Origin of the sequence: Cupriavidus sp. UGS-1 (genome assembly GCF_021213615.1) — a bacterium.
Lineage (GTDB): Bacteria > Pseudomonadota > Gammaproteobacteria > Burkholderiales > Burkholderiaceae > Cupriavidus.
On sequence record NZ_JAJQJF010000007.1, the window covers coordinates 1 to 57,465 of the forward strand.

47 protein-coding genes (1 of these 47 only partly in view) are annotated in these 57,465 nt (G+C 68.5%); 26 read left to right on the forward strand and 21 right to left on the reverse strand.

Annotated features, from left to right (window positions below):
* The 10 genes from LRR16_RS11320 to LRR16_RS11365 all read left to right on the forward strand — a co-directional run.
* The coding region (locus LRR16_RS11320) for a hypothetical protein (RefSeq protein ID WP_232205895.1) at window positions 1-243 on the forward strand (243 nt) is incomplete at its 5' end.
* A gap of 123 nt (window positions 244-366) precedes the next feature.
* Window positions 367-1,971, forward strand: a complete 1,605-nt coding sequence (locus LRR16_RS11325) for a 3'-5' exonuclease family protein (RefSeq protein ID WP_232205896.1) — start codon at window positions 367-369, stop codon at window positions 1,969-1,971.
* Between the two features lie 255 nt (window positions 1,972-2,226).
* A complete protein-coding gene (locus LRR16_RS11330; protein ID WP_232205897.1) occupies window positions 2,227-2,556 on the forward strand; it encodes a hypothetical protein in 330 nt (109 codons plus the stop codon).
* Window positions 2,557-2,975: 419 nt separating this feature from the next.
* Complete coding sequence (locus LRR16_RS11335) at window positions 2,976-4,019, forward strand: ABC transporter substrate-binding protein (RefSeq protein WP_370646792.1); 1,044 nt, start codon at window positions 2,976-2,978, stop codon at window positions 4,017-4,019.
* Window positions 4,020-4,095: 76 nt separating this feature from the next.
* Window positions 4,096-5,133 (forward strand): aromatic ring-hydroxylating dioxygenase subunit alpha, encoded by a 1,038-nt coding sequence (locus tag LRR16_RS11340; protein WP_006578838.1) that lies wholly within the window; start codon window positions 4,096-4,098, stop codon window positions 5,131-5,133.
* A gap of 3 nt (window positions 5,134-5,136) precedes the next feature.
* Window positions 5,137-5,976 carry an ABC transporter ATP-binding protein gene (locus LRR16_RS11345; protein ID WP_023263987.1) on the forward strand — a complete coding sequence of 280 codons (840 nt, stop codon included), beginning with the start codon at window positions 5,137-5,139 and terminating at the stop codon, window positions 5,974-5,976.
* Between the two features lie 31 nt (window positions 5,977-6,007).
* Complete coding sequence (locus tag LRR16_RS11350) at window positions 6,008-6,802, forward strand: ABC transporter permease (protein ID WP_232205899.1); 795 nt, start codon at window positions 6,008-6,010, stop codon at window positions 6,800-6,802.
* 105 nt (window positions 6,803-6,907) lie between these two features.
* Window positions 6,908-7,474: a sigma-70 family RNA polymerase sigma factor gene (locus tag LRR16_RS11355; protein WP_232205900.1), complete on the forward strand. Its 567-nt coding sequence runs from the start codon at window positions 6,908-6,910 to the stop codon at window positions 7,472-7,474.
* On the forward strand, window positions 7,471-8,541 hold the full coding sequence (locus LRR16_RS11360; RefSeq protein WP_232205901.1) for a FecR domain-containing protein: 1,071 nt from the start codon (window positions 7,471-7,473) through the stop codon (window positions 8,539-8,541). The genes LRR16_RS11355 and LRR16_RS11360 overlap by 4 nt, the downstream gene beginning before the upstream one ends.
* Before the next feature lie 249 nt (window positions 8,542-8,790).
* Window positions 8,791-11,289, forward strand: coding sequence for a TonB-dependent siderophore receptor (locus LRR16_RS11365; RefSeq protein WP_232205902.1), 2,499 nt, complete (start codon window positions 8,791-8,793; stop codon window positions 11,287-11,289).
* Here LRR16_RS11365 and LRR16_RS11370 read toward each other — a convergent pair.
* Both LRR16_RS11370 and LRR16_RS11375 read right to left on the reverse strand, forming a co-directional pair.
* A complete protein-coding gene (locus LRR16_RS11370) occupies window positions 11,280-12,278 on the reverse strand; it encodes a pyridoxamine 5'-phosphate oxidase family protein (RefSeq protein WP_232205903.1) in 999 nt (332 codons plus the stop codon). The genes LRR16_RS11365 and LRR16_RS11370 overlap by 10 nt on opposite strands.
* 52 nt (window positions 12,279-12,330) lie before the next feature.
* The gene (locus tag LRR16_RS11375) at window positions 12,331-12,972 is read right to left on the reverse strand and encodes a glutathione S-transferase family protein (protein ID WP_006577381.1); all 642 of its coding nucleotides are present in this window, start codon (window positions 12,970-12,972) and stop codon (window positions 12,331-12,333) included.
* Between the two features lie 131 nt (window positions 12,973-13,103).
* Between LRR16_RS11375 and LRR16_RS11380 the strand changes: the two genes are divergently transcribed.
* On the forward strand, window positions 13,104-13,994 hold the full coding sequence (locus LRR16_RS11380) for a LysR family transcriptional regulator (RefSeq protein WP_064576823.1): 891 nt from the start codon (window positions 13,104-13,106) through the stop codon (window positions 13,992-13,994).
* Between the two features lie 36 nt (window positions 13,995-14,030).
* Here the strand turns inward: LRR16_RS11380 and LRR16_RS11385 are convergent, their stop codons facing one another.
* From LRR16_RS11385 to LRR16_RS11400, 4 genes are all read right to left on the reverse strand, one after another.
* Window positions 14,031-15,032: a tripartite tricarboxylate transporter substrate binding protein gene (locus tag LRR16_RS11385; protein ID WP_232205904.1), complete on the reverse strand. Its 1,002-nt coding sequence runs from the start codon at window positions 15,030-15,032 to the stop codon at window positions 14,031-14,033.
* An 11-nt stretch (window positions 15,033-15,043) separates the two neighbouring features.
* A complete protein-coding gene (locus tag LRR16_RS11390; protein WP_232205905.1) occupies window positions 15,044-16,357 on the reverse strand; it encodes a DUF1254 domain-containing protein in 1,314 nt (437 codons plus the stop codon).
* A 20-nt stretch (window positions 16,358-16,377) separates the two neighbouring features.
* Window positions 16,378-18,552: an acetate--CoA ligase family protein gene (locus LRR16_RS11395; protein WP_232205906.1), complete on the reverse strand. Its 2,175-nt coding sequence runs from the start codon at window positions 18,550-18,552 to the stop codon at window positions 16,378-16,380.
* Between the two features lie 138 nt (window positions 18,553-18,690).
* The gene (locus LRR16_RS11400) at window positions 18,691-19,497 is read right to left on the reverse strand and encodes an IclR family transcriptional regulator (RefSeq protein WP_006579422.1); all 807 of its coding nucleotides are present in this window, start codon (window positions 19,495-19,497) and stop codon (window positions 18,691-18,693) included.
* Between the two features lie 211 nt (window positions 19,498-19,708).
* Here LRR16_RS11400 and LRR16_RS11405 point away from each other — a divergent pair, with 211 nt between their 5' ends.
* Both LRR16_RS11405 and LRR16_RS11410 read left to right on the forward strand, forming a co-directional pair.
* Window positions 19,709-20,392: a TetR/AcrR family transcriptional regulator gene (locus LRR16_RS11405; protein ID WP_232205907.1), complete on the forward strand. Its 684-nt coding sequence runs from the start codon at window positions 19,709-19,711 to the stop codon at window positions 20,390-20,392.
* Between the two features lie 78 nt (window positions 20,393-20,470).
* Complete coding sequence (locus tag LRR16_RS11410) at window positions 20,471-21,490, forward strand: tripartite tricarboxylate transporter substrate binding protein (protein WP_006579389.1); 1,020 nt, start codon at window positions 20,471-20,473, stop codon at window positions 21,488-21,490.
* Here LRR16_RS11410 and LRR16_RS11415 read toward each other — a convergent pair.
* Entirely contained in the window at window positions 21,436-23,184 is a 1,749-nt protein-coding gene (locus LRR16_RS11415; protein ID WP_232205908.1) for a pentapeptide repeat-containing protein, read from the reverse strand. The two genes, LRR16_RS11410 and LRR16_RS11415, sit on opposite strands and share 55 nt — an antisense overlap.
* A gap of 35 nt (window positions 23,185-23,219) precedes the next feature.
* Between LRR16_RS11415 and LRR16_RS11420 the strand changes: the two genes are divergently transcribed.
* Entirely contained in the window at window positions 23,220-23,900 is a 681-nt protein-coding gene (locus LRR16_RS11420) for a histidine phosphatase family protein (RefSeq protein WP_006579386.1), read from the forward strand.
* Between the two features lie 69 nt (window positions 23,901-23,969).
* On the forward strand, window positions 23,970-24,839 hold the full coding sequence (locus tag LRR16_RS11425; RefSeq protein WP_006579385.1) for a crotonase/enoyl-CoA hydratase family protein: 870 nt from the start codon (window positions 23,970-23,972) through the stop codon (window positions 24,837-24,839).
* A 20-nt stretch (window positions 24,840-24,859) separates the two neighbouring features.
* On the opposite strand, the gene fusA is transcribed toward LRR16_RS11425, so the two are convergent.
* Window positions 24,860-26,965: an elongation factor G gene (gene fusA / locus LRR16_RS11430; protein ID WP_023264071.1), complete on the reverse strand. Its 2,106-nt coding sequence runs from the start codon at window positions 26,963-26,965 to the stop codon at window positions 24,860-24,862.
* A gap of 226 nt (window positions 26,966-27,191) precedes the next feature.
* On the opposite strand from fusA, the gene LRR16_RS11435 reads away from it, so the two are divergent.
* Window positions 27,192-29,453, forward strand: coding sequence for a mechanosensitive ion channel family protein (locus LRR16_RS11435; RefSeq protein WP_232205909.1), 2,262 nt, complete (start codon window positions 27,192-27,194; stop codon window positions 29,451-29,453).
* Between the two features lie 149 nt (window positions 29,454-29,602).
* Here the strand turns inward: LRR16_RS11435 and LRR16_RS11440 are convergent, their stop codons facing one another.
* The 4 genes from LRR16_RS11440 to LRR16_RS11455 form a co-directional block, all read right to left on the reverse strand.
* A complete protein-coding gene (locus LRR16_RS11440) occupies window positions 29,603-31,135 on the reverse strand; it encodes a SpoVR family protein (protein ID WP_023265246.1) in 1,533 nt (510 codons plus the stop codon).
* Between the two features lie 137 nt (window positions 31,136-31,272).
* Window positions 31,273-32,535 carry a YeaH/YhbH family protein gene (locus LRR16_RS11445; protein ID WP_232205910.1) on the reverse strand — a complete coding sequence of 421 codons (1,263 nt, stop codon included), beginning with the start codon at window positions 32,533-32,535 and terminating at the stop codon, window positions 31,273-31,275.
* Window positions 32,536-32,573: 38 nt separating this feature from the next.
* On the reverse strand, window positions 32,574-34,496 hold the full coding sequence (locus LRR16_RS11450; protein WP_006576790.1) for a PrkA family serine protein kinase: 1,923 nt from the start codon (window positions 34,494-34,496) through the stop codon (window positions 32,574-32,576).
* A gap of 1,121 nt (window positions 34,497-35,617) precedes the next feature.
* Complete coding sequence (locus tag LRR16_RS11455; RefSeq protein WP_064576849.1) at window positions 35,618-36,568, reverse strand: SDR family NAD(P)-dependent oxidoreductase; 951 nt, start codon at window positions 36,566-36,568, stop codon at window positions 35,618-35,620.
* Window positions 36,569-36,716: 148 nt separating this feature from the next.
* Between LRR16_RS11455 and LRR16_RS11460 the strand changes: the two genes are divergently transcribed.
* The 4 genes from LRR16_RS11460 (at window position 36,717) to LRR16_RS11475 (ending at window position 41,400) form a co-directional block, all read left to right on the forward strand.
* Window positions 36,717-37,619 (forward strand): LysR family transcriptional regulator, encoded by a 903-nt coding sequence (locus tag LRR16_RS11460; protein ID WP_006576792.1) that lies wholly within the window; start codon window positions 36,717-36,719, stop codon window positions 37,617-37,619.
* Between the two features lie 141 nt (window positions 37,620-37,760).
* On the forward strand, window positions 37,761-38,930 hold the full coding sequence (locus LRR16_RS11465; RefSeq protein WP_064576818.1) for an acyl-CoA dehydrogenase family protein: 1,170 nt from the start codon (window positions 37,761-37,763) through the stop codon (window positions 38,928-38,930).
* A gap of 74 nt (window positions 38,931-39,004) precedes the next feature.
* Window positions 39,005-40,384 carry an MmgE/PrpD family protein gene (locus LRR16_RS11470; RefSeq protein ID WP_232205911.1) on the forward strand — a complete coding sequence of 460 codons (1,380 nt, stop codon included), beginning with the start codon at window positions 39,005-39,007 and terminating at the stop codon, window positions 40,382-40,384.
* A 179-nt stretch (window positions 40,385-40,563) separates the two neighbouring features.
* Window positions 40,564-41,400, forward strand: coding sequence for a MaoC family dehydratase N-terminal domain-containing protein (locus LRR16_RS11475; protein WP_232206055.1), 837 nt, complete (start codon window positions 40,564-40,566; stop codon window positions 41,398-41,400).
* Between the two features lie 138 nt (window positions 41,401-41,538).
* On the opposite strand, the gene LRR16_RS11480 is transcribed toward LRR16_RS11475, so the two are convergent.
* The 6 genes from LRR16_RS11480 to LRR16_RS11505 all read right to left on the reverse strand — a co-directional run bounded on the left by LRR16_RS11480 (window position 41,539) and on the right by LRR16_RS11505 (window position 48,552).
* Window positions 41,539-42,564 carry a tripartite tricarboxylate transporter substrate binding protein gene (locus LRR16_RS11480; protein ID WP_006576795.1) on the reverse strand — a complete coding sequence of 342 codons (1,026 nt, stop codon included), beginning with the start codon at window positions 42,562-42,564 and terminating at the stop codon, window positions 41,539-41,541.
* A gap of 255 nt (window positions 42,565-42,819) precedes the next feature.
* Complete coding sequence (locus LRR16_RS11485; RefSeq protein ID WP_232205912.1) at window positions 42,820-43,932, reverse strand: hypothetical protein; 1,113 nt, start codon at window positions 43,930-43,932, stop codon at window positions 42,820-42,822.
* 264 nt (window positions 43,933-44,196) lie between these two features.
* Window positions 44,197-45,369 carry a thiolase gene (locus LRR16_RS11490; protein WP_232205913.1) on the reverse strand — a complete coding sequence of 391 codons (1,173 nt, stop codon included), beginning with the start codon at window positions 45,367-45,369 and terminating at the stop codon, window positions 44,197-44,199.
* A gap of 4 nt (window positions 45,370-45,373) precedes the next feature.
* On the reverse strand, window positions 45,374-45,781 hold the full coding sequence (locus LRR16_RS11495) for a Zn-ribbon domain-containing OB-fold protein (RefSeq protein WP_232205914.1): 408 nt from the start codon (window positions 45,779-45,781) through the stop codon (window positions 45,374-45,376).
* A 333-nt stretch (window positions 45,782-46,114) separates the two neighbouring features.
* On the reverse strand, window positions 46,115-47,665 hold the full coding sequence (locus LRR16_RS11500) for an acetolactate synthase large subunit (protein WP_232206057.1): 1,551 nt from the start codon (window positions 47,663-47,665) through the stop codon (window positions 46,115-46,117).
* Window positions 47,666-47,784: 119 nt separating this feature from the next.
* Window positions 47,785-48,552 carry a GntR family transcriptional regulator gene (locus LRR16_RS11505; RefSeq protein ID WP_006579724.1) on the reverse strand — a complete coding sequence of 256 codons (768 nt, stop codon included), beginning with the start codon at window positions 48,550-48,552 and terminating at the stop codon, window positions 47,785-47,787.
* A gap of 374 nt (window positions 48,553-48,926) precedes the next feature.
* Here LRR16_RS11505 and LRR16_RS11510 point away from each other — a divergent pair, with 374 nt between their 5' ends.
* Window positions 48,927-49,424: a thioesterase family protein gene (locus LRR16_RS11510; protein WP_006579723.1), complete on the forward strand. Its 498-nt coding sequence runs from the start codon at window positions 48,927-48,929 to the stop codon at window positions 49,422-49,424.
* Between the two features lie 50 nt (window positions 49,425-49,474).
* Here LRR16_RS11510 and LRR16_RS11515 read toward each other — a convergent pair whose 3' ends face one another.
* Window positions 49,475-50,992 (reverse strand): sensor histidine kinase, encoded by a 1,518-nt coding sequence (locus tag LRR16_RS11515; protein ID WP_006579722.1) that lies wholly within the window; start codon window positions 50,990-50,992, stop codon window positions 49,475-49,477.
* A 279-nt stretch (window positions 50,993-51,271) separates the two neighbouring features.
* Here LRR16_RS11515 and LRR16_RS11520 point away from each other — a divergent pair, with 279 nt between their 5' ends.
* The 3 genes from LRR16_RS11520 to LRR16_RS11530 all read left to right on the forward strand — a co-directional run bounded on the left by LRR16_RS11520 (window position 51,272) and on the right by LRR16_RS11530 (window position 54,365).
* Complete coding sequence (locus LRR16_RS11520; protein WP_023263969.1) at window positions 51,272-52,180, forward strand: DMT family transporter; 909 nt, start codon at window positions 51,272-51,274, stop codon at window positions 52,178-52,180.
* Between the two features lie 217 nt (window positions 52,181-52,397).
* Window positions 52,398-52,841 (forward strand): HU family DNA-binding protein, encoded by a 444-nt coding sequence (locus tag LRR16_RS11525; RefSeq protein ID WP_006579425.1) that lies wholly within the window; start codon window positions 52,398-52,400, stop codon window positions 52,839-52,841.
* A gap of 315 nt (window positions 52,842-53,156) precedes the next feature.
* A complete protein-coding gene (locus LRR16_RS11530; RefSeq protein WP_232205915.1) occupies window positions 53,157-54,365 on the forward strand; it encodes an MFS transporter in 1,209 nt (402 codons plus the stop codon).
* On the opposite strand, the gene LRR16_RS11535 is transcribed toward LRR16_RS11530, so the two are convergent.
* Both LRR16_RS11535 and LRR16_RS11540 read right to left on the reverse strand, forming a co-directional pair.
* Entirely contained in the window at window positions 54,362-54,673 is a 312-nt protein-coding gene (locus LRR16_RS11535) for a hypothetical protein (protein ID WP_082928631.1), read from the reverse strand. The genes LRR16_RS11530 and LRR16_RS11535 overlap by 4 nt on opposite strands.
* Before the next feature lie 269 nt (window positions 54,674-54,942).
* Window positions 54,943-55,755 (reverse strand): GntR family transcriptional regulator, encoded by an 813-nt coding sequence (locus tag LRR16_RS11540; protein ID WP_232205916.1) that lies wholly within the window; start codon window positions 55,753-55,755, stop codon window positions 54,943-54,945.
* 125 nt (window positions 55,756-55,880) lie between these two features.
* Here LRR16_RS11540 and LRR16_RS11545 point away from each other — a divergent pair, with 125 nt between their 5' ends.
* Window positions 55,881-56,723: an enoyl-CoA hydratase/isomerase family protein gene (locus tag LRR16_RS11545; RefSeq protein ID WP_232205917.1), complete on the forward strand. Its 843-nt coding sequence runs from the start codon at window positions 55,881-55,883 to the stop codon at window positions 56,721-56,723.
* A gap of 38 nt (window positions 56,724-56,761) precedes the next feature.
* Window positions 56,762-57,465 carry the 5' portion of a CaiB/BaiF CoA-transferase family protein gene (locus LRR16_RS11550; RefSeq protein ID WP_232205918.1) on the forward strand. 529 nt of this gene lie beyond the right edge of the window, so 704 of the gene's 1,233 nt are visible here — the first part of the coding sequence; it begins with the start codon at window positions 56,762-56,764; its stop codon lies off the right edge, out of view.

Sequence of the window (57,465 nt, forward strand, 5' to 3'; positions counted from 1 at the left end):
TCCGCTGTGACTGCCGCTATCGAGCGCCCACACTTATCGGTTGTTCGTTTGTTAAAGAACTCACGCGCCGGCTTTGCCGTTCGCGTCGCTGCGTTGTCAGCAGCAGAGAAACGAGATTATGCAGAACATTTCGCTTCTCGTCAACAGGTTGTCAGCACTTTTTTGCTGCCGCTCCAGCACCGCAGCGCCTTCGCCTTCCCCGCCAACCTCGCCGCCGTTCGGCTGCGAGGGGGCGAATATTAAGGGAGCGTGACAGCCAATGCAAGCGCTTTTTTGCGGTCCCAGCGAACGGCGTCATGGCGGCCCATCGATCACTTACTTACGTCTATCAGGCTGCGCCGACTCCGCGGCGCTTAGAATCGCTGGATGCCCGACCTGCCCCACCATCACGACCAGCCTACTTATCTAGCGGAGCGCCTGCCGCCAGAAGCGCCGCGCCGGCTCGACGCCGCCACCCTGGCGACCGCACTGGCCCGACCTATCGTCTTCGTCGATCTGGAGACCACCGGCACCGACGCGCAGCGCGACCGCATTACCGAAATCGGCGTGGTCGAAGTCGGTCCGGACGGCGTGACGGAGTGGGACACGCTGCTGGACCCCGGCTGCGCGATCCCGCCGTTCATCCAGCGCATGACCGGCATCACCGAGGAGATGGTGCGGGGGCAGCCGACCTTCGAGGCATTGGCCGAAGCCCTGGCCGAGCGGCTGCACGGCAAGCTGTTCGTTGCCCACAACGCCCGCTTCGACTACGGCTTCCTGAAGCAATCGTTCACCCGTGCCGGTATTACGTTCCGCGCCGACGTGCTCTGTACCGTCCGGTTGTCGCGCGCGCTGTTTCCCTCGGTGGAGCGCCACGGCCTCGACGCGCTGATCGCGCGCTTCGGCCTGCAGCCGAAGGGCCGGCACCGCGCACTCGCCGACGCCGAACTGCTGTGGCAGTTCTGGCAGCAGGTGCACGGGCTCTATTCGGTGGAACTGGTCGAGTCGGCGATCGCCTCGCTGGTCAAGCGCGCCAGCCTGCCGGCCGGTCTGGAAGAGACCGCGCTCGACGACGTCCCGCAGACGCCCGGCGTCTATCTGTTTCACGGCGACAACGACACCCCGCTGTACGTCGGCAAGAGCGTCAACCTGCGTCAACGGATCGGCGCGCATTTCTCCGGCGACTATCGCTACGGCAAGGACCTGCGGCTGTCGCGCGCCGTGCGGCGGGTCGAGTGGCGCGAGACCGGCGGGGAGATCGGCGCGCTGCTGCAGGAGGCACTGCTGGTCAAGCAACTGGAGCCGGTGCACAACACGCTGTTGCGGCGCAAGGGGCCGCTCTTCGCGTGGGAACTGCCGGACGGACTGATGGCGCCGCGCCTGCGTTCGGACCGCGATACCGATTTCAGCCGCCATCGCGGCCTGTTCGCCGTCAGCGCGAGCCGCGCAGGCGCGCATGCCCGCCTGCGCGAGCTCGCCGAGCAGCATGGGCTTTGCCTGGCCACGCTGACGCTGGAGCCGCGGAGTCGAATGGGGACGCCGTGTTTTGCGCGCCAGCTCCATCGATGCGCCGGCGCCTGCGTCGGCGCGGAGCCGCTGCGCGGCCATCGGGAGCGGCTGGCCGACGCGCTGCGCCCGCTGGCGATCTCGCCGTGGCCATTCGCCGGCCCGATCGCCTGGCGCGAGCAGGACCACGCGCGCGCCCAATGGCACGTGATCGACAACTGGTGCTACCTGGGCTCCGTGGCCTCGCCGCAGGACGCCGGGACGCTGCTGGGCGAGCCGGCCCGCTTCGATCTGGACAGCTATCAGATCCTGGCGCCGCATCGGGAGCGGCTGCTTGCCGAGGCCATCGTGTTGCCTCGTCCTTCCAGCTTCGAGCTGCGTCCGTGCGAGCCGCTCATCATCGCGCGGCGAGAGAGCGCCATCGGCCAGGCACGGCCCAGGCGCGTGCCCGCCGCGCAGACGCCGCTGCCGCTGTTCGAGTTCTAAACGGCTGGCCGCTGCCACGCACCGGCAGCGAGAGTCTGTACGCCAGCACACACGCCCGCCTTGGCAATGCGCGCCCGCTCGCATAGCCTGCCTCGTAACGGAACCTCCGCAGCGGGAGCCGCCATGCCTTCGATTCGCACATCGTCCCCAGGCCGCACAGCGGCCTCGCCCTGGCGGTGGCACCTCGCCAAGGGCGCCGCCATCGCCATTGGCGCCGCGTCGCTGTTCGGCTGCGCCAGTCCGCGGACCGGCGCGATGCAAGCAATTACCGACTCGTGGCGCGGGGCGCCAATCGATCGGGCCAGGACGCAATGGGGCCCGCCGGCTTCCGCGCAGAACCTCGCCGATGGCACCGCCTATGTCTGGATCGATGAATTCCCGCGCGCGCACGCGCCCGGCAGCGGACCGCGCGAGGCCCGCGCACCGACCGATCCCGTGCCCGCCACCGTGGGCCGCTGCCAGCGCCGGCTGATTGCGGGCGCCGACGGCATCGTCCGCGGCGGCGACTGGAGCGGCGACAGCTGCTGCCTGACCACCGCCTTCGGCCGCTGCGCCGCGCTGCTGAACCGCAAACCCGGAGCTTGAGCCGCACCGGATCGCATCACGCTGCACCAAAGCCGCGATCCGATTCCACGCCAGCGCCCATCGCTGGCGCATCGGGACCGATCTATGCCACCTCGCCGTCCAATGCCGCGTGGCATGCCTCTTGCGATATTGCCGATCGAGTAGAAGCGGTTAGCGCCAACGCATCCCCAACGCATCGCCATCGCAGGCCGATGCCCCGGCGCGGGACATTGCTCTCACGACCTACCGGTCGTCACCGGCAGCGCCATGCGCGCGCCGCGTGTTGAACCCGGCCGCCACGGCCGCGAACGAGAGAGAGCGCACACGATGTCCCGTCCCTGCCATGCCTTCCCGTCCCATCGTCTCGTTGTGCCGCGCCCGCCGTAGACGCCGGCACTCGCCCCGCTGTCTCCCTCCCCCTCGACGACACCACAGACCCCATGAATACGTCGCACCTCGCCCCCTCGCCTGCGGCCGGAACCGCATCGGCCATCGTCGCGCGTCGCCCGCGCGGCAGCCTTCTGACCCGGACCGTGGCCGCCGCCGTCCTGGCCATCTCACCGCTTGCCACCTTCGCCGCCGACAAGGTGACCTTCCTGACCTCCTGGTACGCGCAGGCCGAGCACGGCGGCTTCTACCAGGCCGTGGCCGAGGGCATCTACAAGAAACACGGCCTCGACGTGACCATCCGCATGGGCGGGCCGCAGGTCAACGGCATGCAGATCCTGAGCAGCGGCCAGGCGGACTTTCTGATGGGCTACGACCTGCAGGTGCTCAAGAGCATCGAGCAGGGCGTGCCGGTGACGACGGTCGGCACCTCGTTCCAGAGCGATCTGCAAGGGATGATGACGCACGACGACGTCAATGGGCTGGCCGATCTGAAGACCCGGACCGTGCTGGTCTCCACCTCCGGGCGCACCACGTGGTGGCCGTGGCTGAAGGCGAAGTACCAGCTCGACGAGGCGCAATCGCGCGTCTACACCTTCAACCTGCAGCCCTTCTTCGCCGACCGCAATACCGCGCAGCAGGCCTACGCGTCGTCGGAGGTGTTCGCCGCGCAGAAGGCCGGCGTCAAGACCCGCTTCTTCCTGTTCGCCAACGATGGCTACCCGCCCTATGGCACCACCATCGTCACCATGCAGAAAACCGTCAAGGAAAAGCCCGATCTCGTCGCGCGCTTCGTCCGGGCATCGATGGAAGGCTGGAAAAGCTATCTGGCCAATCCGGCCGCGGCCAATGCGCTGATCAAGCGGGACAACCCCAACATGAAGGACGACCAGCTAGCCTGGGCCCTGGCCAGGCTCAAGGAGTTCCGGCTCGTCGACGGTGGCGACGCGGCGCGCCAGGGCATCGGCGTGATGACGGATGCGCGCTGGCAGAAGACGCGCGACTTCATGGTCGGCGCGGGACTGCTGAAGGCCGACACCGACTGGAAGCGCGCCTACACCACGCAGTTCGTCAAGGACCTGAAGGTCATGCCCTGACCGGGGCATGACGGCCATCCCCGATTGAAACCCGACGCCATCCGCGCCTTCCCATTGCTTCCCGAGGATTGAAATCATGCTGGTCACCCGACAACCCGTGCTGCGCCGCTTCTGGTACGCGCTGATGCCGGTCTCGATGCTCGACGATGGTCCCAAGCCCTTCACGCTGCTCGGCGAAGACCTGGTGCTGTGGAAACGCTCCGACGGCTCGCTGGCCGCGCTGCGCGACCGCTGCTGCCACCGCACCGCCAGGCTGTCCAAGGGCTGGGTCAACGAACGCGGCGACATCGTCTGCGGCTACCACGGCTGGGAGTACGACTGCTCCGGCGCCTGCGTGCGAATTCCGCAGGCGCCCGACAACCGGGTCCCCGCCGGTGCCCGCGTGCCGGCCTATCGAGCCGAAGAGAAATATGGCTATGTCTGGGTCGCGCTGGACGATCCGCTGCAGCCGATTCCCGATTTCCCCGAGGAAGGCGACCCCGCCTATCGCCGCATCCTGCAGTACTACGAGCGCTGGAACACCAGTCCGCTGCGCGTGATGGAGAACGCCTTCGACAACTCGCACTTCAGCTTCGTCCACCGCGCCAACTTCGGCATCGCCGACCAGCCCAAACCCGAGAAATACGAGCTGACGCAGCGCGAGTGGGGCTTCGAGGCCGAGACGCTGGTGCCGATCCGCAATATCGAGGCGGGCCATCGCGTGACGGGCACCACCGAGCCCATCACCCACCGGCATATGTTCAACCGCTGGGACATGCCCTTCACGCGCCGCTTCGGCTGCATCTATCCGGCCAGCGGGCGCCATCACATCATCTACAACTGCGCCACGCCGATCGACGACGGCACGGTAATGCTGTCGCAATGGCTGTATCGCAACGACCGCGAGGAAGACTGCTCGACCGAGGAGCTGATCGCCTGGGACGCGCCGATCGTGGCCGAGGATCGCGAGATTCTGGAGGCGACCGACTACGACGCCTGCATCGATACGCGCCGCCGCGTCGAATTCCATATGGAATCGGACAAGCCGGGCCTGCTGATGCGCCGGATGCTGCTGGAGTTGCTGGAGCGGCACGGCGAGAAGGAAGTGTTCCGCGTCCCCGTCGTCGGTGCCTGAGCCATGTCCGCCGTCCCCCGCGATACCGGTGCCCTGGACGCGCCGATCCTGTTCGCCAACCAGGTCGAGAAGACCTATCCCAACGGCACCGTGGCGCTCGAACGGGTCAAGCTATCGATCCGGCCGGGCGAGTTCGTGTCGCTGCTCGGTCCATCCGGCTGCGGCAAGAGCACGCTGCTGAAGCTGTTCGCCGGGCTCGAGGCGCCGTCGGCCGGCCATCTGCGCTGGTGGGGCGAAGGCACGCTGCCGGGCGCGAGGCCCGTCGGCGGCAACGGCGCGCGCCGCGCGCTGGCGATGGTGTTCCAGGAGGCGACGCTGATGCCGTGGGCCAAGGTCGCCGACAACGTCCGGCTGCCGCTCGATCTGGCGCGCATGCCGCGGGAGCAGGCCGACGAACGCGCACGGCGCGCGCTGGCGCTGGTCGGACTCGCGCAATTCGGCCAGGTGTACCCGCGCGAGTTGTCGGGCGGCATGCAGATGCGCGTATCGATCGCGCGGGCGCTGGCGACCGAGCCCGATCTGCTGCTGATGGACGAGCCGTTCGGCGCGCTCGACGAATTCACCCGCAACCGGCTCGATGCCGATCTGCGCGCGCTGTGGGCCGAGCGCGGGCTGACCGTGGTGTTCGTCACGCACAGCATCTACGAGGCGGTCTATCTGTCGAGCCGCGTCGTCGTGATGGCGGCGCGGCCGGGCCGCGTGATCGCCGACGTGGCGATCGACGGTCCCGCGCAACGCGACGAGGCCTACCGCGTCAGCCCTGGATTCATGCAGCACTGCGCGCGGCTGTCGGCGCTGCTGGCGCAGGCCAATACCGGCGTCGCCCCGGCCGATTCCGCCTAGCCACCGCGACGCGCCACCAAGGAGTCCAATCATGGCATCGCCCCTGCTGTCCCGTCCCGCCGTGCAACGCATCGCCGCGCCGCTCGCCGTCGGCGCACTGACGCTGCTGGCCTGGCAGGCCGTCTGCATCTGGCTCGACGTGCCGCCCTATCTGGTGCCCGCGCCATCGGCGATCGCGCGCACGCTGGTCGACGACTGGACCCTGCTGTCCGGCTCGCTATGGGTGACGCTGCGCATCACGATGCTGGCGTTCGCGCTGGCCGTCATCCTCGGCACCGCGGCCGCCTTCGTGTTCGTGCAGAGCCGGCTGATCGAGGCGAGCCTGTTTCCCTATGCGATCCTGCTGCAGGTGACCCCCGTCGTCGCGATCGCGCCGCTGATCATCATCTGGGTCAAGGAGCCGACGCTGGCGCTGGTGATCTGCGCCACCATGGTCGCGATCTTCCCGATCATCTCGAACACCGTGCTGGGCCTGCGCAGCGTCAATCCCGGCCTGCTGAACCTGTTCCGCATCAACCGGGCCACGCGCTGGGATACCTTGCGGCGGCTACGGATACCCAGCGCGCTGCCGTATTTCTTCGGCGGCCTGCGGATTTCCTGCGGCCTGGCGTTGATCGGCGCGGTAGTGGCCGAGTTCGTCGCCGGCACCGGCGGCACGGGTGCGGGGCTCGCCTATCAGATCCTGCAGGCCGGCTTCGCGCTCAATATCCCGCGGCTGTTCGCCGCGCTGGTGCTGATCACGGTCACCGGCGTGCTGCTGTTCGGCGCGATGGCAATGCTGTCGCGGCTAGCACTGTCGCATTGGCATGAAAGCGAGCTGGCGTGATGCCGGACCTGCCGGTTGCCAAACCCCACCCACGCCCATAAAATGCGAATCGTTCTCATTTCCTAGCCCTCCCCGGACCTGGCCCACGCCATGGCCGGAGCTCCCATGTCCGCCGCCGAGTCCCTGCCGTCGCCGCCGATCGATGTCCTGTACAGCGACCATCATTCGTGGCTGTTCGGCTGGTTGCGCAAGAAGCTGTCCTGTCCGCACGACGCGGCCGACGTGGCGCACGACACCTTCGTGCGGATCCTGGCCTCGCGCGATGCGCTGGCCGGCGTGCGCGAGCCGCGCGCGTACCTGACCACCACGGCGAAGCGCCTGATCATCGATCGCGCGCGGCGGAACAAGCTCGAGCAGGCCTATCTGGCGGAGCTGGAGCAGGCGGCGGCCTCGCTGGACGGTTTTCCGTCGCCGGAGCAGACCGTCGCCGCGCTGCAGGCGCTGGCGCAGATCAGCGCGGCGCTCGACGGCCTCCCGCGCAAGCCGCGCGAGGCCTTCCTGATGCACTACCTGGAGGGGCAGACGCACGCCAGCATCGCCGCGCATCTGGGCGTGTCGACGCGGATGATTCACAAGTATCTGGTGCAGGCGCTGGCGCATTGCGCCCTGTCGGATGACGGCGACGAGGACGCACGCAACACCAGTGCCGCCGCGGCATCGCACGCCGGATGAGCGCGCGCCTCGACGGCGGCGATCCGGTCGCGCAGGCAGCGGACTGGATTGCCAGGCTGACCGCCGACGATCCCGACGAGCGCGCCACCGCGCAGATCGAATTCGCGCGCTGGAAAGCCGCCGATCCTCGGCACGCTCGCGCGGCCGCCCGCGTCGAATCGCTGCTTCATCGGCTCGAAGGCCTGCGTCAACACGCCGGCGGCGATGCCGGCCCGGCGCGAGCGGCATTGCGCGCCGCCTTCGAGAATGAACGACATGGCGAACGACATGACGGCCCGCATGAGGGCGTACGCCATGGCAAGCCCTCGCGCCGACGCCGCACCGCACGCCATCTCGGCACGCTGGCCGCCGCGCTGGTGACGACCGCCGTCATCGCACTGTCGCTGCACGCCTGGCCGCCGGCCTACCTGCTGGCCGATCTGCGTACCGGCACCGGCCAATGGCAGACCCACACGCTGCCCGACGGCAGCCGCCTGACGCTGAACAGCGGCAGCGCGGTGGACCTGCGCTATGACCAGGGACGCCGCCTGATCGAGCTGATCCGCGGCGAAGTGCTGATCGATGTCGCGCGCGATCCGGCGCGGCCTTTCGTGGTCCGCACCGCGCAGGCCGACATCGAGGCGCTCGGTACGCGCTTCAGCGTCGACCGCGACGATCAGCGGACCGTGCTGACGATGCTGGAATCCAGGGTGCGCGCCCGCGCCACCGGCGCGCGCAGCGAGCCGCGCCAGGCGGTGGTGTCGGCCGGCGAACGCGTCGCCGTGACGGCGGCGGGCCTCGGGCCGATCGAACGCGTCGATGCGGACAGCATCGAGCAGGCCTGGCAACGCCACCAGCTGATCGCGCGCGGCCAGCCGCTGGCCGAGCTGCTGGACGCGCTGAACCGGCATCGCCCCGGCTGGATCCGCTACGACCGCAAGCAGATCGCCGACGTGCGCGTGTTCGCGGTGCTGCCGCTCGACGACACCGAGCAGGCGTTGCAGTTGCTGGCCAATGCGCTGCCCGCGGTGCGGGTGCGGCAGTTGACGCCGTATCTGGTGTGGGTGGACGCGCCGGCTGGCGACTAGGCCGGGCCGTACCCATGGTGTTCTCCCTCGCCCCCTGCAAAGGGGGCGAGGGTTGGGGAGAGGGGGTGATGTCCGGCCGCGACGGCAGGGCAAACGGCGTTGCCCTCTCCCCCGCCCCTCTCCCCCGCCCCCTCTCCCGCCAGCGGGAGAGGAGAGAAAACCGTGGCGCGACCCTTCCCCCTTCGGTTCCGGCTCCGCTCCCTCATCCGTCAAACACAACAGCAACAAAAGCACGGAAACCGCGAAATCATGAGCCATACCCATTCCGGGCCCGCGCGGCCTCGCTTGAATTCTCGCGCGCTGGCCGTTCGGCTGACGATGCCGCTGGCCGTCGGCGCCGCGCTGGCGGCCGCGATGACGCTGCCCGCCCGGGCCCACGCGCAGACGCAGGCGCAAGCCCAAACCCAAACGCAATCGCAATCGCAATCGCGAGCGCAAACCCAGTACGCCATCCCCGCCGGTCCGCTGGCCGAGGCGCTGACGCGCTACGCCCAGCAGGCCGGTGTCGCGATCACCGTCGACGCCGACAAGCTGCGCGGCCTGCGCACGCAGGGCCTGCACGGCCGCTATGGCGTCGACGAGGGCTTCGCCGTGCTGCTGCGCGGCAGCGGCTACGCGATCGGCAGGACCCCGGCTGGCTATCTGCTGGTGCCGGCCGCCACGCCGGCGCCGCAGGCCGCGGCTGCGCCGGCCGATGCCGCGGTGCTGCCCGCGGTGACGGTCACCGGCACCCAGGAAACCGCGTTGAGCCCCGGCATCGGCTTCGTCGCGAAGCGCAGCGCCGGCGCGACCAAGACCGACACGCCGCTCGCCGAGACGCCGCAGTCGATCTCGGTGGTCACGCGCCAGCAGCTGGACGACCAGAAGCCGCGCAGCGTGTCCGAGGCGCTGAACTACACGCCCGGGGCCTTCACCGCGCTGGTCGGCGCGACCAATCGCTACGACTATGTCGCGCTGCGCGGCTTCATCGACAGCAGCGTCGACAATTCGCTGCTGGACGGCCTGAAGGTGCTGGGCGATCCGGGCAGCTACAGCTCGATGCAGATCGACCCGTATTTCCTGGAGCGGATCGACGTGATTCGCGGCCCCGCCTCGGTGCTGTACGGGCGCGCCTCGCCCGGCGGCGTGGTCGCACTGACCAGCAAGCGGCCGCAATTCGAGCGCGCCGGCGAAGCCCAGGTCACCGTGGGCAACCGCAACCGCTACGAGGCCGGGTTCGACCTCACCGGCCCGCTCGACGACAATGGCGTCGCCGCCTACCGGATCACCGCGATCGGCCGCTCGATGGATACGCAGTTCCGCCATGTCGAGGAAGAGCGTTTCGCCATCGCGCCGTCGCTGCTGCTGAACATCAGCCCGGACACGCGTCTTCTGCTGCAGGCCTATCTGCAGCGCGACCCGCATGGCGGCTATCACGGCGCGATTCCGGCGAACGCCACCATCACCGCCGCGCACAACGGCCGCCGCATCCTGCGCAGCTTCTTCGACGGCGAGCCCGGCCACAACGAATTCACGCGCACGCAGCGCATGGTCGGCTACCAGCTCGAACATGCGTTCAACGACCGCTGGCAGTTCCGGCAGAACTTCCGCTATCTGTCGTCCGACGTCACGCTGCAGCAGGTCTATGGCTATGGCTGGGCCGGCCCAAACACGCTGACGCGCTATTACTCGGGCGCCAACGAGAGCCTGGACGCGTTTATCGTCGACAACCAGCTGCAAGGGCAATTCGATACCGGTCCGCTGAAGCACACGCTGCTGTTCGGCGTCGACTACCAGCACCGCCATGTCGACGGCTGGTGGGAATCGGGCGCTGCCGCGCCGATCGACGCCTTCGATCCGGTCTACGGCAATGCAGGCCTGTCCGGCCTGTTCCGCGCCAATATCGACCGCAAGCTCGAGCAGACCGGCCTTTATCTGCAGGACCAGATCGCCTGGGACCGCTGGCGCCTGGTACTCGGCGGCCGCCAGGACATGGCCAGGGTATCGAACCTCGGCTTCGGCGCCGCCTCGCGCTCGGAGTGGGACGGCTCGAAGTTCACCAAGCGCGCGGGCCTGGTCTATCTGTTCGACAATGGCATCGCGCCGTATGCCGGCTATAGCGAGGGTTTCAATCCGAGCGGCAGCACCGCCCGCGACGGCAGCCTGCTGCCGCCGACCGAGAGCCGGCAGTTCGAGATCGGCGTCCGCTACCAGCCGCCGCGCAGCAGCACGCTGCTGTCGGCCTCGCTGTACGACCTGACGCAGGACAAGGTCGCGGCGCGCGTGCTGTCGACCCCGTACTACCAGCCGGCCGGCAAGGTGCGCTCGCGCGGGCTCGAACTGGAGGCACGCTCGCGCGTGACCGACAAGCTGTCGGTGCTGGCCAGCTACACCTACACGCACATGCGCTACGTCGAGTCGCCCGAAGGCGTCGTCGGCAACACGCCGTACCAGGCGCCGCAGCATATGGCCTCGATGTGGGCCGACTACCTGGTGTTCCCCGGTTTCACCGTCGGCGCCGGCGTTCGCTATGTCGGCACCAGCTGGGCCGACAACGAGAACTCGCTGAAGGTGCCGTCCACCACGCTGGTCGACCTGATGATGCGGCTGGACCTGAGCCGCGTCAGCCCGTCGCTGAAGGGCGCCGGCCTGCGGATCGCCGCCACCAATCTGTTCGACAAGACCTATGTGTCCTCGTGCGCCGGGCTGCTGAACTGCTACTACGGCGAGGCGCGCAACGTGATGGCGACGCTTACCTATCAGTGGTGATCGGCGGCGGAGGCGGGCCACTCGCCCGTCTCGGCCAGCACCGGCGACACGCTGACGAGCCTGGCGCGCAGCGGCAGCACGCCGGGGCGCCGGATCGCCTGCTCCACCCGCATCCGCACCAGCCGCTCGGCGCCAGCGTAGGCCTCGACTTCGGGACCATCCCAGACGATCTCCGCGCGCACCGCCACATGCAGCAGCATGCCGTCCTCCCAATCGACAAAAAGCAGCCCTGCGCGCGGATTGGCGACCAGGTTGCCGATCGTGTTGAAGTAGGCGTTGCCGTTGAAGTCCGGCATCACCAGCGTGCCGTCGCCGTCTACGCGCACGAAGCCTGGCTTGCCGCCGCGATGCGAGACATCGGCGCCGCCGCTGTGCGGCGCGTCCGGATCGCTGTGATGGGTGGCGATGAACAGCGTGTCGGCGCGCCGCACCAGGTCGATCGCGTCGCCATCGAGCCGGTCCAGCACCTGTGGCGCGGGCAGACCCGCGTCCGCTTCGACCGATGACGATCCGGCTGGCTGCAGTTCGCGCTGCTGGATATAGCGCGGGCAATTGCCGAAGCTCTGCCGCACCTCCAGCGTGAAGCCACCGGCATCGCGCTGCGCCACCACGCCATTGAGCCGGTTGCGGCGGCGCGTCGGCAGTTCGATGCCGAGCAGGCCAAGGTCGGCGCCGTCGCGCAGCGCGCTGTCCAGCGGATCGCCGGGCAACGGCAGCGCATCGACGCGCAGCGCGAACGGATCGGGCGCATAGGCGAATCCCGGCGCGCCGACCAGCATCGTCGCCCAGACGCCGCCATCGTCCGTGCGTGCGCCGGCCAGCAGAAAGGGCAGCTGCGCGAAGAACAGCCGATGCTGCTCGGGCATTTCACCGCGTACGATGCGGCGGCCCACCACCTCCATCTTCTCGCGCTTGCCGACGCGCTCTTGCGCCAGCCGTTCGCCACGATGGAAAGGCGATTCGTCGTGAGGCCAGGTCGGCAGTTCCATGAACGTGCTCCGGGACGTGAGATGGGACGATGCGATGAGACGGTCGATCGAGTCAGGCCGCGGCCTTGGCGACCGGCATCGGCACGAAGCGCGGCAGCGCTTCGACGCGCGCCAGCCAGGCGCGGATCGCCGGATACGGGGCCAGACTGATGCCGCCCTCTTCGGCCCGGGCGATATAGGCATAGGCGGCGACATCCGCCAGCGTGGCATCCGGGCCCACCAGGAATGCCGATGCGGCCAGCAGCGGTTCCATCGCCGTGAACAGCCGCTCGGCCTGCCGGCGGGCATCGTCCACGGGCACATCCATGCCGAACACGCCGGCGAGCCGCGCACGGGCCGGGCCGAAGGCGATTTCCCCGGCGGCGACCGAAAGCCAGCGCTGCACCGCGGCGGCCTTGACCGGATCGCGCGGCAGCCACCGGCCTTCCTCGTCGTAACGCAGCGCCAGATACACCAGGATCGCGTTGGAGTCGGCGATCACGGTGCCGTTGTCGTCGAGCACCGGAATCTGTCCGAACGGGTTCAGGCGCAGGAACGGCTCGCGCTTGTGCTCGCCGCCGCGGACGTTGACCAGCTCGCAGCGGTAGGGCAGATCGAGCAGCGACAGCAACAGCTCGACACGGTGGCAATGGCCCGACATCGGCACGTGATACAGCACCAGCGGGGCGGCGGGACGGGAAGATGCAGCGGACATGGTGGGCTCCGTTTTCTTGCAGTGTGTTTGCACAAGGGATTTCGAATGCCCGCATTGTGGTCGGCCGCCGGCCTGCAATAAAGCGTGCCAAACGTATTTGACTACTCCAATAAATGGAGTAATGTCGCGCCATGGACAAACTTCGCGCGATGCAGACTTTCGTTCGGATCGTCGACAAGGGCAGCCTGACCGCGGCCGCGACGTCGCTCGGCACCTCGCTGCCGGCGGTGGTGCGCACGCTGGCCGCGCTCGAGGCCCATCTGCAGGTCCGCTTGCTGAACCGCACCACGCGCCGGCTGGCGTTGACCGAAGATGGCCGCAGCTACCTGGACAGCTGCCGGCGCATCCTGGCCACCATCGACGAGGTCGAGGCCGGCCTGACCACGCGCCAGGTCGAACTCGCCGGCCACCTGACGGTGACCGCGCCGATGCTGTTCGGCCAGATGTATGTGGCGCCCGCGGTCACGCGCTTCGTGCAGCGCTACCCCGCGGTGCATTGCTCGCTGAACTTTGCCGATCGCGTGGTCGACCTGCTCGAAGAGGGCGTCGATGTCGGCGTGCGGATCGGCCCCTTGCGCGATTCGACGCTGATCGCGCAGCCGGTCGGCCGGATCCGCCGCGTGGTGGTCGCCACGCCGGCCTTCCTGCGCAAGCACGGCGTGCCGCGCCATCCCGAAGACCTGGCGCGCGAGCCATGCCTGCGCTTCAGCAACGGCAACCCGCACTGGTGGACCTTCCAGGACGACGGCCGCGTGTTCCAGGTGCCGGTCACCGGCAATCTGGAGTTCAACCAGACCGCGCCCGCGGTCGCGGCCTGCGCCGCCGGTGCCGGTTTCGGCCACTTCCTGTCCTATCAGGTCGCGCCGCTGGTCGCCGAGAAGAAGCTGCGCATCGTGCTGGAGGACTACGAGCTGGCGCCATGGCCGCTGTCGGTGCTCTATCCGCATGCACGGATGCTGCCGGCGCGCACCCGGGCGCTGATCGACTGGCTCAAGGCCGATCTGGCGCCGCGCTTTCCGTAGGCGCGGCGCCCGGCCGTAGCGACTGGGACGGGTCCGTTATTCCAGCACCAGGCCGGTCTTGCGGATCAGCTCGCTCCATTTGCGCACCTCGCCGTCGATGAACTGGCCGAAGGCGGCGCTGGAAATCGGCTCCGGCTGCAGGCCAAGTCCGTGCAGCTTCGCGCGAATGGCCGGATCGGCAAACACCGCGCTGGCATCGCGATTGAGCTGGCGCACGATCGCGTCGGGCGTACCGGCCGGCGCCACCAGCCCGAACCAGCCGTAGCCGACCACGCCGGCATGGCCCTGCTCGGCGAAGGTCGGCGCGTCCGGATACACCGGGCTGCGCTGTTCCGACGCGACCGCCAGCACCCGCAGCTTGCCGGCCTTGATAAAGGGCAGCGCGGAGGTGATCGCGGTGATCGTCGCATCGACACGCCCCGCCAGCAGTTCGGTATAGGCGGTGGCATCGCCCTTGTAATGCACGGTCAACGCCTTGAAGCCCGCCTGCCCGGCAAACAGCTCACCGGTCAGATGCGGCCCCGAGCCGATGCCGGGCGACGCGAACGTGATGCCGTCCTTCTTCTCGCGCGCCAGCTTGACGAAGTCCGCCAGCGTGCGGGCGGGCGAGGCCGCGTTGACGATCAGGAAGACCGGCCCGACCACGCGCGGGCCGACCGGCTTGAAGTCCCTGGCGATGTCGTAGCGCTGCTTCAGCCCGGCCGCGGTATTGATTGCGAACGGCGCGGCGGCCCACAGCAGCGTGTAGCCGTCCGGCGCGGCATGCGCGACCAGTTCGTTGGCGACGCGGGTGCCGGCGCCCGGCCGGTTCTCGACGACGAACTGCTGCCCGTACTTGTGGCTCAGCGCGTCGGCCAGCACGCGGGCAGAGGTGTCGTTGGACCCGCCGGCGCCATAGGGCGAGATCAGCTTGACCGGGCGCGAAGGGTAGTTGTCGGCGTGGGCCAACGAGCCGAGCGCGAGGCCGACGGCAAGCAGTACGCAGGCCAGCAAGTCCCTGACAATCCGGCTGCCACGACAGAAGTGGGTACGCATCATGGCGGGCCTCCTCAGCCGATCCGCCGTACCGGCGGAATGACGTACTTGCCGGCGATAAAGGCCGGGCTCGGATGATAGAGGCGCAGGATCAGATAGAACGGTCCCGCCGGCGCCGGCAGCCAGTTGTCGATCGACGCGGGGCGCGCATGCGAGATGACGATCGCGAGGCTGCCGTCCGCTTCGTGGCGCAGGCCCGGCGTGCGATCGCCGATCGCATAGCGGCCGATCGCATTGGCGGTGAAGAAGCGGTCCTCGCCGTACAGCGACACCGACCAGAACGCCTGCGCCGGCGGCAGATGGCCCGCGGGGAAGCGCAGCTCGTAGCTGCCGGCGCCATCAAGCGGCTGTCCGTCGGCATCGAAATCCGCCATCGCGTAGACCGCCTCGTCGGCGCGCAACGCGCCCAGTCCCTTCATCGCGGTGGTCGCACGCATCAGCCAATCGTCGCCATAGACGCCCAGCTTCAGGCTGTAGCCCCAGCTCTTGCGCGCCTGGCTGCGCGTATGCGCCTCGATCAGTGCCATGCCCTGCCGATAGGCGCTGACCAGCCCGGCTTGCACCGCCGGCCGCAGCGCGGCGATCTCGACCTCGTCCTCGAGCCGGATGCCCAGGCGCCGCAGCAGCGTCAGCACGCCGCGCTCCTCCGGCGCCGGCGGAAACTCCCGCAGCGCCTGGAACAGGTTGTGGAAGAAGTCGAGCGCGGCGTCGCCGGACTCGCGCCACAGCCGCACGCATTGCGGCTGCCGCCCGATCGCCGGCGCATCGAGCCGGAAACCCTGCTCGAACGCATGCGCCGCCGGCAGGTCGTGCTCGCCCTGTACCAGCACGCGGCCGATCAGCCAGACCAGCGAGGTGGGACAGGACACCGCGTGTCCACCGTCCGCCTGCTGGCCGGCGCCGACCAGCTGCACCGCGGCGCCTTCGGCCGGTACATTGCGCGGCCCGAGATTCTCGAAATTGTTGGTATGCGCGTCGAGCAGTTCGACCACGTAGTAGCGGTCCGGATCGCGGAGCGGCGGCACGTGCAGCGTGGCCGGACCGTCGGTCAGGTCGACCCAGCCGCAGAAGTACAGCAGGTCGTTGGCCGGCGTGACGATGTCGCGGTCCTCGTGCGTCCATTGGCGCGTGCTGGCCGACAGCACGTTGACCGGCGCGCGGCCGTAGCCGGTGGCGGCCTCGACCGAGGTCTGCACGCGGCAGGTGCGCAGCGTTTCGATCAGCGGGTAGCCGTAGATCACCAGCGGCAGCGCCGCGGCGGCGGTCAGCGCCTGCTGGGGATTGTCGTAGACGGGAGCCGAGAAGACGGGACTGGCGGGATGGTTCATGTCGGGTGCTCGCTTGGGTTTCAGGCCGCGTCGTGCCGCAGCGTGATGACGGCGTCGGCCGCGACCGGGCCGTCGGCGGTGACGATGAAGGGATTGATCTCGAGCGTGTCGAGCCGCGGTCCGATCGCGGCGGCGGCCCGCGACACGCGCACCAGCACCTCGGCGACCCGTTCCAGCGGCACCGCCGGATTGCCGCGATGGCCGGCGAACAGCGCCTCGGCGCGGCTTGCGCGCAGCATCGCCAGCGCGCGCGGCATCGACAGCGGCGCCAGGCCGAATGCCATCTGCCGGAACACCTCGACCGCGGTGCCGCCGATGCCGGCCAGCGCGACCAGGCCGAATACCGGATCGCGCCGCACGCCTACCATCAGTTCGCCCCAGCCGCGCAGCATGCGCGCCACCACCACGCCATCGAAGGGCACCGGCGCGCCGCCCGACTGCTGCGCATGGCGGCGGGCCGCGTCCCGCACGCGCGCAAAGGCGGCGCGCACCGCGGCGGCATCGTGCAGGTTCAACGCCACGCCGCCGACGTCGCTCTTGTGCAGGATCTCGCGCGAGCACAGCTTGACCGCGACCGGATAGCCGAGCCGTTCGGCGATCCGTACCGCCTCGTCGGCGTCGCGCGCGAGGCCGTGCGGGGCCACCGGCACGCCGGCTTCGGCCAGCAGTTGCATCGCTTCATGCTCGGACAGCGCGCCGGCGTCCACGGCGATGCGGGGCAACTGCGGCAATGGCGGCCAGGACTCGGCCGCCGGCTCGCCGCCCATGTCGGTCGGCTGCGCCGCCGCGCGCGCCAGCGCGGCAACCGCTTCGATCGCATGCGCCGGCTCGCGGAACACCAGGCACCCGTGCTGCTCCAGCCAGGCGCGGCGATCGTCGGCGACCAGCCCGCACAGCAGCAGCGGTGCGCTGCCGTTCGATTCGTGCAGCGCGGCGACGGTGCGCTGCAGCTCGGGCCACAGCGCCGGCGCATTGGCGCCGGCGGCGAGGAAGGCCACCACGCTGCCGTATTCCCCGCATTCGGCGACGTCGCGCAGCGCGTCCAGCAGCACGCGCGGCTGGGCCACGATCTGGCCGGTGACGTCGATCGGATTGGCGGTGCTGGCGAACGGGATCGCGGTGCGCAGCGCCTGGGCCGGGGCGGCCGGCATCGGCGGCATCGGCAAACCCAGTTGCTCGGCGCGATCGGCCATCATGATGCCGACGCCGCCGGACACGGTGACGATCGCCACCGGCGCCACCGCATCGGCCGCCAGGCCGCTGGCGCTATGCCAGCGCGACGGACGGCGGCCGCGCGACAGCACATAGCCGAGCCGGAAGAACGCCTCCAGCGACTCGGCGCGATGGACGCCGTATTCGTCGAATACCGCCTGGTACACCGCATCCTCGCCCGCGAGGCTCGCGGTATGCGATTGCGCCGAACGCGCGCCGGCCTCGGTGACGCCGACCTTGGCGACGACCACCGGCTTGCCCGCGGCCCGCGCGGCGGCCAGCGCGCGGCGCAGCCGCTCGCCATCGCGGCAGCCCTCCATGTACGTCAGGATCACGCGCGTATCGTCGTCGTGCGCAAGCCATTCGATCACGTCGGCGACCTGCAGCCCGGCCTCGTTGCCGGTGGTCACCCAATGGCTCAGCCCGAGGCCGGCCTCGCGGGCCAGCGCAAAGGCATAGGCGCCGAAGGCCCCGCTCTGGCTGACCAGTCCCACATCGCCCAGCGGCGGCAGCCCGCTCAATGGAATCGGCGAGAACGTGGCGAACATGCGCTCGCGCAGATTCATCGCGCCGAGGCAATTGGGCCCCAGCAGCGTGATGCCGTGATGCCGTGCCTGCTCGGCCAGCGCCTGCTGCATGCGGGTGCCCGCTTCGCCGACCTCGGCGAAGCCCGACGTGAAGAACACCGCGGCGCGCGTGCCATTGGCGGCCAGCTGCGCCATCACGTCGGCGCTCGCCATTGCCGGCACCGCGACGATCGCAAGATCGACCGCTTCGCCGAGCGCGCCGAGCGAGGGCGTGGCGGGCAGGCCCTGGATCTCGGCCGAGGCGGTATTGACCGGATGCACGCGGCCGCCGTAACCGAGCTCGCGCAGCAGCCGGATCGGCATGCCGCCGACCTTCTCCGGCTGGGACGAGGCGCCGATCACGGCGATCGAGCGTGGCCGCAGCAAGGCGGACAGGTCAGGGGTCGGGTCTGGCATCGGTGTCTCCGTTGTCTTCGTTGTCGTCGTCGTTGTCGCCGTTGGCGCCGTGAGGGCGGCAACGTGGTGTCTCGTTGTCCCGGTGCCCAGGCCGTGCAGGCGTGGGCGCAGGAGCGGCGGCGCAGCGAATGTCGTGCGCTATCGCCCCACACCCGCCGCCTGCTCGATGCTGCGGACCATCTCGGCCAGCATCGGCGCCACGCGCTTTTCCAGCATGCCGCGGCGCAGCTTGGTGCCGGCGATCGCGCAGTTGAACAGCAGCGGTCGGTTCAGATAGACGATGCGCGAGTAGATGCCGACGCCATGCACGCCGATGCCCGCCTCGCCCTCATTGATCGCGTAACCGCGTTTGGGGTAGTGGGCGACGTTGTGGCAGATGCGGTCGTAGTTGGCGGCGTATTCGTCGGGACGCTCGCGCTGCGCGATCTCCATCAGCCTCTGGAATTCGGCCTTCGACAGCGTGCACAGGAACGCACGGCCCATGCCGGTGTTCAGCACCGACCGCACCGCGCCGACGCCCGGCCGCGCCGGCGTGCCCTCGTTGTGGGTGCAGGTGAGCAGATAGGTCACGTCGAGCCGATGCGCCACGCCCATCGACACCGCGCCGTCGATGCGGTCGGCCAGCGCCTGCATCAGCGGCCGCGCGGTATGCCGCATCGGCAGGCCGGTCAGGTAGGGATAGCCCAGCGCGAGCACCTGCGCGCTGACGAAGTACTTGTCGAGCTTCGGGTCCCAGTCGAGATAGCCGAGCTCGTACAGCGTCTTGCAGATGCGCGACACCGTGGCGCGCGGCAGCTGCAGCCGGCGCGACAGTTCGCCATTGCCCATCGGCTGCGGCTCGTCGATGAAGCAGCGCAGCAAGGCAAAGCCCTTGGCGAGCAGTCCGCCGAACGACGGGTCGTCGCGGCGGCGCTCGGCGATGAATTGTTCGACCGGCGTGTTCATGTTGTCTCCTGAAATCCAGTGTGGGTGGCCACGGCGATGACCGTCAAATGATGGAACGAATTTCCAGATATTGGAAATAGCGGCCCCTTCGTTGACGCTGCCCGCCTGTGCCCCTAACGTGGCCGGACGCTGGATCGGATGGACGATGCCGTGCATCGGCGACGCCGTTCCGATCCCGCAATTCGTTCCGTCGCCGCCTCCGGAAGCCGTCATGACCCCTGCCTCTCCCTTCCCGCTGCCGGGCACCGCGCGCAGCGCCTTCCCCGCGCTCGACACCCGTTCGCTGCTGCATGCGCCGAAGCGCCAGCGCGCCCGCGATACCGAGCAGGCGTTGCTGGCCGCGGGCCGCACGCTGCTGGCCACGCGCGACTTCGAATCGATTTCGGTGGCGCAGATCGTCGCGGCCTGCGAGCTGTCGGTCGGCGCCTTCTATGGGCGTTTCCGCGACAAGGCGGCCTTTTTCGAAGCGCTGCAGGCGGCCGCGGTACGCGACGCGCAGCAAGCCATCGAGCGGCATCTGGCGCTGCCCCGGTGCGCCGCGCTGCCGACCGCGGCGCTGATCGACAAGGCGATGCGCCTGCTGGTGCGCGGCTGCCGCGCCCAGCGCGGGTTGCTGCGCGCGGCGCTGCAGCAGGCCGGCGCCCGGCCGCAGGCCTGGCAGCCGCATCGCGCCTGTGCGGCCGCCTTCGCGGACCGGATGGTGGCGCTGCTGATGCCGCGGCTCGATGACGGCGCGCGCGCCGAGGCGAAGGTGCGCTTCGCCATGCAGGCCGCGTTCGGCATGCTGGTCGATGCGTTGTTGCACGACCCGCTGCCGTTGCGGCTGGACGACGACGAACTGCCCGTGCAGATGGCGCGGCTCATTGGCGGCTATCTGGCGCCAAGGTGCGATTGAATCGGCGCGATGGAATGCGGCAGCGCGCCGCCGAGCCGATCGCGGGAACCACACGAACATGACCACGAGGAGACCAGCATGAACCCACGCAGCAAGGCGTCCACCGGCAAGGCGGGCCAACGCAGGACCGCGATGCGCGCCGCCGCCCTGGCAATGCTGTCGCTGGCCGCCTTGCCGCTGCATGCGCAGCAACCCTACCCCAGCAAGCCGATCCGCATCGTCGTGCCCTATCCGGCCGGCGGCTCGACCGACACGCTGGCCCGCACGCTGGGCGACACGCTGAGCCAGCGGCTGGGCCAACCGGTCGTGGTCGAGAACAAGGGCGGCGCGGGCGGCATCATCGGCACCGACCATGTCGCCAAGTCCGCGCCCGACGGCTACACGCTGCTGATGACGGTGCCCGGCCCGATCACGGCCAATCTGGCGCTGTACAAGAAGCTGCCCTACGATCCGCGCACCGATCTGCAGCCGGTCTCCGATATCGCCACGATGCGTACCGTGCTGGTGGTCAACAGCACGCTGCCGGTCAAGAGCGTCGACGAGTTGTTCGCCTACGCGAAGGCGCATCCCGGCGCCCTGCGGATGGGCTCGTGGGGACCGGGCACGCAGCCGCATACGATCCAGTCGTATCTGGCCAAGACCAAGGGGCTCGATATCCTGCACGTGCCCTACCGCGGTGAAGGGCCGATGGTGTCGGACCTGCTGGCGGGGCAGGTCAATATGACGATCGGCTCGGTGACCGCGCTGAAGCAGCATATCGCCACCGGCAAGCTGCGGGCGCTGGCGGTGATCGGCACGCGGCGGGCCGTCGGCCTGCCCGATGTGCCGACGTTCGCCGAGGCGGGTTATCGCGATGCCGCCTACGAGATCGTCGGGCCGACCACGCTGCTGGCCCCGGCGAAGACGCCGCCGGCCATCGTCGAGCGGCTTGGGCGCGAGGTCAGCGCGCTGGTCCGCAGCGGCCCGGTGGCACGCCGGATCGACGAGATGGGCGCCGAGCCGGTCGGCAATCTGCCGGCCGAGGCGAGCAGCGCCTATCGGGCCTATCTGCCGGTGGTACTGAAGCTGACCGCCGATACCGGCGTCACACTCGATTGATCGGGGACGACCTTGATGGGGGACGACCGCAGCTCCAGCGTCAACTCCCATGGCAGTTCGCCAAACTTGGCGAAGATCGCGGGATCATACTTGGCAAACATCGCGCGATATCGGTCCGCCAGCTTCAGCAGCACGTCTTCGCACGACTCGGGCAGCGTTCTGGCCAGGCGCTGGCACTGGTGCCTGGCCAGCCTCCGGATACAGTGATCCAGCACGATGTCGGTGCTCTGCTCGCCGGAGTTTCCCCAATACTGGTCGACGTCCTTCAACAACAACTCGGCGAGGGCGTCATTGGTGTCGGAGATGTCCTCGTTTTGCGCGGTCGCGCAATTCAGCGCGTTGACGATCGCCGCCATCAGTTCGCGTCGCCGTTGCGGATCGGACAGCGAGACCACCGTCCACAGCAGATTGCCGTCATGCTGATGCAGCGGCTTGAGCGCGGCCCGGCGGGTGGCGCCGTCGACCAGCGCGTCGGGCGGCAGCACGAAGCCGGCGCCCGTCAGGTCCGCCCCGGACAGCGTCGCGCCGGCCAACGCCATCGCGTAAAGCGTCTGGCCACGCAGGTCCGCACCGCTGAGCGAGGCGTTTTGCAGCCGGGTGCCGGCGAGCTGGGCGCCGGACAGCCTGGCGCCGTCCAGCCTGGCACGACGCAGATCGGCCAGCCGCAGATCGGCATCGCGCAGGTCCGCGCTGCGCAGGTCCGCCTCGACGGCGCCGCAACGGACCAGCACAGCGCCGCGCAGGTCGGCACCGCCCAGATCGAGCGGCCCCAGGCGGCTGTCGCGCAGGTTGCGCGCACGCAGGTCGGAACCCGGACCGAACAAACGCTGCGCGACTTCGGGGCACAGTCGACGCAGCTCGGTGTCAGGCGGCATGGGCGGCCGGCTGTGCGACGCCTCGCCGGTGCGCTCCGATGCGCCATCGGGTTCGGCCTGGGGCCGCTGAGCGTAACGCAGCAGTTCGGCGCGGCGCCGGGGCCCGGCCTGGCGGCTCTCTGCCGACAGGCCGTCATGATCGAGAGCCGGCGGCAGCCAGCCCTTGATGTAGAGCGGGACCACGCGCGGCCGCGCGCAATCCCGGCTGCCGTCGGCGCTGCCGCCCTTGCCCCCTTCGTTGCCGCCATCGGTCTCGACGCGCAGCGCCCAATGCTTGACGAAGCGGCGCACCCGCGATTCCCACAACACCACGTCGCCGCCCAGGCGCAGACACCGCATCAACCGCGCGAAGCGCTGGCGGTGTGTCATCTGCCACAGCGGAGCGGTCTTGATCTTCCAGCCGGAATCCGATCGGCACAGGCGAAACCGATGGCCCTGTACCTCGATCAGTTCGCCACGCACGAGCGCCGCGCTGATCGCCGGTCCGCCATCCGGCGATTCCAGTGCCGCGCTGAAGGCAGTGCAGTCGGGATACGCCAAGGTGTGATACGTACGCATCGTCATGACCTCTTGATGTCGTGATGCTGATGTCGGGGTGCTGATGTCTGGATTGCCTGAGGAATGCCCGCCGGCGGGCAGGCGCCAAGGTAACCGCGTATGGCGACGCCATTTGCGTAACGTGCCGGCGGCTTTCGAAAATTTGCGACGCGCAAGGCGCGCCGGCCGCGACAATGCAGCGCGGCCATGACCGGTATGCAGCGTGTCACGCTTGCTTGGCCGGCACTCGGAGCGCGCCCTACAATCGAGCGCGACGGCCATCGCTGGCCCCTCTCCCAACCTTCCGCTCTCCCTCTATGGCAACGCTATTTCTCGTGCGCCACGGCCAGGCCTCCTTCGGCGCTGCCAATTACGACTGCCTGTCGGCACAGGGCCGGCAGCAATCGCGCTGGCTCGGCGAATATTTCGTCGAGCGCGGGGTGCGCTTCCGCCGCGTGATCGCCGGCTCCCTGGTGCGCCAGCAGGACACCGCCAGCGAGATCCTGGCGGCGATGGGCGAGGCTGGTGCCGGGTTGACGCTCGAAACCCATCCGGGCTTCAACGAGTACGACGGCGAGGCGCTGTACTGCGCCCACACCGGCGGCGCCGACCATCGCGCGCATCAGAACGGCGACTACGCGGACTACTGGCGCACCTTCCGCGCGGCGTTCGCGGCCTGGACCGCCGGCACGCTGACCGGCATGCCGGAGAGCTGGGACGAATTCGGCAAACGCATCGCCGCCGGGCTGGCGCACGGCGCCGAGGGGTCTGCCCGCGAGGATGCGATCCTGGTGGTCAGTTCGGGCGGCGCGATCGGCCGCGCGGTGGCCGACATGCTGCACGCGCCGGCGCAGACGGCGATCGAACTGAACCTGCAGTTCCGCAATACCGCCTTCTGCGAAATCATCTGCGGCCGCAATACGCAGCGGCTGCTCAGCTTCAACAACGTGCCGCATCTGGAGCGCGCGGACCGGCGCGGCGCGATCACCTTCGCCTGAGCGAGCCGGCGCCGGGCGCCGGCATCGCCATCGACGTTTCCCGCATCGACCGACCACCTCGGAGCCCTCATGAACCCCTCACCGTTCGAAACGCTGCGCTACGCCGTCGCCGACGGCATCGCGACCATCACGCTGCACCGGCCGGAACAGATGAATACGTTCAATGCGCAGATGATGCAGGAGCTGATCGCCGCCTTCGACGCGACCGACGCCGACGATGCGGTGCGGGCGGTCGTGGTGACGGGCGCGGGGCGCGCGTTCTGCGCCGGCGCCGATCTGTCGTCGGGCGGCTCGACCTTCGATTTCGAGAAGCGCTATGGCGCGCCGGCCGACACGCCGCACCGCGACGGCGGCGGGCGCGTCGCGCTGCGGATCTACCGCAGCCTGAAGCCGGTGATCGGGGCGATCAACGGCGCGGCGGTCGGCATCGGCGTGACGATGCAGCTGCCGATGGATATCCGGCTGGCGTCGACCGCGGCCAAGTTCGGTTTCGTGTTCTCGCGCCGCGGCATCACGCCGGAGGCCGCGTCGTCGTGGTTCCTGTCGCGCGTGGTCGGCATCTCGACCGCGCTGGAGTGGTGCTACACCGGCCGCGTGTTCCCGGCCCAGGAGGCGCTGGAGCGCGGCCTGGTGCGGTCGCTGCATGAACCGGACGACCTGCTGCCGGCAGCCTACGCGCTGGCGCGCGAGATCGCGGACAACGCCGCGCCGGTGTCGGTCGCGATCTCGCGGCAGATGATCTGGCGGATGGCCGGCGCCGCGCATCCGATGGAAGCGCACAAGCTCGACAGCCGCGCGATCCAGTCGCGCGGCCGCTCGCCGGACGCGAAGGAAGGCGTCGAGGCCTTCCTGCAGAAGCGGCCGGCCGCGTTCCCGCAGACCGTGTCGCGCGACATGCCGGACTTCTTCGACTGGCAGGGCGAGCCGCCCTTCGTTTGAGGACGGCCTTCGCCTGACGACTATTGCCGGCGCGCGTTGACCACCGCGTCGGCGACGTTGGCCGGCGCCTCGGCGTAGTGCTTGAACTCCATCGTGTAGGTTGCGCGGCCCTGGGTCAGCGACCGCAGCGAGGTCGAGTAGCCGAACATCTCCGCCAGCGGCACCTCGGCGCGCACCAGCTTGCCGCCGCCGCCCGCGATCTCGTCCATGCCGTGCACGATGCCGCGCCGCGACGACAGATCGCCCATCACGTTGCCGGTGAACTCCTCCGGCGTCTCGACCTCGACCGCCATCATCGGCTCGAGCAGCACCGGACGCGCGCGGCGCATGCCGTCCTTGAAGGCCATCGAGCCGGCCATCCGGTAGGCGTTCTCGTTCGAATCGACCTCGTGATACGAGCCGAACACCAGCGTGACCTTGACGTCCACCACCGGGAAGCCGGCCAGCACGCCGGCGTTCAGCGTCTCCTGGATGCCCTTGTCGACCGCCGGAATGAACTCGCGCGGAATCACGCCGCCCTTGATCGCATCGACGAATTCGTAGCCCTTGCCCTGCGGCTGCGGCTCCAGGTCGATCACCACGTGGCCGTACTGGCCACGGCCGCCGGACTGCTTGACGAACTTGCCCTCGACGCCCTTGATCGGCTGGCGGATCGTCTCGCGATACGCGACCTGCGGCTTGCCGACGGTCGCTTCCACGCCGAACTCGCGCTTCATCCGGTCGACCAGGATTTCCAGGTGCAGCTCGCCCATGCCGGAGATGATGGTCTGGCCCGATTCCTCGTCGGTCTTGACGCGGAACGACGGGTCCTCCTGCGCCAGGCGGTTCAGCGCCACGCCCATCTTCTCCTGGTCCGCCTTGGTCTTGGGCTCGACCGCCTGCGAGATCACGGGCTCGGGGAAGGTCATCCGCTCGAGGATGATCACGTTGGCGGGGTCGCAAAGCGTGTCGCCGGTGGTCGCCTCCTTCAGGCCCACGGCCGCGGCGATGTCGCCGGCGCGCACCTCCTTGATCTCGTTGCGCGTGTTCGCATGCATCTGCAGGATCCGGCCCAGGCGTTCGCGCTTGCCCTTGACCGGGTTGTAGACGGTATCGCCCGAATTGACCACGCCGGAGTAGACGCGGAAGAAGATCAGCTGGCCGACGAACGGGTCGGTCATGATCTTGAAGGCCAGCGCGGAGAACGGTTCGTCGTCGCTCGGGTGGCGCTCGGCATCGCGGTCGTCCTCGGTATGGCCGCGGATCGCCGGCACGTCGGCGGGCGACGGCAGATAGTCGACCACCGCGTCGAGCATCGCCTGCACGCCCTTGTTCTTGAAGGCGCTGCCGCACAGCATCGGCACGATCTCGTTGGCGATGGTGCGCTGGCGCAGGCCGGCCTTGATCTCGTCCTCGCTCAGGGCCTCGCCGCCCAGGTATTTCTCCAGCAGCGACTCGTTGGCCTCGGCCGCCGCCTCGACCATCCGCTCGCGCCACAGCTGCGCGGTATCGACCAGCTCGGCCGGGATCTCGCGGTATTCGAAGCGCACGCCCTGGCTGGCCTCGTCCCAGACGATGGCCTGCATGCGCACCAGGTCGATGACGCCGAGGAAATGATCCTCGGCACCGATCGGAATCTGCACCGGCACGGCGGCGCCCTTCAGACGCTCGGCGATCTGCTCGCGCACGCGGAAGAAGTCCGCGCCGACGCGGTCCATCTTGTTGACGAAGGCCAGCCGCGGCACGCCGTATTTGTTCGCCTGGCGCCAGACCGTTTCCGATTGCGGCTGCACCCCGCCGACCGCGTCGTAGACCATCACGGCGCCGTCGAGCACGCGCATCGAGCGCTCGACCTCGATCGTGAAGTCGACGTGTCCGGGGGTGTCGATGATGTTGATCCGGTGCTCGGGATACTTGCCGGCCATGCCCTTCCAGAACACCGTGGTGGCGGCCGACGTGATGGTGATGCCGCGCTCCTGCTCCTGCTCCATCCAGTCCATGGTGGCGGCGCCCTCGTGCACCTCGCCGAGCTTGTGGCTGACGCCCGTGTAGAACAGGATGCGTTCGGTCGTGGTCGTCTTGCCGGCGTCGATATGCGCACTGATGCCGATGTTGCGATAGCGCTCGATGGGAGTTTTGCGGGCCACGACAATCTCCTGAGTTAGGGGCCTGAGTAGAACCTGAAGAAAAAGGGGTCGGAGAAAAGAGGGAAATTAGAGTAGCACTATCGGCGAACTTGCGTGCGACGCCGAATCGGCGCCCGGAGCGTCAGACGTTGACAGGTCGCCCCGCACTTGGGCATCGGTTACAGTGCGCCCATGACGGCCCTCCTGGCGGGGGCCGAGGACCGGTTTCGACGAGGCTCCCGCGACGATGAAACTGCGATGTCATCTGCCATGGTTGGCGCTGATCTGGCTCTGCGCGATCGGCGCCATGCCCCTCGCCGGTGCGGCCGCGCCATTGGGCAAGCCCGCCGCCCATCCCGCTGCCGGCACCTCGGCCTCGGAGGCCGCGGCCAGCGTGCCGCTGGCGCAATCGCTCGATCAGGTCATCGAGACACTGCAGAACGACCAGCAGCGCGCCGCGCTGGTCGGCCAGCTGCGCGCGGTCCGCGACGGGCTCGGGGCGTCGGCGCCGGCTGCGGCGGCAGCGTCGGAGGCCGAGGCCGGCGGACTGGTCGGTGCGCTGGCCGAAGCGGTCGAGCAGGTCGACGACCGGCTCGGCAAGGATCAGGGGCCGTGGCGCTACTGGAGCTGGCGCCTGCGCTTCGCCGGCGAGGAATGGCAGCAGGCGCTGACCGATCGCGGACGGGGCAGCGTCATGCGATCGGCGCAGCTGTTCGCCGCGGTGCTGGCGGGCTGGGCCATCGGCGGCTGGCTGCTGCACGAACTGGCGCGGCGCGTGCGCGGACGGCTGATGCGGCCGGTCGATCGGGTCCAGCTACCGACGGTGCCGTCGTGGACCGACGTCGGTATCTTCATGCTGCGACGGGTCGGCCCGTGGGCAATCGCGTTCGGCATGGCGATCTGGATCGTGCGCGCGCTGGCGCTGCATCTGGTGCCGGCCGGCGTCGCGGCGCTGACGCTGGCCTATGCGCTGGTCGCCGGCGCGGTGCTGTCGGCGGTATCGCAGACGCTGTTCGCGGTCTTCAATACTGCGCACCGGCGCCGCGCGGTCCACGACCTGCACCAGCACTCGCGCACGGTGTTGTTCGCGATCGGCGCGCTGGCGGCGCTTGGCGATGCCGCGACCAATGCGCGCGTGGTCGCAGCGCTCGGCATCAACCTGTCCGCGGTGACCGCCAATCTGTCCAACATCGCCGCGGCGCTGCTGATGGCCTGGTTCTGCCTGCGTTTTCGCCGGCAGATCGGCCATCTGATCGCCAACCGCCCGCTCGCCTTTCGCCAGGCCCATCCGGCCATCACCGATGTGTTGCGGCTGGCCGGCGGCACCTGGCATCTGCCGGTGCTGGCGGTGGTATGCGCGTCGGTGGTCGGCACGCTGCTCGCCGCTGGCCACGCGGACGACTATCTGGGCCGGACCATCCTGACGGTGGCGCTGCTGGTCGCCGCGCTGGCGCTGACGGTGGTGACCGGACGCTCGCCGCAGGCGACCCAGCACGGTCCGCGGCAACGCTGGCAGCGGCGCTCGGCCTATCTGGCGCGCTTCGGCCGCTTCGCGGTGGCGCTGCTGCGGCTGGCGATCTGGCTCGGCTTTCTGGAGCTGACGAGCCGCGTCTGGGGCAATTCGCTGCTGCATCTGATGCATTCGACCGCGCTGGGCCGCCGCTTCGCCGACGCGGTATTCGGCGCGCTGGCCGCGGTGCTGCTGTCGTGGCTGTTCTGGCTGGTCATCGATACCGCGATCACGCAGGCGCTGTCGCCTGGACACGGGCGCGGGCAGCCGCCCAGCATGCGGGCTCGCACGATCCTGCCGCTGCTGCGCAACGCGGTGTTCGTTGCGCTGCTGGTGATGGCGCTGATCGCGGTGCTGGCCAATCTCGGCGTCAACGTGACGCCGCTGATCGCCGGCGCCGGCGTGGTCGGCCTGGCCATCGGCTTCGGCGCGCAGACGCTGGTGCAGGACCTGATCACGGGGCTGTTCATCGTGGTCGAGGACTCGATCGCGATCGGCGACGTGGTCGAGCTGCCCGACCACAGCGGCACCGTCGAAGGGATGACGATCCGCACGATCAAGCTGCGCGACGGCAAGGGCGCGCTGCATGTGCTGCCATACAGCCAGATCAAGGCGATCAAGAACCTGTCGCGCGGCCATGCCTTCGCGGTGTTCAATATCGGCCTGCGCTACGACAGCGATCTGGACCGCGCCATGGCGCTGATCCGCGAGGCCGGCGACGAGATCGCGCAGGACATCCGCTTCACGCATCGGCTGCTGTCGGGGCTCGACATCCTCGGGCTGGACCGCTTCGATCCCTCTGGTCCGGTCGTGCTGGCCCAGTTCAAGACGCTGCCGCTGGCGCAGTTCGAAATCACGCGGGCGTTCAACGCGACGCTGAAGCAGAAGTTCGACGCGGCCGGCATCCGCATGGCGTCCCCTTACATGACGCTGCAGCTCGATGGCGGCGGCGCGGCCGAGGTCAAGCCGCTGATCGAGGGCGGCGCGGGGGCAGCATAGCGTCCACGGCATCGGCGTGCCGCTTCGCCAAACGAAAAGGGCGGAGATTTCAGCGCTGAAATCTCCGCCCTTGCCTTGCTTGCCGGACTACCCCGGTCCCCGTCCCGCTGGCGGGATCGGACCCGAATCATCGTATCGTTATCGTCCGCTCAGGCCGCCTTGCGATGGTGCTTGCGCTCGGGCCGGCATTCGTACTTGATCTCGTGCCGCCCGTCCTCGTAGACCACCTCGAGCCGCACGGTGAAGCCCCATAGCCGGGTGACATGGCGCACCACCTCCTCGAAGTTCTGCGCCAGCGGCCGGCGATCGCTCTGCAGATGGCGCAGCGTCAGCGAGCGGTCGCCGCCGACGTCGACGTTGGTGACCTGGATGTTCGGCTCGATATTGGACAGGTCGTACTGGCTGGCCAGCAGCTGCCGGATGCGCCGATAGCCCTCGTCGTCGTGGATCGCGGTCACGCGCAGCTTGCTTTCGCGGTCGTCGTCCAGCACCGAGAACAGCTTGAGCTCGCGGATCACGCGCGGCGACAGGAACTGCAGCAGGAAGCTCTCGTCCTTGAAGTTGCGCATCGCGAAGTCCAGCGTCTTGCGCCAGTCGCTGCCGGCGATTTCCGGCGCCCAGCGGTAATCCTCGTCGTCCGGGTGCTCGCACATGCGGCGCAGGTCCTGGAACATCAGGAAGCCGAGCGTGTAGGGATTGAGGCCGCTGTAGTAAGGGCTGTGGTACGGCGGCTGGTAGATGACGTTGGTATGCGCCTGCAGCAGCTCCATCATGAAGGCATCGTTGACCAGCCCCTGCTCGTACAGCTCGTGCAGGATCGTGTAGTGCCAGAATGTGGCCCAGCCCTCGTTCATCACCTTGGTCTGCCGCTGCGGGTAGAAGTACTGCGCGATCTTGCGCACGATGCGGACGATCTCGCGCTGCCAGGGCTGCAGCTTCGGGGCGTTCTTCTCGATGAAGTACAGCAGGTTCTCCTGCGGCTCCGGCGGGAAGGTGGCCTCGGTCTCTGGCGGTTCGTCCTCGGTCACCAGCGCGTGCGAACGGTGCTTCGGCAGGGTCCGCCACAGATCGTTGACCTGCATCTGCAGATAGTTCTCGCGCTCGGCCTGGCGCGCCTGCTCCTCGGTGATCGACAGCTTCTTCGGCCGCTTGTAGCGGTCCACGCCGTAGTTCTGCAGCGCATGGCAGGAGTCGAGCAGCAGTTCGACCTCCTGCTCGCCGTAACGCTGCTCGCATTCGGCCACGTAGTTCTTCGCGAACAGCAGGTAGTCGACGATGGCGTCCGCGTTGGTCCAGGTGCGGAACAGGTAATTGCCCTTGAAGAAGGAGTTGTGGCCATAGCAGGCATGCGCGATCGTCAGCGCCTGCATCGGCATCGTGTTCTCCTCCATCAGATAGGCGATGCAGGGGTTCGAGTTGATCACGATCTCGTATGCCAGGCCCATGTGGCCGCGCTGGTAGCTGCGCTCGGAAGCCAGGAAATGCTTGCCGTACGACCAATGGCTGTAGCCGACCGGCAGGCCCGCGGACGCATAGGCGTCGAGCATCTGCTCGGCGGTGATGATCTCGATCTGGTTGGGATAGGTATCGAGGCCGAAATCGGCCGCGATGCGCGCGATCTCCCGGTCGTACCGCTGGATCAGTTCGAAGGTCCACTCCGAACCGGTAGAGAGGTATGCCATGTCCCACCCCCATGTCGGCGGATCGCCATCGCAGCTCCGCCGGTTAGCCAAGGCCTGTCCGGTGCGGTGCCCTTGCATGGACCCCATGCCGGGCACCGGTACGCCAGGGTGTCAACGCATCGGCGCCCGGTGTCCGGTCAGGCCGCCTTCTTCTGAAACAGGTCGTGCAGCACAGGATAGATCTCGTCCGCGCCGATGATCCGCTGCATCGCGAAGTTCTCGTGCGCGCCCTTGACCGTCATGTACTCTTCCCACAGGTTCTGCGGCTCCTCGGACGCGACCTCGACATAGGCGTAGTACTGCACCAGCGGCAGGATCGATTCGCGCAGCAGCCGGCCGCACAGCTCCGAGTCGCCGGCCCAGTTGTCGCCATCCGACGCCTGCGCGCAGTAGATGTTCCACTGGCTGGCCGGGTAGCGGTTGTGGATCACGTCGACCATCAGCTTCAGCGCGCTCGACACCACCGTGCCGCCCGATTCGCGCGAATGGAAGAAATCTTCCTCGTCGACTTCCTTGGCGACCGTATGGTGGCGAATGAAGACGACGTCGATGCGTTCGTAGTTCCGCTTCAGGAACAGGTACAGCAGCATGAAGAAGCGCTTGGCCAGGTCCTTGCGGCTCTCGTCCATCGACCCCGACACGTCCATCAGGCAGAACATCACCGCCTGCGCCTGCGGACGCTTCTTCAGCACGCGGTTGTTGTAGCGCAGGTCGAGCTTCTCGATGAAGGGCACGCGGTCGATGCAGGCGCGCAGATGGCGCATCTCCTTCATCATCTCCTGCGCGCGGGCCGTATAGGGGCCCTCTTCCTCGAGCACCTCGCTGTACTGCTGCTCGAGCGCCTGCAGGCGCCGCTGGTAAGGCCCGGACAGCGCGATGCGCCGGCCGAGCGAGCTGCGCATCGTGCGCAGCACCGACAGGTTCGAGGGCGTGCCGTCGATCGAAAAGCCGGCGCGCACCTTGCGCACCTCGGCGATCTTGGCCAGGTGGCGCTTGGCCATGTCCGGCAGCGCCATGTCCTCGAAGAAGAAATTCAGGAAGTCCTCGCGCGAGAGCGTGAAGACGAAATCGTCCTCGCCCTCGCCCGAGTCGCTCGCCCGCGAGCCGGTTCCGCCCGCTCCTTGCTGCTGGCGGTCGAAACTGTCTCCGCGGACGAACTTCTTGTTGCCGGGGTGGATCCACTCGCGCTTGCCACCCTGGCCATGGTGGAAGATCGGCTCGGAGATGTCCTTGACCGGAATGGACACCTGCCCGCTCTGCTCGATGTCCATGATCTTCCGGCCGGACACCGCCTTCGCTACGGCTTGCCGAATCTGCTCGCGGTAACGCTTGATGAAACGCTGCTTGTTGACCGCACTCTTGTTGCCGCCATTCTCCCGCCGATCGATGACCGTGGCCATATTGGTTGCCCTCGTTCAGAGGCCCCGTGCAGGCGCCGTTACGATGATTTTCGAACGCGCAAGTACCACTCCACCAGCAGCCGGACCTGCTTGGGCGTATAGCCCTTCTCGACCATGCGGTTGACGAAGTTCTCGTGTTTCTCCTGGTCCTCGCGCGAGGACTTGGCGTTGAAGGAAATGACCGGCAGCAGGTCCTCCGTGGTGGAGAACATCCGCTTCTCGATCACCATGCGCAGCTTCTCGTAGCTGGTCCAGTTCGGGTTCTTGCCGCCGTTGTTGGCCCGCGCCCGCAGCACGAAGTTGACGATCTCGTTGCGGAAGTCCTTCGGGTTCGAGATACCCGCGGGCTTTTCCACCTTCTCCAGCTCGTCGTTCAGCGCGTTGCGATCGAGGATCTCGCCGGTGTTGGGATCGCGGTACTCCTGGTCCTGGATCCACAGGTCGGCGAACACCACGTAGCGATCGAAGATGTTCTGGCCATACTCGGAATACGACTCCAGATAGGCGGTCTGGATCTCCTTGCCGATGAACTCGACGAACGGCGTCGTCAGGTATTCCTTGATGTACGACAGCAGCTTCGCTTCCTGCTCCGGCGGGAACTGCTCGCGCTCGATCTGCTGCTCGAGCACGTACAGCAGGTGCACCGGATTGGCCGCGACCTCGGTGTTGTCGAAGTTGAAGACCTTGGACAGCACCTTGAACGCGAAGCGCGTCGACAGCCCGCTCATGCCCTCGTCGATGCCGGCGTAGTCGCGGTACTCCTGGTAAGACTTCGCCTTCGGGTCGACGTCCTTCAGGCTTTCGCCGTCGTAGACCCGCATCTTCGAGAAGATGTTCGAGTTCTCCGGTTCCTTGATCCGCGTCAGCACCGCGAACTGCGCCATCATCTTCAGCGTGTTCGGCGCGCATGGCGCGGCCGACAGCGAGCTGCTGCGCAGCAGCTTGTCGTAGATCTTGACCTCGTCGGACACGCGCAGGCAGTACGGCACCTTGACGATGTAGATCCGGTCGAGGAAGGCCTCGTTGTTCTTGTCGGCCTTGAACGATTGCCATTCGGCCTCGTTCGAGTGGGCCAGGATCACGCCGTCGAACGGAATCGCGCCGAAGCCTTCGGTGCCCTTGTAGTTGCCTTCCTGCGTCGCGGTCAGCAGCGGGTGCAGGACCTTGATCGGCGCCTTGAACATCTCGACGAACTCGAGCAGGCCGCGGTTGGCCAGGCACAGGCCGCCGGAGTACGAGTACGCGTCCGGATCGTCTTGCGGATAGTCCTCGAGCTTGCGGATATCGACCTTGCCGACCAGCGAGGAGATGTCCTGGTTGTTCTCGTCGCCCGGCTCGGTCTTCGCGATCGCGATCTGCGACAGCACCGAGGGCCGCAGCTTGACCACGCGGAAGCGCGTGATGTCGCCGTTGAACTCGTGCAGGCGCTTGACCGCCCATGGCGAGGCGATCGTGTTCAGATAGCGGACCGGGATGCCATAGTCCTCCTCCAGAATCTTGCCGTCTTCCTCGGGCGAGAACAGTCCGAGCGGCGATTCATGGATGGGCGAGCCCTTCAGCGCGTAGATGGGGATCTGTTCCATCAACGACTTGAGCTTCTCGGCGAGCGAGGACTTGCCGCCGCCAGGAGGCCCGAGCAGGTAGAGGATCTGCTTGCGTTCCTCGAGACCCTGTGCGGCATGCTTGAAGAACGAGACGATCTGCTCGATCGTGTCCTCCATGCCGTAGAACTCGCGGAACGCCGGATAGATCTTGATGACCTTGTTGAAGAACAGGCGCGACAGTCGCGGGTCGTGGTGCGTGTCTACCAGCTCTGGCTGCCCGATCGCGGCGAGCATGCGCTCGGCCGCGGTCGCATAGGCAGTAGGGTCTTTCTTACAGATCTCCAGGTACTCCTGGATGCTGTATTCCTCTTCCTTGCGAGCTTCGAAGCGCGTGGCGTAGTGGCCGAAAATGTCCATACCTCACTCCCGTCAGAGTCTCGTCCGAGGCGAACGCAGTCCGTCTGCAGGTAGGTACCCTGCCTCATTCCACGTATCAGCCTTTGAATACCGCCACCCCGGCTTGGCGGAAGACTGACCATGTTGCGAAGTCTTTACTTCATCATAGTCAAATAACGCCCAGGGGGAAGAGCTTGTTGACGCGCATTGCGCACTCGCAACGGCGCTGTCCTGCTCGTGAAAACTGCGTCCTGGCTGCGTGCGACTGAGCGGCACGCTGACCGGTTCGCACTGGGCGGTGCGACCATGTTCTGGGACACACCTTACACCTTTCCCTTTGGTGCTGCACTGACCCGTTTGTAACGATTGCTTCCGACGAGCATCGTCGACATACCGGGACTGCAAAACCTTGGAACGGGTGGGGTCGTACGTTGGCACATCCTGCATCGTTGCTGCGGCCAATGCCTTGCGCGCAACGTCGCACGACACGCTGTGGTCGTGTTCGCGGTGCGCGAGACCGGCATTGAAGCGGGGATCGAAACGGGATGAAAACGCAGCGCCGCGACATCGCGCATCGCGCTGCGGAAAAGCAGGGTTAACCCATCGGCCCGGGCGTGGGCCTGCTGTCGGCCCGGGTGTGGCGAAGCATCGTTCGCCGGTTGTCTCCATGCACCGTCGAGGCAATCGCGTCTCCCCTTTGGAATCGTGGCGCGCACCGTGCGGGTGCGTGCCCATTGGAATGCCGAAACCGCTACAGGTTCCAGCTTGCATTCGACCGCGTCGATCGCATCGCTGTCTCCCCGTCGCGGTTGCCCGCGCGGCGGCATCCGTCGGCCACCGTTGCCAGTACACCAGCAAGTTGCGGGCCACATGCGGCGCGCGAGTCGAATGGTCGGCGAAGGATCGGGGGACGAATGGCGGTCGTCGATGGCGATCGTCGACGGCGGTCGGCGACGATCAGGGGAAACCGCAATGCGCGGCGACTTGCGCGTCGGCGACAATCGATCGAACAGAATCGAGGAAGAGGCCGAACGCCGGAGGGAGAAGAGCGGGACAGAGGGACAGTGAAAGCGCCGGGCGTCAGCACCCGGCGGGCCGTGCTGCCAGTGCTGCCAGCGCGGCGGCACCGGCAGTGGCGAAATTCAGATCGGATCCCAGTTGATGACGTCGGGCGAGCGCTCCAGCGGATGGAAGCTGTTGCGCATTGCGGGGATCGCGATCTCGGCGATCGACTCCGGCGTCCACCCTTCGCTGGCGTGCACCGATCGCACCGGCCGCGGCTGGCTCATCAGCATGATCTCGTTGGCGCGCACCGCGAAGATCTGCGCATTGACCTCGCGCGCCGCCTCGCTGGCGAGGAACACGGCCATCGGCGCGACCTTGCCGGCTTCCATCTTCTGCAGCTTGGCCACGCGCGCCTGCTCCTCGGGCGTCTCCGACGGAATCGAGCTGGTCATCCGGCTCCAGGCGAACGGTGCGATGCAATTCGAGCGCACGTTGAAGCGGGCCATGTCCAGCGCGATCGATTTGGACAGCGCGGCGATGCCGAGCTTGGCCGCCGCGTAGTTGGCCTGGCCGAAGTTGCCGATCAGGCCGGAGGTCGACGTCATATGGACATAGGCCCCGCTCTGCTGGTCCTTGAAGTAAGGGGCGGCCGCGCGGCTGACGAAGAAGGTACCGTGCAGATGCACGTCGATCACCGCGCGCCATTCCTCCTCGTTCATCTTGAAGAACATGCGGTCGCGCAGATTGCCGGCGTTGTTGATCACGGCGTCGATGCGGCCGAACCGGTCCAGCGCGCACTGGACGATCGCGTTGGCGCCCTGCCAGCTCGACACGCTGTCGGTGTTGGCCACCGCCTCGCCGCCGGCGGCCCGGATCTCCTGGACCACGCGCTGCGCCGGTCCCGCATCGCCGCCCTCGCCGCTCAGCGATACGCCGATATCGTTGACCACCACGCGCGCGCCCGCGGCGGCCAGCGCCAGCGCGATGCCGCGGCCGATGCCGCCCCCCGCGCCGGTCACCACCGCGACCTTGCCAGCCATCGTGCCGGCCGTCCTGGCTGCCGCCGATCCTTCCACCTTCGCCGTCATCATCGGTCTCCTGTCCCACCTACGAGGTTCTATTGAAGCGGCATATACGATAAATTGCCGGCAGCGAAAGGGGAATTCGCCAATCCCAAAAGACGCCTTCCGCCGGCCGAAACCCTTCGTTCGATCCCGCCAAACCCATCACGACACGATGCATTACGACCTGACCGACCTGCGCCTGTTTCTGAACGTAGGGGAAACCCATAACCTCACGCGGGCGGCCGAACGCAGCTTCCTGTCGCTGCCGGCGGCGAGCACCCGGATCAAGCAGCTGGAGGAAGCGTTCCAGACGCAGCTGCTGATCCGCCAGGTCAAGGGCGTGCGCCTGACGCCGGCGGGCGACGCGCTGCTGCGCCATGCGCGCGAGGTCTTTCGCGAGCTCGAATGCCTGCATGCCGATCTGCGCCCCTACGCCAAGGGCGTCAAGGGCAAGGTCCGGCTGCTGGCCAACACCACCGCGACCAACTCGTTCCTCGCCAGCGCGCTGTCGCGCTTCCTGTCGGAGAACCCGGACGTCGACATCGAACTGGAGGAGCACCTGTCGCAGGAGATCGTCTCGGCGATCGGCGCCGGCGCGGCGGACCTTGGCATCGTCGCCGGCGAGGTCGCCACCGAGGATCTCGACGTGATGCAGCTGTGCAGCGACGAGCTGATCGTGATCGCGCCGGTCAACCACCCGCTGCCGCAGTTCAAGCGGCTGCATTTCGCCGATCTGCTCGACACCTGCCGCTTCGTCGGCCTGAACCAGTTCAGCGCGATCCAGTCCTTCCTCGACCGCATCGCCAGCGGCATGGGCAAGCGCATCAGCCTGCGCATCCAGGTCGGCAGCTTCGACGCGGTCTGCCGCATGGTCGAGGCGGGCGCCGGCATCGCGATCGTGCCCAACAGCTGCGCGCGCCGCTACGCCAGCCGCAAGGTGTTGCGCTTCATCACGCTGGAGGACGACTGGGCACGGCGCGAGCTGCGCCTGGTGCGCCGGCCCGGCCGGGAACTGCCGCAGTTCGCCGAGACGCTGGTCCACTACCTGATCGACGCGGCGCGCGAGCCCGTCTGAGCCGTCGCCGCCGCCACGGTGCCGCCGGGGAGCCGAGGTAAGGCGCGCCCTAAGCCGCTCTTTGGCAAATGCGAATGTCGGTGCGCGGCGGGCTCGGGAATAATGGCCGCATTCCCGTGATTCCCCGCGAAGGGCCCTCCGATGACGATCGACCAGGCGCGCGATGCGCATTACCCCGAAATCCGCGAAGCGGTGCGCGATCTGTGCGCCGGCTTCGATTCCGCCTACTGGCAGCGCGTCGAGCAGCAGGACGCCTTTCCCGAAGAGTTCGTCCAGGCGCTGACGCAGGCCGGCTGGCTGTCGGCGCTGATTCCGGAGACCTATGGCGGTTCGGGCCTGCCGCTGACGGCCGCTTCCGTGATCATGGAAGAGATCAATCGCAGCGGCGGCAATTCCGGCGCCTGCCACGGCCAGATGTACGTGATGGGCTGCCTGCTGCGGCACGGCTCCGAGGCGCAGAAACAGCGCTGGCTGCCCGGCATCGCCGCGGGCGAACTGCGCATGCAGTCGATGGCGGTGACCGAGCCGACCACCGGCACCGACACCACCAGGCTGAAGACCACCGCGGTGCGCCAGGGCGACCGCTACGTCGTCAATGGCCAGAAGGTCTGGATCTCGCGCGTGCAGCATTCGGACCTGATGCTGCTGCTGGCGCGCACCACGCCGCTGGACCAGGTCAAGCGCAAGTCGGAAGGGTTGTCGGTATTCGTGGTCGACCTGCGCGAGGCGATCGGCAACGGCCTGACGGTCCAGCCGATCCGCAACATGGTCAATCACGAGACCAACGAGCTGTTCTTCGACAACCTGGAGATCCCGGCCGAGAACCTGATCGGCGAGGAAGGCAAGGGCCTGAAGTACATCCTCGACGGGCTGAACGCCGAGCGGATCCTGATCGCGGCCGAATGTATCGGCGACGGCTACTGGTTCGTCGAGCGCGCCAGCCACTATGCGCGCGAGCGCGTCGTGTTCGATCGCCCGATCGGCCAGAACCAGGGCATCCAGTTCCCGATCGCGCGCTCCTACGTCAACGTCGAGGCCGCCAGCCTGATGCGCTACCGGGCCGCGGAGCTGTTCGACGCCGGCCAGCCCTGCGGCAAGGAGGCCAACATGGCCAAGCTGCTGGCCGCCGACGCCTCGTGGGAAGCGGCCAACGTCTGCCTGCAGACCCACGGCGGCTTCGGCTTCGCCGCCGAATACGACATCGAGCGCAAGTTCCGCGAGACGCGTCTGTACCAGGTCGCACCCATCTCGACCAATCTGATCCTGTCCTATGTGGCCGAGCACGTGCTGGGCCTGCCGCGGTCCTTCTAGGCCCGCAGCTTTCTGACGGTCGTTCCGCCGTTCCTGCCGCTCCCTGCCGCGCCAACCCGATCCACGCCAAGCCGATGCCCAGCTCCACAAGCTCCTATCCCACGCGCGAACTCTGCGAGTTCCTTGCCCGCTTCACGCTGTCCGAGGTGCCGCCGTCCGTGGTCGAACGCACCAAGGACCTGTTCCTCGACTGGATCGCCTCGGCCCTCGCCGGCAAGGATGCCCCGGCGATCCGCCGGCTGCAGGAGTTCGCCGTGGCGATGGGCCCGCAGCAGGGCCCATCCGAGGTACTGGTCGATCGCCGCCGCACCTCGCCATGGTTCGCCGCGCTGGTCAATGCCGCGGCCTCGCATGTGGTCGAGCAGGACGACGTGCACAACGGCTCGGTGCTGCATCCGGCCGCGGTGGTGTTTCCCGCGGTGCTGGCCGCGGCCCAGGCCGAGGGCAGCAGCGGGGCGCAGCTGCTGACCGCGGCGATCGCCGGCTACGAGGCCGGCATCCGCATCGGCGAATTCATGGGCCGCTCGCACTATCGCGTGTTCCATACCACCGGCACGGTCGGCACGCTGGCCGCCGCGGCCGCGGTCGCCAAGCTGTACGGGCTCGATGCCGAGGGCATCAACCAGGCGCTGGGCTCGGCCGGCACCCAGGCCGCGGGCCTGTGGGAATTCCTGCGCGACGCCGCCGATTCGAAGCAGCTGCATACCGCCAAGGCGGCGGCCGACGGCCTGATGTCGGCGCATCTGGCGCGGGCCGGCTTCACCGGCGCGCGCCGTATCCTGGAGGGGGCGCAAGGCATGGCGGCCGGCATGTCCAGCGACGCCGATCCGGCGCGGCTGACCGACGGCCTGGGCACGCGCTGGGCCACCGCCGAGACCTCGTTCAAGTTCTTCGCCTCATGCCGGCACACCCACCCGGCCGCCGACGCGCTGAAGGCGCTGATGCAGCGGGAGCGCGTCGATCCCGAGCAGATCGCCAGCGTGACCGCGCATGTGCATCAGGGCGCGATCGATGTGCTCGGTCCCGTGGTCGATCCGGTCACGATTCATCAGGCGAAGTTCTCGATGGGCACGGTGCTCGGGCTGGTCGCCTGGCATGGCCACGCCGGCCTGGGCGAGTTCGAGCAGCACGCGCTGCGCGATGCGCGCGTCGCGGCCTTCCGCGACAAGGTGGCGATGGCGCTCGACGCCGAGATCAACGCCGCCTATCCGCGCCAGTGGATCGGCCGCGTCACCGTGACGACCACCGACGGCCGCACGCTGGAAGCGCGCGTGGACGTGCCCAAGGGCGATCCGGACAACACGCTGAGCCGGCCCGAGCTCGAAGCCAAGGCGCTGCAACTGGCGGCCTTCCGCCAGGGCGCCAGCGAGGCGGAGATGCGCACGATCATCGCGCGCGTCTGGGCGCTCGAACACACGGACAGCATGGCGGACTGGTTGCCGGCCGCGGCCTGAACTCCTACGCTCGCAGAGACGGACGCGAAGACTGCCGTCCCTGCCGTTCCCACCACCCTGAGAGGATTCCCGTGGACCACCAATTGACGGCCGATCCGGCCCACGCCGATACCAACACCAAAACCAGAACGAGAACCAATACCAGCACGGACACCGAAGGCGATACCAGCCTCGAAGCGCTGCGCCAGTGGATCGGCCGCAGCGAAAGCCGCACCGAAACGCTGGCGCTGCAGCCCGTGCTCGGGCTCGCCGCCACGCTGGACCTGGACGGCGACGCGATCGCGCGCGGACCGCTGCCGCCGCTGTGGCACTGGCTCTATTTCCTGCCGCGCGCGCCGCAGCACAAGCTCGGCCGCGACGGTCACGCGGTGCTGGGCGGCTTCCTGCCGCCGGTGCCGCTGCCGCGGCGGATGTGGGCCGGCAGCGAGCTGGACTTCCAGCGTCCGCTGCGCGTCGGCGACACCGTGACGCGTACCTCGACGATCGAGGAAGTCCAGCAGAAGACCGGGCGCAGTGGCGAGCTTTGGTTTGTATCGGTCCGCCATGTACTGACCGTCGACGGCGAGACGGCGCTCAGCGAACGCCACGACATCGTCTATCGCGCGATGCCGGAGCCGGGCCAGGCCCAGCCGCCGCGCCCGCGGCTGGCGCACCAGCCGCAATGGCAGCGCCAGCTGCATGCCGATCCGGTGATGCTGTTCCGCTTTTCGGCGCTGACCTTCAACGGCCACCGGATCCACTACGACCACGACTATGTGCGCGACGTCGAGGGTTATCCCGGCCTGGTCGTCCACGGCCCGCTGCAGGCGGTGCTGATGATGGACCTGCTGGCGCGCGAACTGCCGCGGGCGAACGTCAGGCGCTTCGGCTTCCGCGGCATGGCGCCGCTGTTCGACCACGACCTCGTCACGGTCGGCGGCCGCCGGGACGAACAGCAGCCCGGTCGTGTGCTGCTGTGGACCGGCGACGATGCGGGCGGGCAGGCGATGGAGGGATGGGCGGTGGTGGAGGAATAGGCGCGCTCCACCGGCCTGCCATGTCGTCCCCGCGAAAGCGGGGACCCAGCGTCTTTCGCGACGTCGGGACTTCGGAAGACGCCGGGTTCCCGCCCGCGCGGGAACGACGCAACGGTTCCCCTGCACGTCAACGGGCGATCACTCCACCTCGATCTTCGCCGTCTTGACCACCCCGCTCCACAGCCGCAGCTCCCGCTCGATCCGCTCCGCCAGCGGCTTCGGCCCGGTGATGTTCAGGTCGTAGCCGCCCTGCGTCATCCGCTGGCGGAAGGCCGCATCGTCGCCGACGGTCTGCTGCGCCTTGACCAGCGTGTCGACCACCTCGGCCGGCAGCTTCGGCGGGCCGATCAGCGCGTACCAGCCGGTCACCGCATAGTCCTTCAGCCCCGACTCGACCATGGTCGGCACGTTCGGCAGCGCGGCGTTGCGCTCCTTTGACGTGACCGCCAGCGGCCGCACCTTGCCGCCCTGGATATGGCCGATCGCGGTGCCCGTGATATCGAACATGAAGGCGATCTTGCCGCTGATCACGTCGGTCATCGCCGGCGAATTGCCCTTGTACGGCACGTGCAGCATCTTGACGCCGCTCATCTGCGCCAGCAGTTCGGCCGACAGATGGTTGGACGCGCCGACGCCGGCCGAGCCGAACGCCACGCCTTGTGGGTGCTTGCGGGCGTACTCCACCAGCTCGCCGACGTTGCGGGCCGGGAAGTCCTTGTTGATCAGCAGCACGTTGGTGTAGTCGGTGATCAGCCCGATATGGCTGAAATCCCGGGTCGGATTGAAGTTGACCGCCTTCTGGATCAGCGGCGTCATCGTCATGGTCGGGCTGGCGACGAAGTACAGGGTGTAGCCGTCCGGCGGCGCCTTGGCCGTGATCTCGGCGGCGATCGCACCGCTGGCGCCGGCACGGTTGTCGACCACCACCGGCTGCTTCAGCACGCGTCCGAGGTAGTCCGCATAGATGCGCGCCGCGGTGTCGACCGGCCCGCCGGGCGTATAGCCGACGATCAGCTTGATCGGGCGCGACGGATAGGGCTCGGCCGCGGCGGCGCCTTCGCTGAGCGCCAGCGAGGCCACCGCCACCGCCGTCACTGGGACCAGCGCGCCCAGCACGGTCGCCAGCGTGCCGGCGGGCCGCCATCGTGTTTGCTTCGTTGCCATGCGTCTCCTCCTGAGGTGAACGGTCTGGCTCGGCCGGCGCACTTTGTTGTTCGCGCACGTTCGGTCCGCATGGGCTGGGTCCGTTTACATATAGAGAGAAGCCCTGGCGCTTGCGCCGATGCCATCACCGCAGTGTGTGGGGGCGCCGGCCCGCTCGCCATTTGCATTTGGCTAAGGCCGCCTTCCGCACGGCCGTGGGTGCGCTGCGGCAAACCGCGCGCACCGGATGGCACGGCGCGCGCGACGGCTCGACGCTCAATAGCAGCGCACGCCGTCGTCGTCGCGGCATGCCGGCTTCGGAGCAAGCACCGGAAGCAGACGCCGCGGATTCTGCAGTTCCTGCCTGACCGCTTCGACGCCGTGGATGGCCGCACGGTATCCGTGCCGCCGCGTCCCTTCCCCGCCCACCCGCACGACGACCGCCGCGCGCCCGTCGCGTGGCATCGGATAGACCTTCAGCTGCGCCCTGCCCGCGAGTTCGCCGCGGCCACGCATCGGCAGCCGGAACAACCGGATCAGCAGCGCCAGCAACGCGCCTTGCCAGTCGCCCGCGGCGAGCCTGTCGCGTACACCTGGGCCACAGATCGCCACGGCCTCATGCATGCGCCGCGCGTCTCCCACACGTACCGGGCGGATACGGCAGCGCAGCAGCACGCGCCGCGGGTCGCCGTCGTGCCGCCGCCCGGTGCGGCGCCACGGGCGGATCCGGAAGGCCAGGCACGCGTCCATCTCGGTGCCGCGAGCCCCCGGGGAATCTGCCGTGCCGCTCTCGGCCGCGGATTCAGTGGCGCCGCGTGGATCCGATGGCCGTTGCCAGCGCGAGAACTTGTGCAGGCGGATCTCGCCGCCTGCGCCCGCGGAAATCGTCAGGCGGCGCTGCACCGGCGCGGCGCCCGCATTGACGGCGTGCTCGTCGCGGCAGACCAGCGCCTCGTCGGCGATCGCCGCCGCGCACTCGATCAGCGCGGCGCGCCTGGCGACATCGTCGTGCGGCACGCGGTCCTGCACGGCACCATGCGGATCGAACAGGGCGCTGAGGCAATCGCTCAGGCGGATCAGCACCTTGACGCCCATCTCCAGTTCGAGCGCGGCGCAGGCGGCGTCGGGATCGATCGACCGGTCGCAGCCGCGCAGTCGGAGGCGGTATTCGCGCCCGATATCGGCGAACACCGAGCGCAGGCGGCCGCCGGCATCCGCTGCCAGCGTGACATCGATGCTGCCTTCGCCGAGAAACAGCCTGGCCGCGGTGCGCGCCACCTGCGCGGCATCGCGCGGCCGCAGCGGCGGCTGGCAGGCGCGGGATCGCGGGTCACCGATATGCGGCGTCGCGGGAAGGAACGAGGGCATCGGGCAGGTGGGCAGCGTCATGGGGCGGGCAGGCTCGCAGGAGAAGAACACTCGCGGACGATCCCCTGGCCGGTGGACTACACCTGACCGGCCCGCGAATCGCCATCGCCCTCTCTAGACGAGCGGCGCGGCGCCATCGTTGACCCGGATTGCCGACTTCGCGCGACTTCACCTCGGCTGGTGTCGCCAAATGAAAAAATGCGGGCGAACGCGTTAAGCGTTCGCCCGCATTGCTTTCGCTTGCTGCGGCATGCCGTCGCAGCACCGGTTCGAACGCCGAGCCGGCTATAGCGTCGCGGCCGTTCCCAGGATCGCGGTCGACTGGCTCGACAAGGTGCCGCCGTTGCCGTGCACCAGTGCAATCTCTGCACCGTCCACCTGCCGCTCGCCGCATTCGCCGCGCAACTGCCGCACCGCCTCGATCGTGATGAACATGCCGTACATGCCGGGATGCACGCACGACAGCCCGCCGCCGTTGGTATTGACCGGCACCCTTCCACCGGGCGCGATGGCGCCGCCGCTGACGAAGGGCCCGCCCTCGCCCTTGGCGCAGAAGCCGAGGTCTTCGAGGAACAGCAGCGTGTTGATCGTGAAGGCGTCGTACAGCTCGAGCACGTCGACGTCCGCCGGTTTGACGCCCGCCATCGCGAAGGCTCGTTCACCCGATTCCTTAGCGGCGGTGACCGTCAGATCCGGCATGCTCGAGATCTGCCGATGCCAGGTTGCGGTGGCGTTGCCGAGCACGTAGACCGGCGGCCTGTCCAGGTCCTTGGCGCGTTCGGCGCGCACCATCACATAGGCGCCGGCGCCGTCGGTGACCAGGCAGCAGTCGCGCACCGACAGCGGGTCCGACACCATGCGGGCGTTCAGCACGTCGTCGATGCTCAGGGGATCGCGCATCAGCGCATCGGGATTGAGTTGTGCCCATTTGCGCGCGGCCACCGCTACCTCGGCCAGGTGCTCGCGCGTGGTGCCGTACTGGTGCATGTGCCGCGCGGCCGCCAGGGCGTACGAGGTGATCGGCTGCATCGGCTGGTAGGGGTTCTCGTAAGGCTGCGGGTCCAGCACCGAGCGCACCTTGGCGATGCCGGCGCGGCCGACGGTCGAGGTGCGCTGGTTGCTGCCGTAGCAGACCAGCACCGCGTCGCAGATGCCGGCTTCGAGCGCCAGCATCGCGGGCAACATATGGGCGACGAAGCTGGAGCCGCCGATCATCGTGCTGTCGACGAACTTCGGATGGATACCCAGGTATTCGGCGACCGGCATCACCCACATGGTGGCGCCGACGCTGGCGGTGGCGATGCCGTCGATCTCGCGCATCGACATGCCGGCATCCTTGACGGCGGCCTTGGCCGCCTCCACCAGGATTTCCATTTCGGTCTTGCCGTGGGCCTCGCCGAGTCCGGCCTGTCCCACGCCGACGATGGCGACGCCACCGCGCAACGATTGTGCTCGCATCGCGTCAGCCCTCCATCGGATCGAACACCACCATGGCGGGAACGCCGTCGCCGGCGGCCGGCGCGACGCGCGCCTTGACGCGCATGCCGATGCGCACCGCCTGCGGTGCCACGCCCTCGACCCGGCTCATCATGCGCACGCCTTCATCGAGATCGACCAGCGCGACGTTGTAGTCGCCGCCCGCATCGGGCTTGCGGCGGATGACGCTGGTCGAATAGACGGTGCCGGTGCCCTTCGGATCGGTCCAGTCCAGCGCCTCGCCGCCGCAGTGCGGACACAGGTTGCGCGGATAGAACACGTGGCGGTCGCAGTCGCGGCAGTGCTGGATGCGAAAGCGCCCTTCGTTCAGCAGGGCCGCGTAGACGCGGTCCGGCCCGGGATCGGCCTGCGCCGCGGTGGTCGGTGTTGTCATGCTGTCTCCTGGCTCGATGCCTTCCGCGGGCAGCTTGCCGCAGTCATCGGCGCTTCGGCAATTCGCTTGTCCGGAAGGGTGGATTATTCGGTCGCGAAGGGGATACCCCTGCCCTCTCCCCCCCCCGCCCTCTCCCGCAAGCGGGAGAGGGAGAACGCCCGTGGTTGTTCGTCATCACAGCGGTCTGTTGCGCTCCTCGGCTTTGCAAGCGAGGGAGAACGCCTTCGGTCTAGGAAAATTCCGCTGGATTGCTCCCCTCTCCCGCTTGCGGGAGAGGGGCTGGGGGAGAGGGGCTGGGGAGAGGGCCAGCGCTCCAACCCCGCCCCCAAAAGCTCAAATCACCAACTCGATCAAGAACGGCCCCTTGCGCTTGTTCGCCATCGCGAACAGATCGGCAAAGCTGTCCATGTCTACCGCGCGCGCGCCCTCGACGCCCATGCCCGCGGCGAGCTTGACCCAGTCGAGATCGGGATTGCCGATGTCCAGCATGTCCAGCGCGGTCTTGCCCGGATTGGCGCCGACGCCGGCCAGTTCGCCCAGCAGGATCGCGTACTTGCGATTGGCCAGCACCACCACGGTGACGTCGAGCTGCTCGCGCGCCATCGTCCACAGCGACTGCACCGTGTACATGCCGGAGCCGTCGGCCTGCAGCGCGACCACGCGCCGGTCGGGTACCGCCACCGCGGCGCCCACCGCCAGCGGCAGGCCGGCGCCGATCGCGCCGCCGGTCAGCTGCAGCCAGTCGTGCGGGGCGGCATGCACGGTGCCGGGATAGAAGGCGCGGCCGAAGCTGACGCTTTCCTCGACCACGACCGCCTGCTCCGGCAGCAGCGCGCTCAGCGTCTGCGCAACCGCTTCCGACGTCACCGCACCCTTGGCGATGCCGACGGGTGCGACAGCCGGGGTGGCGCCATCAGGCACCGGCACCGCTGGCGCGCCGAGTGCGTCGGCCAGGCGCGCCAGCGCATCGGCCAGGTCCTGCTCCGGACGGGCCAGCACATGGATCTGCGCGTCCTCGGGATAGGGGCGCGGCGACTTGCCGGGATAGGCGAAGAAGGTCACCGGCGGCGGCGCGCCGACCAGGATCACCTGGCGGATGCCGGCCAGCCTGGCGCGCGCGGCGTCGCCCGAGTAAGGCACGCGCTCGACGGCGAAGCGGCCACGCCCGCGCGACACGCGCGCATTGGACATCGGCGTGATCAGCCGCGCGTCGGTGGCGGCGGCAATGCGGTGCGCATCGGCCAGCGGCGCCTCGCGCAGCGCCGTGCCGGCCAGCACCAGCAGCGTCGGCTGGCCCGAGCGCAGCCAGCGCGCGGCCTGCTCGATCGCGTCCGGGGACACCTTGGGCGCGCTCAGCGGCGGCAGCGGCGCGGCCACCTTGCCACCTTCGTCCCAGCACACGTCGGACGGCAGGATCAGGCTGGCCACGCCGCCGGGGGCGGCGCAGGCGGCCTGCACCGCGGCCGCGGCATCGGCGCCGACCTGATCGGCGCGCTGCGCGGTGCGGGTCCAGACCGATACGGGACGCGCCCAGCCCTCGGTGTCGGCTGTCAGCGGCGCATCGAGCGGACGGTGATAGGTGGCCTGGTCGCCGATGATATTGACGATCGGCGTCTGCGCGCGGCGCGCGTTGTGCAGATTGGCAAGGCCGTTGGCGAGACCGGGTCCGCAATGCAGCAGCGTCGCCGCCGGCTTGTCCGCCATGCGGGCATAGCCGTCGGCGGCGCCCGTCACCACGCCCTCGAACAAACCCAGCACGCAGCGCATGCCGAGGATGCGGTCGAGCGCCGCAACGAAATGCATCTCGCTGGTACCCGGATTGGCGAAGCAGGTATCGACGCCGCAGGCGAGCAGGGTCTTGACCAGGCTCTCGGCGCCGTTCAGCGTCTGCCCGGCTTGCTGGGTGGGGTTGGTCTCCATATTGCGCGCTTCCTTGGTGTCAGGTCGGTCGAATTGAAATCGGTTGGGGGATCGGTGCGGATTCGGTGCGCCGGCTTTCGCCTTCATCCGGCCAGGCCGCCGGGGTCGAGCAGGTCGAAGTCGAGGCAGACGTATTCGGTCGGAAATTCGATGCGCGCGTAATAGACGATCACGCCATCGGCGCACGCATGGCGGCGCAGTTCGGCGACCGGCGCGCCGACCGGCAGCGCCAGCGCCGCGGCCGATTCCGCGCCGGCCGCGATGATCGACAGCCGCTGCCGCGCGCTCGATACCCGCAGCCCCGGAAAGCGGTCCAGCACCGGCACCGACGCGCCCTGCCGGAACGCGCGCGGGTTGCGGGCGAACAGGCCTTCCTCGATATAGACCTCGCCGATCGCGAAGGGCCGGCCGTCGAGCCGGTGCAGCCGGCGCAGGAAATGGTAGGCGCACGCGCGCTCGGCCTCGCAGGGCAGGCCCAGCTCGTCCGGCAACGGCACGCTGCCCGCCGACTCGACCAGCGCCTCGGTGCCGAGCTGCTCGCCGACCTGGACCGCCTGGCCCCAGGTGACCGGCAGCGACACCGGCCGGCGGCGCTTGCAGCCGCCCTTGACGAAGGTGCCACGCCCGCGCGAGCGCGCGACCAGGCCTTCGTCGTCGAGCACCGACAGCGCGTGGTGCATCGTCATGCGCGCGACCCCGTATTGCCGGCACAGGTCCTCGAGCGACGGTATCCGTTCGCCGGGACGCCAGACCCCGCTCTCGATGCGGCGGCGAAAGATGGTCGCCAGCTGCAGATAGACCGGCTCGCGGCTGCGCGACAACAGTTCGGTCGAGGACAGGGAATCGGACATCGATGGGCGGCAGACGGTGGGCCGAAGCGCGGCGCAGGGCAGCGGACAGGCACGATGCAAACGCACGCGCGGCCGCGGGAAACGGACTCAGTGAGCGGACTCAGTGAGCGGACTCGATGAGCGGGCTCGGCGAACTGCCACTGTAATAAGGTCTAGTTACCTATACCACTAGGGTTTACCGCGGGTTGGTGCGGCATCACGCAGTCAGCGGCGGGACGGCAATGGCAAGTTCCGCTTACGTGCGCCGCTTCTCGTCTACCCGCAAAGGTTGGGTGACGTCCGTGCAGGGTCTGCGGCCAGAATGCGCCATGCCCCCTCTCCCCCGGGGGCAAGCGAGGCTGCCGCTCGCAGCCATTGATCCAGGAGCTTTTTCCATGTTGATGCGTGACGTGATTCCCCACATCCTGAACCGCGGTACCGGCCAGCTGGCGCAGGACCAGGTCGAAACCCCTCCCCGCAAGACGTTCCACCACACGATCGACATCTATCTGAAGGATTCCAACGCCTTCATGAACACCTACTTCGCGCGCTATTTCGAATGGCAGGGCATCTGCCGCGAGCGCTGGTTCCACGAATGCATCCACGGCAATCTGCTGGCCGCGGGCGGCGTCTTCGTGACCAAGCGCGCGCACCAGGAATATGTCGAGGAGACCTTTCCGTTCCAGCGTGTGGACTGCTACCTGAACACCTTCCAGGTCAAGCAGTGCTCGGCGTATCTGCTGTTCCGCTTCTGCGTCGACGAGCGGCCGGTGTCGCTGGGCTACCAGCAGATCGTGTTCGCCGACAAGGAGAAGCGGATCGCGCGATTCCCGAAGGAGATCGTCGAGCGGGTCAAGGAGTATGAGGTGAGCGCGCCGGTGCTGGCCAACTAGTAGCGGAGCAGGTCCGCCGCTCGGGCCGACCCCGCGGCACGGCCGTCGCGTCAGGCGGCCGTGCCGTGGCCGAGCGGCTGGATAGGCTGGATCGGCTGCATCGGCTCGATCCGCTCCAGCGTCTCGAGCGGGCCGATCGAGGCCGCCGCGTTCGCCGGCTCCGGCGGCTCGGCCGCCACGGCGACCGGCAGATGCAGCGTGAAGACGGTATGCCGGCCGGGCGCCGATGCGCAGTCGATGCGGCCGCCGAAGGCCTCCATCACGCGCCGGCAGAACGCCAGCCCCATGCCGGCACCGCTGCCGTGCGGCTTGGTCGAGAAGAACGGATCGAAGATGCGCGGCAGCACGTCCGCCGGAATGCCGGGACCGGTATCGCGCACGCGCAGCTGATAGAAGCCGCCCGATTCGCACGCGGAGATCTCGATGCGCCCGCCGTCGCGGGCCTCACGCTGGTGCGCGCGCATCGCCTGCAGCGCGTTCTTCAGCAGATTGAACAGCACGTAGACCAGCAGCGTGTCGGAACCGCGGAAGCGCCAGCCGGCCGGTATCGACTGCACGGAAACCCGCTCGCGTTCGCCGGGGCGGAACGGATAGCGCTCCAGCGCGGACTCGACGCAATGAGCAACGCCGTGCGGCACGAAGCTGCCGCGGTCCAGCCGCTCCAGCGTGATCGACGCCAGCGCCATCTCGATCACCGCCTGCGTGCCATCGACCTCGCTCCGGATCGCGCGAAGCAGCGTCGGCAGCCGCTCGAGCTGGCCGGGGCGCAGGCTGTCCTCGATCAGGCCGTGCTCGACGGCGCGGCGGTAGCCATCCAGCACGGTCGGCCAGGCGACCGCCAGCTCCTGCGTCTGCATGCGGATGGTCGCCAGCGGCGTGCGCACCTCGTGGGCCACGGTGGCGGCCAGCGAGTACGGATGCATCAGGTCGTAGCGCACGATCGACAGCGCGATGATGCCCAGGCTCACGGCGATGAAGACCACGCCCGGCGGATAGATGTCGTGGCCGTAGTTGACCGCATAGTCGATCGCCGCCAGCGAATACAGGCCCAGGCTCCACAGGCACAGCGTCAGCCGCTGGCGCTTCTCGCCCACCGCGTCGCGGCGCGCATCGAGCAGCAGCCAGCCGCTGCGCAGCGCCAGCAGCACGGTCTGGGCGACATGGATCGGATGCAGGATCCCGGCGCGCGGGTAGTTGCCGAAGCTGTAGATGTAGTAGTCGGAGACCAGCCGATCGGATACCAGCAACACCACCGCCAGCAGCAGCGACATGCCGTAGGACACCAGCAGCCACGGCCGCTCGCCGCGGCGCTCGGTCACTTCGGTGATGAAGTGATAGAAGGTGGTCGGCAGGAAGACGATGAACAGATAGCCGACCTTGGCCAGCAGCAGCGCCACGTCGGGATGCGTGGTCTGGAACAGGAAGGCCCAGGTGCCCTGCCACGCGAACGTGGTCGCGCACATCAGGAAGAAGGTCGTGGTCAGGCGCGTGACGCCCCTCGTCACCAGCACGTAGAGGCCGTAACCGAGAAAGATCGACGAGACGAAGGCGGGCAGGATGGCGTACATGGCGTGACCGTTTGAGCTGCCAGACCGGCGGAAAGCGGACATGGTATGCCCTAACGCTCCGCCGCCGTACTGATTTCGGTTGCACTCTGCGGTAACCGAGGTTGAATACGCCATCCCCGATCGGGGGTAGCACGCCGGTAGGGTTGCGAGCTTGCAATCCCCCTGAAAATGCGGGGCCTGGCGCGTCCGAAGCCACTGTTGGCGGCATAATGCGCGCTCCAGTGTCCACGCCACCGCGCCGCCGGCACCGACGCCTGCGCGTTCGCGCCCTCCTTTCGTATGCCCACCTCCCCGATCGCCGGCTCGCGCGCCGGCTGGCTGACCCTCTTCCTGCTGGCCTTCCCGCCGTTGAGCTGGGCCGGCAACGCCATCGTCGGCCATCTGGCGGCCGGTGCCGTGCCGCCGATCACGCTGAACTTCCTGCGCTGGCTGCTGGCCGGGCTGCTGCTGACGCCCCTGGCGTGGAGCGGCGTGCGCGAGCACGCGGCGGCGCTGCGGCGCCACGCGGGGCTGATCCTTGCGCTTGGCGTGCTGTCGATCGCCAGCTATAACGCGCTGCAATATCTGGCGCTGACGACGTCGACGCCGATCAACGTGACGCTGATCGGCGCGTCGATGCCGCTGTTCCTGCTGGCAGTCGGCGTGACGTTCTTCCGCGAGCCGGCCACGCGCAGCCATATCACGGGCGCGCTGCTGTGCCTGGTCGGCGTGACGTTCGTGCTGGTGCGCGGCGAACTGGGCCGGCTCGCGCAGCTCGACTTCGTGCCCGGCGACCTGTTCATGCTGGCGGCGACGCTCGCCTGGAGCGGCTATACGTGGCTGCTGCGCAAGCAGCGGCCGGCGCTGCCGCTGATCGTGCTGCTGTACGCGCAGATCGTCGCCGGCGTGGTGGTCAGCGTGCCCTTCGTCGCCTGGGAGCTGGGCATCGCCGGCCAGACCATCGTCTGGAGCCCCAGCACCTTCGGCATCCTGGCCTACGTCGCCACGGTGCCGTCCCTGCTCGCGTATTTCGCCTGGGATCGCGCGGTCGCGCGCGCCGGCGCGCAGCTGCCGGTGTTCTTCGTCACGCTGACGCCGGCCTTCGCCGCGATCCTGTCCACGCTGCTGCTCGGCGAGTGGCCGAACTGGTACCACGGGGTCGGACTGGCCGCGATCGTGGCCGGGATCTGGGTCGCGCAACGCCGCTGATCGGGGCACCGGATCGGAGCGCGCATGGCATCGCGACGGCGACGGCCGCGAGGATGGTGGCATCCGCGCGACACATTGCACGGCCCAACCGCCAAATCACGCCGAAAACCCCTTGAAAATAGGCACCGTTCGCGCGTTTTGCTATTCTGTGCGCGGCGCTGCCCGGCGGCATCCGACGGTACTGCGCTCCAACATTGAACCTGTTCACGACATCGATATGGCCACCAAAGCTAAACCGACCGCGAAGACTGCAGCAACCAAGACCGCCGCCAAGGCGCCCGCCAAGAAGGCCGCCGCTCCGGTGAAGGCCGCCAAGAAGGCTGCGCCGGCCGCAGCGCCGACGCCCAAGCCGCTGAAGGACACCTTCAACAAGTCCAGCCTGGTGTCGCACCTGGTCGCGCAGACCGAGCTCGATCCGAAGACGGTCAAGACCGTGCTGGCGCAGCTGGAAAGCACCATGATCGGCGCGCTGAACAAGAAGGGCGCGGGCGAATTCACGCTGCCCGGCCTGCTGAAGGTCACCGCCGTGCAAGTGCCCGCCACCAAGAAGCGTTTCGGCAAGAACCCGTTCACCGGCCAGGAGCAGTGGTTCGCTGCCAAGCCGGCCTCGGTCAAGGTCAAGGTCCGCGCGCTGAAGAAGCTGAAGGACGCGGCGCTGTAATCGGCCCGCATCCCCGGCCTGCCTCGGCGCGATACGCGCCGGCACGCAAACCCTCGCCGCGTTGAGGCGAGGGTTTTTTATTGTGCGCGCCGGGAACGCGGTTAGAATCGCCCCCGCTGCGTTCCCGACGTCGTTTTCGACAACGATGTTCCGGGCGGCGCGGCCGTAAGCGTTTACGTGAATCAACGCATCACCAGCGGCACCTGCGGCCGACTGGCGGTGTGCGTTGGCCGCTTGCGTCATCCCTCGCGTCTGCGTCGTTTCCCGTCCGTCGACCGTTCCGGTGCCGCCCTCTCTGTGAAGGAGTGGCGGTCGATGTCGAACGTCCTGCAAGATTCTTCGCTGCGCCGGCTGGTCTGGATGACCGTCGCGCTGTTTCTGACCTACCTCGCTGTCGCCATGGCGATGCCCGCCGTGGCGCTCCATGTCGTGCAGGCCCTGGGCATGGGCAATGTCGGCTCCGGCCTGGCCGTCGGCATTGCCTTCCTGTCGACGATCCTGAGCCGCGGCTGGGCCGGACGGCTGGCCGACGAACGCGGCGGCAAGGCCGCGATGTTCCGCGGTCTCTTCCTGTACGCGCTCGCGGCGCTGTTGTGCTGGTGGTCGTCGTTGCCATCGCTCGGCCACGGCACGGCCGCCTATGCGGTGCTGCTCGCGGGCCGGCTGCTGCTCGGGCTTGGTGAAAGCGCGGCGCTGGTCGGCATGCTCGCCTGGGGCATGGCGACGATGGGACCGGCGCGCTCGGGCCTGGTGATGGCGCTGGTCGGCACCGGCATGTACGGCGCGTTCGCCGCGGGCGGGCCGGTGGGGCTGTGGCTGCTGGAGCGCTGCGGCTTTGCCGGGCTGATGCTGGTCTGCGCCGCCATGCCGGTGCTCGGCGCGCTGATGCTGTGGCGAACGGTACCGGCTGCACCGCCGAAGACGGGACCGCGCCCGCCGTTCGTGCAGGTGCTGGGACGCATCTGGCAACCAGGCGTCGTGGTCGGCCTGCAGGGCATCGGCTTCGCCGCGCTGGGCGCCTTCTTCCCGCTGTATTTCCTGGCCAATGGCTGGCATGGCGCCGGCTACGGCCTGACCTGTTTCGGCCTGGACTTTGTCGCGATTCGCCTGCTGTGCGGCACCTTGCCGGACCGGTTCGGCGCAGTGCCGGTGGCGCTGGTCTCGCTGCTGGTCGAAGCCGCGGGACAGGCGATGCTGTGGCTCGCACCCGGGCCCGGCGTGGCGATGATCGGCGCGTTGCTGACCGGCATCGGCTGCTCGATGGTGTTCCCGTCGATGGGGCTGGAGGCGGTCAGACGCGTGCCCGCGCATCTGCGCGGTACCGCGATCGGCGGCTTCGCGGCGTTCCAGGACCTCGCTTACGGCGCGACCGGTCCGTTGGCGGGCTGGGTCGCCGACCAGTTCGGCCACGCGCAGGTCTTCATGGTCGGAACGCTTGCCGCCGCGCTGGCGGTGCTGATGACCTTGCGGCTGCGCGGCCGTTCATGCGCGCACCCGCAGGCCGATTCGTCTGCCGCCCCTTAGCGGGTCCAATACCCGGGGCGCCGCACGACATGCCCGTGCGAGTCCCGGACCCAGCGCTCGGGCACATAGCGGTGTCCCGGGCGCGATACGTAATGGCCATGGCCGTGGTGCGGACGCGCATGGTAGCGATGGTAGTCGTGGCGATGGTGGCGGTGCCGCACATGCGGCGGAGCCGGACGATAGTGCTCGTGCCGATGGTAGCCATGCCGATGATCGTGGCGGTCCGAATGCGCCTGGGCGGGCGAGACAAGACCGAACATCGCGCCGGCGGCCAGCGTTCCGAGTGCGATCAGCAATTGGCGAGTCATGTTTTTCTCCTGATGCGCTGCCCGGCTTGGCGGCGCGTTGAACATGGCTCGACTGTAGCGATCTGGAACGGTCCTGGACGGATGCAGTTGTAAGCCAGTCTCACAAGCGGGCACACCGTGGAGCGTGCCGTGGATACCCTGGCGGCGAACGGCCACGCCATTGCCGGCCGAAGATAGCGGCCGTTGTACCTGTCTTGCCCGCATGCGGCCGGTGATGAGGCCGCGCTCGCCGCGTAATGCGGCGTTACAGCCGAAATAACTGTTTGCGACTATCGCGCCGCAGCGGCCTCGCGCTCGCGCGCCGCGCGCATCGCCACTGCCTTCTTCTGCAGCGCGTGTTCGCGCATCAGCGTCTCGACCGTGGCGCCATCGCGCGCCAGCAGCGCGGTGACGAAGCGCTGGTGGTCGTCCACGCCGTGGGCCCATTCGTCCTGGTCCTGGTTCGAGCGGAAGCGCAGGTTCTGCACGCGCAGATTGAGCCGGCGATGCGTGTCCGCCAGGGTGGGGTTATGGGCGGCGGCGCTGATCGCCAGATGGGTGCCCATGCTGGCCTCGTAGTAGGCGTGCAGATCGCGGGCGGCGTAGGCGTCCAGCATCGCGCGATGCAGCCGGGCAATCTGCGCCAGCTCCTCGTCGCTGGCCTTCTCGGCGGCCAGCCTTCCGGTCAGTCCTTCCAGCACGGCGAGCACGTCGAACACATCGGCGACATCGCGCTCGGACATCGCGATCACCTGCGCGCCGCGCTTGGGCAGCAGCATCACGAGCCCGTCGGCGGCAAGGATCCGATAGGCCTCGCGCAGCGGCGTGCGCGAGACGCGCAGCCGCTCGCACAGATCGCGCTCGTTGAGCCAGACGCCGGGTACCAGCGTGCCGTCGATGATCAAGTGCCGCAGGCGCTCGGCGACCACCGCGGCCAGCGTCGGATGCGCGATCGCCAGCGGGTCGTCGCCGTCCGCGGACAGCGACGCGGCAACGGTCGCGGGACCGGTGCGGCGGCCGCGCTCGCCGCCGGCGCGCGCTTGCGGCAGGTCCGGCGCCAGCGTTGCGGGGGCGTCTTCCCGTTCGTTTACCGGGTAAACCATGGGCGATGCATCCTTTGTGAAGGCGTTGATTTGGGATATGGTATACCAAATCAACGGTGCGGCAAGACGTCATATTGCCGGGCCGTCAGCCGAGCCGTCAGCCAACCCCGCCAGGAGCGCCTTCGATGACCGTGATGCCCGCTTCCGCTTCTCCCGACCCCCACCCAGACTCGCAGCGGGGCAATACCGACGACAGCCCGGTGCTGACGCTCCGTGACGGCCCAATCGCCACCGTCGTGCTCAATCGTCCCGCCAAGCTCAACGCGATGACGTTGTCGATGTGGCAGCAGCTGGGTGAGGCCTTCCGCGCGCTGTCCGCCGACGACGGCGTGCGCTGCGTGATCGTGCGCGGCGCCGGCGAGCGGGCCTTTTCGCCGGGCAACGATATCGGCGAGTTCGCCCAGGCGCGCTCGAACAAGGCGCAGGCCACCGCCTACGGCAAGGTGATGCATGCCACCGCGCAGGCGCTGCAGGACTGCCGGCATCCGGTGGTCGCGCAGATCCACGGCATCTGCGTCGGCGGCGGACTGGAGATCGCGGCGATGGCCGACATCCGCATCTGCGGCCAGGGCAGCCGCTTCGGCGCGCCGATCAAGAACCTCGGGCTGGTGATGGCCCATGCCGAGATGGCGCCGCTGATCCGGCTGATCGGCGAGTCGCGCACGCTCGAGCTGCTGTTCGAAGGCAGGATCGTCGGCGCCGACGAAGCCCATGGCATGGGGCTGGTATCGCGCGTGGTGCCCGACGACCAGGTCGCCGCCGAGGCGGCCGCGACCGCGCAGCGCATTGCCAGCGGCGCGCCGCTGGTCGCACGCTGGCACAAGAAGTTCGCGCGCCAGCTGGCGGCCGGCACACCGCTGGGCGAGCGCGAGCGCGACGAGGCGTTCGACTGCTTCGATACCGAGGACTTCCGCACCGGCTATCGCGCCTTCCTCGCCAAGCAGACGCCCGAGTTCCACGGCCGCTGAGCGGCATCCATATCGAAAGGACAGCGATGGCATCCCCCATGCAATCCGAACGCACTGCGCAGGCCGGCGCCCTCTCCGGCATGCGCGTGCTCGAGCTGGCCCAGATCATGGCCGGCCCGACCTGCGGCATGATGCTGGCCGACCTCGGCGCGGACGTCATCAAGATCGAGAAGACCGACGGCGGCGACGATGCGCGCGGCTATCGCGATCCACGCATCAACGGCGTGTCGGCGCCCTTCCTGATGCTGAACCGCAACAAGCGCGCGATCGCGCTCGACCTGAAGACGCCCGAGGGCAAGGAGGTGCTGCTGCGGATGGTGCGCGACGCCGACGTGCTGATCGAGAACTTCCGCAAGGGCACGCTCGAAAAACTCGGGCTCGGCTACGACGTGCTGTCGGAGATCAATCCCGGCCTGATCTATTGCGCGATCTCGGGCTATGGCCGCACCGGCCCGGCCGCCGACAAGGGCGGCTTCGATCTGATCGCGCAGGGCTATACCGGGCTGATGAGCATCACCGGCGAGGAAGGCGGCCCGCCGCTGCGCACCGGCAACTCGATCGCCGATATCAACGCCGGCATCCTGGCGGCGGTGGGCATCCTGGCCGCCTATCAGCACAAGCAGAAGACCGGACGCGGTCAGATCGTCGAGACCTCGCTGATCGAGGCCGGGCTGCAGCAGCTGTACTGGCATGCGGCGATCCATTTCGCCACCGGGGAGTCGCCGGGCCCGAGCGGCTCGGC

Excerpts from the sequence above, each read along its gene's own strand:
- LRR16_RS11435 (WP_232205909.1), top strand. The coding sequence starts at position 27,192 with ATGAAACTGCGATGTCATCTGCCATGGTTGGCGCTGATCTGGCTCTGC.
- LRR16_RS11400 (WP_006579422.1), bottom strand. The coding sequence starts at position 19,497 with ATGAACACGCCGGTCGAACAATTCATCGCCGAGCGCCGCCGCGACGAC.
- LRR16_RS11390 (WP_232205905.1), bottom strand. The coding sequence starts at position 16,357 with ATGAACCATCCCGCCAGTCCCGTCTTCTCGGCTCCCGTCTACGACAAT.
- LRR16_RS11540 (WP_232205916.1), bottom strand. The coding sequence starts at position 55,755 with ATGGTTTACCCGGTAAACGAACGGGAAGACGCCCCCGCAACGCTGGCG.
- LRR16_RS11405 (WP_232205907.1), top strand. The coding sequence starts at position 19,709 with ATGACCCCTGCCTCTCCCTTCCCGCTGCCGGGCACCGCGCGCAGCGCC.
- LRR16_RS11395 (WP_232205906.1), bottom strand. The coding sequence starts at position 18,552 with ATGCCAGACCCGACCCCTGACCTGTCCGCCTTGCTGCGGCCACGCTCG.
- LRR16_RS11495 (WP_232205914.1), bottom strand. The coding sequence starts at position 45,781 with ATGACAACACCGACCACCGCGGCGCAGGCCGATCCCGGGCCGGACCGC.
- LRR16_RS11535 (WP_082928631.1), bottom strand. The coding sequence starts at position 54,673 with ATGACTCGCCAATTGCTGATCGCACTCGGAACGCTGGCCGCCGGCGCG.
- LRR16_RS11525 (WP_006579425.1), top strand. The coding sequence starts at position 52,398 with ATGGCCACCAAAGCTAAACCGACCGCGAAGACTGCAGCAACCAAGACC.
- LRR16_RS11480 (WP_006576795.1), bottom strand. The coding sequence starts at position 42,564 with ATGGCAACGAAGCAAACACGATGGCGGCCCGCCGGCACGCTGGCGACC.
- LRR16_RS11350 (WP_232205899.1), top strand. The coding sequence starts at position 6,008 with ATGGCATCGCCCCTGCTGTCCCGTCCCGCCGTGCAACGCATCGCCGCG.
- LRR16_RS11530 (WP_232205915.1), top strand. The coding sequence starts at position 53,157 with ATGTCGAACGTCCTGCAAGATTCTTCGCTGCGCCGGCTGGTCTGGATG.
- LRR16_RS11450 (WP_006576790.1), bottom strand. The coding sequence starts at position 34,496 with ATGGACATTTTCGGCCACTACGCCACGCGCTTCGAAGCTCGCAAGGAA.
- LRR16_RS11505 (WP_006579724.1), bottom strand. The coding sequence starts at position 48,552 with ATGTCCGATTCCCTGTCCTCGACCGAACTGTTGTCGCGCAGCCGCGAG.
- LRR16_RS11510 (WP_006579723.1), top strand. The coding sequence starts at position 48,927 with ATGTTGATGCGTGACGTGATTCCCCACATCCTGAACCGCGGTACCGGC.
- LRR16_RS11345 (WP_023263987.1), top strand. The coding sequence starts at position 5,137 with ATGTCCGCCGTCCCCCGCGATACCGGTGCCCTGGACGCGCCGATCCTG.
- LRR16_RS11515 (WP_006579722.1), bottom strand. The coding sequence starts at position 50,992 with ATGTACGCCATCCTGCCCGCCTTCGTCTCGTCGATCTTTCTCGGTTAC.
- LRR16_RS11455 (WP_064576849.1), bottom strand. The coding sequence starts at position 36,568 with ATGACGGCGAAGGTGGAAGGATCGGCGGCAGCCAGGACGGCCGGCACG.
- LRR16_RS11335 (WP_370646792.1), top strand. The coding sequence starts at position 2,976 with ATGAATACGTCGCACCTCGCCCCCTCGCCTGCGGCCGGAACCGCATCG.
- LRR16_RS11330 (WP_232205897.1), top strand. The coding sequence starts at position 2,227 with ATGCAAGCAATTACCGACTCGTGGCGCGGGGCGCCAATCGATCGGGCC.
- LRR16_RS11370 (WP_232205903.1), bottom strand. The coding sequence starts at position 12,278 with ATGGAACTGCCGACCTGGCCTCACGACGAATCGCCTTTCCATCGTGGC.
- LRR16_RS11460 (WP_006576792.1), top strand. The coding sequence starts at position 36,717 with ATGCATTACGACCTGACCGACCTGCGCCTGTTTCTGAACGTAGGGGAA.
- LRR16_RS11340 (WP_006578838.1), top strand. The coding sequence starts at position 4,096 with ATGCTGGTCACCCGACAACCCGTGCTGCGCCGCTTCTGGTACGCGCTG.
- LRR16_RS11490 (WP_232205913.1), bottom strand. The coding sequence starts at position 45,369 with ATGCGAGCACAATCGTTGCGCGGTGGCGTCGCCATCGTCGGCGTGGGA.
- LRR16_RS11465 (WP_064576818.1), top strand. The coding sequence starts at position 37,761 with ATGACGATCGACCAGGCGCGCGATGCGCATTACCCCGAAATCCGCGAA.
- LRR16_RS11385 (WP_232205904.1), bottom strand. The coding sequence starts at position 15,032 with ATGATGCGTACCCACTTCTGTCGTGGCAGCCGGATTGTCAGGGACTTG.
- LRR16_RS11485 (WP_232205912.1), bottom strand. The coding sequence starts at position 43,932 with ATGACGCTGCCCACCTGCCCGATGCCCTCGTTCCTTCCCGCGACGCCG.
- LRR16_RS11470 (WP_232205911.1), top strand. The coding sequence starts at position 39,005 with ATGCCCAGCTCCACAAGCTCCTATCCCACGCGCGAACTCTGCGAGTTC.
- LRR16_RS11365 (WP_232205902.1), top strand. The coding sequence starts at position 8,791 with ATGAGCCATACCCATTCCGGGCCCGCGCGGCCTCGCTTGAATTCTCGC.
- LRR16_RS11545 (WP_232205917.1), top strand. The coding sequence starts at position 55,881 with ATGACCGTGATGCCCGCTTCCGCTTCTCCCGACCCCCACCCAGACTCG.
- LRR16_RS11355 (WP_232205900.1), top strand. The coding sequence starts at position 6,908 with ATGTCCGCCGCCGAGTCCCTGCCGTCGCCGCCGATCGATGTCCTGTAC.
- LRR16_RS11380 (WP_064576823.1), top strand. The coding sequence starts at position 13,104 with ATGGACAAACTTCGCGCGATGCAGACTTTCGTTCGGATCGTCGACAAG.
- LRR16_RS11375 (WP_006577381.1), bottom strand. The coding sequence starts at position 12,972 with ATGTCCGCTGCATCTTCCCGTCCCGCCGCCCCGCTGGTGCTGTATCAC.
- LRR16_RS11425 (WP_006579385.1), top strand. The coding sequence starts at position 23,970 with ATGAACCCCTCACCGTTCGAAACGCTGCGCTACGCCGTCGCCGACGGC.
- LRR16_RS11440 (WP_023265246.1), bottom strand. The coding sequence starts at position 31,135 with ATGGCATACCTCTCTACCGGTTCGGAGTGGACCTTCGAACTGATCCAG.
- LRR16_RS11420 (WP_006579386.1), top strand. The coding sequence starts at position 23,220 with ATGGCAACGCTATTTCTCGTGCGCCACGGCCAGGCCTCCTTCGGCGCT.
- LRR16_RS11520 (WP_023263969.1), top strand. The coding sequence starts at position 51,272 with ATGCCCACCTCCCCGATCGCCGGCTCGCGCGCCGGCTGGCTGACCCTC.
- LRR16_RS11410 (WP_006579389.1), top strand. The coding sequence starts at position 20,471 with ATGAACCCACGCAGCAAGGCGTCCACCGGCAAGGCGGGCCAACGCAGG.
- LRR16_RS11445 (WP_232205910.1), bottom strand. The coding sequence starts at position 32,535 with ATGGCCACGGTCATCGATCGGCGGGAGAATGGCGGCAACAAGAGTGCG.
- LRR16_RS11325 (WP_232205896.1), top strand. The coding sequence starts at position 367 with ATGCCCGACCTGCCCCACCATCACGACCAGCCTACTTATCTAGCGGAG.
- LRR16_RS11360 (WP_232205901.1), top strand. The coding sequence starts at position 7,471 with ATGAGCGCGCGCCTCGACGGCGGCGATCCGGTCGCGCAGGCAGCGGAC.
- LRR16_RS11415 (WP_232205908.1), bottom strand. The coding sequence starts at position 23,184 with ATGGCCGTCGCGCTCGATTGTAGGGCGCGCTCCGAGTGCCGGCCAAGC.